At 58.6% G+C, this 55,617-nt stretch carries 55 protein-coding genes and 1 pseudogene (2 of these 56 only partly in view); 36 read left to right on the forward strand and 20 right to left on the reverse strand.

What is annotated here, in order from left to right:
* The 4 genes and pseudogenes from PFAS1_RS27950 to PFAS1_RS27965 all read left to right on the forward strand — a co-directional run.
* Positions 1-468: the 3' portion of a cytochrome P450 gene (locus tag PFAS1_RS27950; protein ID WP_076031367.1), read on the forward strand. 654 nt of this gene lie to the left of the window's left edge; only the last 468 of its 1,122 coding nucleotides appear in the window; its start codon lies beyond the left edge, outside the window; its stop codon occupies positions 466-468.
* 352 nt (positions 469-820) lie between these two features.
* Positions 821-1,036 (forward strand): annotated as a pseudogene (locus tag PFAS1_RS27955) (pyridoxal-phosphate dependent enzyme); the annotation flags it as partial.
* Positions 1,037-1,158: 122 nt separating this feature from the next.
* Positions 1,159-2,406: an S-type pyocin domain-containing protein gene (locus PFAS1_RS27960; protein WP_076031368.1), complete on the forward strand. Its 1,248-nt coding sequence runs from the start codon at positions 1,159-1,161 to the stop codon at positions 2,404-2,406.
* Positions 2,403-2,738 carry a hypothetical protein gene (locus PFAS1_RS27965; protein ID WP_074875991.1) on the forward strand — a complete coding sequence of 112 codons (336 nt, stop codon included), beginning with the start codon at positions 2,403-2,405 and terminating at the stop codon, positions 2,736-2,738. The genes PFAS1_RS27960 and PFAS1_RS27965 overlap by 4 nt, the downstream gene beginning before the upstream one ends.
* Positions 2,739-2,828: 90 nt before the next feature.
* Here the strand turns inward: PFAS1_RS27965 and PFAS1_RS27970 are convergent, their stop codons facing one another.
* Positions 2,829-3,167: an FKBP-type peptidyl-prolyl cis-trans isomerase gene (locus PFAS1_RS27970; protein ID WP_008149714.1), complete on the reverse strand. Its 339-nt coding sequence runs from the start codon at positions 3,165-3,167 to the stop codon at positions 2,829-2,831.
* Positions 3,168-3,312: 145 nt separating this feature from the next.
* Between PFAS1_RS27970 and PFAS1_RS27975 the strand changes: the two genes are divergently transcribed.
* From PFAS1_RS27975 to PFAS1_RS27985, 3 genes are all read left to right on the forward strand, one after another.
* Positions 3,313-4,377, forward strand: a complete 1,065-nt coding sequence (locus tag PFAS1_RS27975) for a M4 family metallopeptidase (protein WP_076031369.1) — start codon at positions 3,313-3,315, stop codon at positions 4,375-4,377.
* The gene (locus tag PFAS1_RS27980) at positions 4,374-4,697 is read left to right on the forward strand and encodes a protealysin inhibitor emfourin (RefSeq protein WP_076031370.1); all 324 of its coding nucleotides are present in this window, start codon (positions 4,374-4,376) and stop codon (positions 4,695-4,697) included. The genes PFAS1_RS27975 and PFAS1_RS27980 overlap by 4 nt, the downstream gene beginning before the upstream one ends.
* 103 nt (positions 4,698-4,800) lie before the next feature.
* Positions 4,801-5,874: a sensor domain-containing diguanylate cyclase gene (locus PFAS1_RS27985; protein ID WP_076031371.1), complete on the forward strand. Its 1,074-nt coding sequence runs from the start codon at positions 4,801-4,803 to the stop codon at positions 5,872-5,874.
* A gap of 5 nt (positions 5,875-5,879) precedes the next feature.
* On the opposite strand, the gene PFAS1_RS27990 is transcribed toward PFAS1_RS27985, so the two are convergent.
* Positions 5,880-6,344, reverse strand: a complete 465-nt coding sequence (locus PFAS1_RS27990; protein ID WP_076031372.1) for a hypothetical protein — start codon at positions 6,342-6,344, stop codon at positions 5,880-5,882.
* Between the two features lie 315 nt (positions 6,345-6,659).
* On the opposite strand from PFAS1_RS27990, the gene PFAS1_RS27995 reads away from it, so the two are divergent.
* Entirely contained in the window at positions 6,660-8,468 is a 1,809-nt protein-coding gene (locus PFAS1_RS27995) for a monovalent cation:proton antiporter-2 (CPA2) family protein (protein WP_074875980.1), read from the forward strand.
* 131 nt (positions 8,469-8,599) lie between these two features.
* Positions 8,600-9,709, forward strand: a complete 1,110-nt coding sequence (locus tag PFAS1_RS28000) for a DNA alkylation repair protein (protein ID WP_076031373.1) — start codon at positions 8,600-8,602, stop codon at positions 9,707-9,709.
* Here the strand turns inward: PFAS1_RS28000 and PFAS1_RS28005 are convergent.
* On the reverse strand, positions 9,690-10,262 hold the full coding sequence (locus PFAS1_RS28005) for a cytochrome b (protein ID WP_074875977.1): 573 nt from the start codon (positions 10,260-10,262) through the stop codon (positions 9,690-9,692). The two genes, PFAS1_RS28000 and PFAS1_RS28005, sit on opposite strands and share 20 nt — an antisense overlap.
* Positions 10,263-10,467: 205 nt before the next feature.
* On the opposite strand from PFAS1_RS28005, the gene PFAS1_RS28010 reads away from it, so the two are divergent.
* The 7 genes from PFAS1_RS28010 to PFAS1_RS28040 are packed head-to-tail and all read left to right on the forward strand — an operon-like array spanning position 10,468 to position 16,780.
* Positions 10,468-11,145, forward strand: a complete 678-nt coding sequence (locus tag PFAS1_RS28010) for a thermostable hemolysin (RefSeq protein ID WP_074875975.1) — start codon at positions 10,468-10,470, stop codon at positions 11,143-11,145.
* A complete protein-coding gene (locus PFAS1_RS28015) occupies positions 11,135-12,616 on the forward strand; it encodes an AMP-binding protein (protein WP_076031374.1) in 1,482 nt (493 codons plus the stop codon). Before PFAS1_RS28010 ends, PFAS1_RS28015 begins: the two co-directional genes overlap by 11 nt.
* Positions 12,613-13,287, forward strand: a complete 675-nt coding sequence (locus PFAS1_RS28020; protein WP_076031375.1) for a TenA family transcriptional regulator — start codon at positions 12,613-12,615, stop codon at positions 13,285-13,287. The genes PFAS1_RS28015 and PFAS1_RS28020 overlap by 4 nt, the downstream gene beginning before the upstream one ends.
* Positions 13,274-14,083 (forward strand): SDR family oxidoreductase, encoded by an 810-nt coding sequence (locus PFAS1_RS28025; protein WP_076031376.1) that lies wholly within the window; start codon positions 13,274-13,276, stop codon positions 14,081-14,083. The genes PFAS1_RS28020 and PFAS1_RS28025 overlap by 14 nt, the downstream gene beginning before the upstream one ends.
* Positions 14,080-14,724 (forward strand): tetratricopeptide repeat protein, encoded by a 645-nt coding sequence (locus PFAS1_RS28030; RefSeq protein ID WP_076031377.1) that lies wholly within the window; start codon positions 14,080-14,082, stop codon positions 14,722-14,724. Before PFAS1_RS28025 ends, PFAS1_RS28030 begins: the two co-directional genes overlap by 4 nt.
* An 11-nt stretch (positions 14,725-14,735) precedes the next feature.
* On the forward strand, positions 14,736-15,398 hold the full coding sequence (locus tag PFAS1_RS28035; protein WP_076031378.1) for a response regulator: 663 nt from the start codon (positions 14,736-14,738) through the stop codon (positions 15,396-15,398).
* Entirely contained in the window at positions 15,395-16,780 is a 1,386-nt protein-coding gene (locus tag PFAS1_RS28040; protein ID WP_076031379.1) for an ATP-binding protein, read from the forward strand. Before PFAS1_RS28035 ends, PFAS1_RS28040 begins: the two co-directional genes overlap by 4 nt.
* Positions 16,781-16,898: 118 nt before the next feature.
* On the opposite strand, the gene PFAS1_RS28045 is transcribed toward PFAS1_RS28040, so the two are convergent.
* Positions 16,899-17,795 (reverse strand): LysR family transcriptional regulator, encoded by an 897-nt coding sequence (locus tag PFAS1_RS28045; protein WP_076031380.1) that lies wholly within the window; start codon positions 17,793-17,795, stop codon positions 16,899-16,901.
* Positions 17,796-17,916: 121 nt separating this feature from the next.
* On the opposite strand from PFAS1_RS28045, the gene PFAS1_RS28050 reads away from it, so the two are divergent.
* The 4 genes from PFAS1_RS28050 to PFAS1_RS28065 all read left to right on the forward strand — a co-directional run bounded on the left by PFAS1_RS28050 (position 17,917) and on the right by PFAS1_RS28065 (position 23,981).
* The gene (locus PFAS1_RS28050) at positions 17,917-19,581 is read left to right on the forward strand and encodes a GMC family oxidoreductase (protein ID WP_076031381.1); all 1,665 of its coding nucleotides are present in this window, start codon (positions 17,917-17,919) and stop codon (positions 19,579-19,581) included.
* A gap of 157 nt (positions 19,582-19,738) precedes the next feature.
* The gene (locus tag PFAS1_RS28055) at positions 19,739-21,361 is read left to right on the forward strand and encodes an MFS transporter (RefSeq protein WP_076031382.1); all 1,623 of its coding nucleotides are present in this window, start codon (positions 19,739-19,741) and stop codon (positions 21,359-21,361) included.
* 201 nt (positions 21,362-21,562) lie between these two features.
* On the forward strand, positions 21,563-22,705 hold the full coding sequence (gene lldD, locus PFAS1_RS28060; RefSeq protein WP_076031383.1) for an FMN-dependent L-lactate dehydrogenase LldD: 1,143 nt from the start codon (positions 21,563-21,565) through the stop codon (positions 22,703-22,705).
* A gap of 328 nt (positions 22,706-23,033) precedes the next feature.
* Complete coding sequence (locus tag PFAS1_RS28065; protein ID WP_074871984.1) at positions 23,034-23,981, forward strand: IS110 family RNA-guided transposase; 948 nt, start codon at positions 23,034-23,036, stop codon at positions 23,979-23,981.
* A gap of 115 nt (positions 23,982-24,096) precedes the next feature.
* Here the strand turns inward: PFAS1_RS28065 and PFAS1_RS28070 are convergent, their stop codons facing one another.
* The 4 genes from PFAS1_RS28070 to PFAS1_RS28085 all read right to left on the reverse strand — a co-directional run bounded on the left by PFAS1_RS28070 (position 24,097) and on the right by PFAS1_RS28085 (position 28,610).
* Positions 24,097-26,571, reverse strand: coding sequence for a TonB-dependent siderophore receptor (locus PFAS1_RS28070; protein ID WP_076031384.1), 2,475 nt, complete (start codon positions 26,569-26,571; stop codon positions 24,097-24,099).
* A gap of 106 nt (positions 26,572-26,677) precedes the next feature.
* Complete coding sequence (locus tag PFAS1_RS28075; protein WP_076031385.1) at positions 26,678-27,631, reverse strand: FecR domain-containing protein; 954 nt, start codon at positions 27,629-27,631, stop codon at positions 26,678-26,680.
* Positions 27,628-28,149, reverse strand: a complete 522-nt coding sequence (locus PFAS1_RS28080; RefSeq protein WP_076031386.1) for a sigma-70 family RNA polymerase sigma factor — start codon at positions 28,147-28,149, stop codon at positions 27,628-27,630. The genes PFAS1_RS28075 and PFAS1_RS28080 overlap by 4 nt, the downstream gene beginning before the upstream one ends.
* 92 nt (positions 28,150-28,241) lie before the next feature.
* Positions 28,242-28,610: a DUF427 domain-containing protein gene (locus tag PFAS1_RS28085; protein ID WP_074875946.1), complete on the reverse strand. Its 369-nt coding sequence runs from the start codon at positions 28,608-28,610 to the stop codon at positions 28,242-28,244.
* A gap of 260 nt (positions 28,611-28,870) precedes the next feature.
* On the opposite strand from PFAS1_RS28085, the gene PFAS1_RS28090 reads away from it, so the two are divergent.
* From PFAS1_RS28090 to PFAS1_RS28115, 4 genes are all read left to right on the forward strand, one after another.
* Complete coding sequence (locus tag PFAS1_RS28090) at positions 28,871-30,820, forward strand: DNA topoisomerase III (RefSeq protein ID WP_076031387.1); 1,950 nt, start codon at positions 28,871-28,873, stop codon at positions 30,818-30,820.
* 399 nt (positions 30,821-31,219) lie between these two features.
* Entirely contained in the window at positions 31,220-31,741 is a 522-nt protein-coding gene (locus PFAS1_RS28100; RefSeq protein ID WP_076031623.1) for a GNAT family N-acetyltransferase, read from the forward strand.
* A gap of 521 nt (positions 31,742-32,262) precedes the next feature.
* On the forward strand, positions 32,263-32,592 hold the full coding sequence (locus PFAS1_RS28110; RefSeq protein WP_074875936.1) for a hypothetical protein: 330 nt from the start codon (positions 32,263-32,265) through the stop codon (positions 32,590-32,592).
* 124 nt (positions 32,593-32,716) lie between these two features.
* A complete protein-coding gene (locus PFAS1_RS28115) occupies positions 32,717-33,019 on the forward strand; it encodes a hypothetical protein (protein ID WP_076031389.1) in 303 nt (100 codons plus the stop codon).
* Here the strand turns inward: PFAS1_RS28115 and cynR are convergent.
* On the reverse strand, positions 33,005-33,910 hold the full coding sequence (cynR, locus tag PFAS1_RS28120; protein ID WP_076031390.1) for a transcriptional regulator CynR: 906 nt from the start codon (positions 33,908-33,910) through the stop codon (positions 33,005-33,007). The genes PFAS1_RS28115 and cynR overlap by 15 nt on opposite strands.
* Positions 33,911-34,034: 124 nt before the next feature.
* On the opposite strand from cynR, the gene cynS reads away from it, so the two are divergent.
* Together cynS and PFAS1_RS28130 are read left to right on the forward strand one after the other, a co-directional pair.
* The gene (gene cynS, locus PFAS1_RS28125; RefSeq protein ID WP_074875931.1) at positions 34,035-34,502 is read left to right on the forward strand and encodes a cyanase; all 468 of its coding nucleotides are present in this window, start codon (positions 34,035-34,037) and stop codon (positions 34,500-34,502) included.
* A 60-nt stretch (positions 34,503-34,562) separates the two neighbouring features.
* Positions 34,563-35,225, forward strand: a complete 663-nt coding sequence (locus PFAS1_RS28130; RefSeq protein ID WP_074875929.1) for a carbonic anhydrase — start codon at positions 34,563-34,565, stop codon at positions 35,223-35,225.
* A 76-nt stretch (positions 35,226-35,301) separates the two neighbouring features.
* Here the strand turns inward: PFAS1_RS28130 and PFAS1_RS28135 are convergent, their stop codons facing one another.
* The 3 genes from PFAS1_RS28135 to glsB form a co-directional block, all read right to left on the reverse strand.
* Positions 35,302-35,652, reverse strand: coding sequence for a BON domain-containing protein (locus PFAS1_RS28135; protein WP_076031391.1), 351 nt, complete (start codon positions 35,650-35,652; stop codon positions 35,302-35,304).
* A gap of 166 nt (positions 35,653-35,818) precedes the next feature.
* Positions 35,819-37,321 carry an aldehyde dehydrogenase family protein gene (locus PFAS1_RS28140; protein ID WP_076031392.1) on the reverse strand — a complete coding sequence of 501 codons (1,503 nt, stop codon included), beginning with the start codon at positions 37,319-37,321 and terminating at the stop codon, positions 35,819-35,821.
* 162 nt (positions 37,322-37,483) lie between these two features.
* Positions 37,484-38,392: a glutaminase B gene (glsB, locus tag PFAS1_RS28145; protein WP_076031393.1), complete on the reverse strand. Its 909-nt coding sequence runs from the start codon at positions 38,390-38,392 to the stop codon at positions 37,484-37,486.
* A 387-nt stretch (positions 38,393-38,779) separates the two neighbouring features.
* Here glsB and PFAS1_RS28150 point away from each other — a divergent pair, with 387 nt between their 5' ends.
* The 3 genes from PFAS1_RS28150 to PFAS1_RS28160 all read left to right on the forward strand — a co-directional run bounded on the left by PFAS1_RS28150 (position 38,780) and on the right by PFAS1_RS28160 (position 40,392).
* Positions 38,780-38,998 (forward strand): HvfA family oxazolone/thioamide-modified RiPP metallophore, encoded by a 219-nt coding sequence (locus PFAS1_RS28150; RefSeq protein ID WP_076031394.1) that lies wholly within the window; start codon positions 38,780-38,782, stop codon positions 38,996-38,998.
* Positions 38,999-39,052: 54 nt separating this feature from the next.
* Positions 39,053-39,568, forward strand: coding sequence for an HvfX family Cu-binding RiPP maturation protein (locus PFAS1_RS28155; protein ID WP_076031395.1), 516 nt, complete (start codon positions 39,053-39,055; stop codon positions 39,566-39,568).
* A gap of 125 nt (positions 39,569-39,693) precedes the next feature.
* Positions 39,694-40,392, forward strand: a complete 699-nt coding sequence (locus tag PFAS1_RS28160; protein WP_076031396.1) for a dienelactone hydrolase family protein — start codon at positions 39,694-39,696, stop codon at positions 40,390-40,392.
* A gap of 137 nt (positions 40,393-40,529) precedes the next feature.
* Here PFAS1_RS28160 and PFAS1_RS28165 read toward each other — a convergent pair whose 3' ends face one another.
* The 3 genes from PFAS1_RS28165 to PFAS1_RS28175 all read right to left on the reverse strand — a co-directional run bounded on the left by PFAS1_RS28165 (position 40,530) and on the right by PFAS1_RS28175 (position 43,042).
* Entirely contained in the window at positions 40,530-41,504 is a 975-nt protein-coding gene (locus PFAS1_RS28165; RefSeq protein ID WP_076031397.1) for a nitrilase-related carbon-nitrogen hydrolase, read from the reverse strand.
* Between the two features lie 263 nt (positions 41,505-41,767).
* Positions 41,768-42,700, reverse strand: a complete 933-nt coding sequence (locus PFAS1_RS28170; protein ID WP_076031398.1) for a GlxA family transcriptional regulator — start codon at positions 42,698-42,700, stop codon at positions 41,768-41,770.
* A 141-nt stretch (positions 42,701-42,841) separates the two neighbouring features.
* Entirely contained in the window at positions 42,842-43,042 is a 201-nt protein-coding gene (locus tag PFAS1_RS28175; protein ID WP_076031399.1) for a YbdD/YjiX family protein, read from the reverse strand.
* A gap of 173 nt (positions 43,043-43,215) precedes the next feature.
* Between PFAS1_RS28175 and PFAS1_RS28180 the strand changes: the two genes are divergently transcribed.
* Both PFAS1_RS28180 and PFAS1_RS28185 read left to right on the forward strand, forming a co-directional pair.
* Positions 43,216-43,701, forward strand: a complete 486-nt coding sequence (locus PFAS1_RS28180) for an adenosine-specific kinase (RefSeq protein ID WP_076031400.1) — start codon at positions 43,216-43,218, stop codon at positions 43,699-43,701.
* A gap of 67 nt (positions 43,702-43,768) precedes the next feature.
* Complete coding sequence (locus PFAS1_RS28185; protein ID WP_076031401.1) at positions 43,769-44,821, forward strand: alpha/beta hydrolase family protein; 1,053 nt, start codon at positions 43,769-43,771, stop codon at positions 44,819-44,821.
* A 136-nt stretch (positions 44,822-44,957) separates the two neighbouring features.
* On the opposite strand, the gene PFAS1_RS28190 is transcribed toward PFAS1_RS28185, so the two are convergent.
* The 4 genes from PFAS1_RS28190 to PFAS1_RS28205 all read right to left on the reverse strand — a co-directional run bounded on the left by PFAS1_RS28190 (position 44,958) and on the right by PFAS1_RS28205 (position 47,857).
* On the reverse strand, positions 44,958-45,527 hold the full coding sequence (locus PFAS1_RS28190) for a DJ-1/PfpI family protein (protein ID WP_076031402.1): 570 nt from the start codon (positions 45,525-45,527) through the stop codon (positions 44,958-44,960).
* A gap of 258 nt (positions 45,528-45,785) precedes the next feature.
* Positions 45,786-46,328, reverse strand: a complete 543-nt coding sequence (locus PFAS1_RS28195) for a histidine phosphatase family protein (protein ID WP_076031403.1) — start codon at positions 46,326-46,328, stop codon at positions 45,786-45,788.
* Between the two features lie 17 nt (positions 46,329-46,345).
* Positions 46,346-47,434 (reverse strand): SDR family oxidoreductase, encoded by a 1,089-nt coding sequence (locus tag PFAS1_RS28200; RefSeq protein WP_076031404.1) that lies wholly within the window; start codon positions 47,432-47,434, stop codon positions 46,346-46,348.
* A 3-nt stretch (positions 47,435-47,437) separates the two neighbouring features.
* Positions 47,438-47,857, reverse strand: a complete 420-nt coding sequence (locus PFAS1_RS28205) for an ester cyclase (RefSeq protein ID WP_008154664.1) — start codon at positions 47,855-47,857, stop codon at positions 47,438-47,440.
* A gap of 117 nt (positions 47,858-47,974) precedes the next feature.
* On the opposite strand from PFAS1_RS28205, the gene PFAS1_RS28210 reads away from it, so the two are divergent.
* Positions 47,975-48,910 carry a LysR family transcriptional regulator gene (locus PFAS1_RS28210; protein WP_076031405.1) on the forward strand — a complete coding sequence of 312 codons (936 nt, stop codon included), beginning with the start codon at positions 47,975-47,977 and terminating at the stop codon, positions 48,908-48,910.
* Positions 48,911-49,564: 654 nt separating this feature from the next.
* On the opposite strand, the gene PFAS1_RS28215 is transcribed toward PFAS1_RS28210, so the two are convergent.
* Entirely contained in the window at positions 49,565-50,233 is a 669-nt protein-coding gene (locus tag PFAS1_RS28215) for a polysaccharide lyase family 7 protein (RefSeq protein ID WP_076031406.1), read from the reverse strand.
* A 353-nt stretch (positions 50,234-50,586) separates the two neighbouring features.
* Between PFAS1_RS28215 and PFAS1_RS28220 the strand changes: the two genes are divergently transcribed.
* From PFAS1_RS28220 to PFAS1_RS28235, 4 genes are all read left to right on the forward strand, one after another.
* Positions 50,587-51,678, forward strand: coding sequence for a DUF3616 domain-containing protein (locus tag PFAS1_RS28220; protein WP_076031407.1), 1,092 nt, complete (start codon positions 50,587-50,589; stop codon positions 51,676-51,678).
* Positions 51,679-52,119: 441 nt separating this feature from the next.
* On the forward strand, positions 52,120-52,698 hold the full coding sequence (gfa, locus tag PFAS1_RS28225; RefSeq protein WP_076031408.1) for an S-(hydroxymethyl)glutathione synthase: 579 nt from the start codon (positions 52,120-52,122) through the stop codon (positions 52,696-52,698).
* Positions 52,699-52,932: 234 nt separating this feature from the next.
* Positions 52,933-53,964 (forward strand): glycosyltransferase family 4 protein, encoded by a 1,032-nt coding sequence (locus PFAS1_RS28230; RefSeq protein ID WP_076031409.1) that lies wholly within the window; start codon positions 52,933-52,935, stop codon positions 53,962-53,964.
* A gap of 24 nt (positions 53,965-53,988) precedes the next feature.
* Positions 53,989-55,617, forward strand: partial view of an amylo-alpha-1,6-glucosidase gene (locus tag PFAS1_RS28235; RefSeq protein ID WP_083671770.1) — the 5' portion only. 528 nt of this gene lie beyond the right edge of the window; 1,629 of the gene's 2,157 nt are visible here — the first part of the coding sequence; the start codon lies at positions 53,989-53,991; its stop codon lies off the right edge, out of view.

Here is a 55,617-nt window from a genome sequence, read left to right on the forward strand (position 1 = left end):
TTTTCCCAGACCTATGAGGCCACCGCGGGGCTGATCGGCAACGCGTTGTTGGCGTTGATTAGAACCCCCTCGTTGCACAGTGAATCGACATCCTTGGACGACTTGATCGCTGAAGTTCAGCGCTTCGATCCGTCGGTGCAGAACACCCGCCGGTTTGTCGCTGCGCCTTGTGAAATTGAGGGGGTAAGCCTGAACCCTGGCGACGTGATTCTGGTGATGCTGGCTTCGGCCAATCGTGATCCGCAGCTCAATGACCATCCCGACGTCTTTCTTCTTGATCGTCCAGACCGGCGTGGTTTCACCTTTGGGGCTGGGCGGCATCAATGTCCGGGGCAAGTGTTGGCGATGAGTATTGCCAGCGCCACCTTGAGGGAGATTCTGACGTTAAAACCTGCGTTGGATCGCCTGACCTGGCATTACCAGCCTTCGCTTAACGGGCGTATTCCGCTGTTTAGCGAATTGCCGTAAGACCGTGTCAACTCGTTCCCATGCTCTGCGTGAGTCGAGCAGGACGTTGCCGTTGAGTTCGTAATCCACATCGGTTTTGGGTTCCGCGTGGGTCAGGATCAGCGGTTATCGGGTGGATCGGGATGGTAATGCCTTTATGATTCATGAAGGCAAAAGTCTGGACGCTGATCAGCACGGTGAGCATCGCGGGCAGGCGGCACTGTTCTGGCCGGATGCGGAGCGTGGTGGTCGGGTTGTTTGATCGTTCCCATGCTCTGCGTGGGAATGCAGCCAGGGACGCTCCGCGTCCCAAGAGCAGACGCAGAGCGTCCGGTGAGGTTGTTCGGCGCCCTGCTTCAGGTGCTTGCCGGACGGTTACGGTCTGCCAACACCAGCCATGCAGGAAGCAGTGCGCCTGATGGCTCGTGCCGAAGGCCTGTTGATCGACCCGGTGTACTCCGGCAAAGCGTTTGCCGGACTGTTGGCCGATCGCAGACAAGGACGCTATCGTACCGGGGACAACGTGCTGTTCATGATGACCGGCGGAACACCGGGTTTGTATGCTTATCGGGAGACCTTTCAGTCTTAGCGGTTAATCATCCCGCGTTAGCACTTCCATCAGTTCATAGAGTTTCAGACCCTTCCTACATCTATCAAACGTCCTTTGATATAGCGTCCGCATTGTTTTCAAAAGATGAAACAAGGACGCTCATGGCTCGTAAAACAGGCATACCTAGGATTCAAAACCCACCGTCAGGCGACGGGCACCACATCACCAGCCGCTACATGAACGCCACCGAACTGGCAGAGCGGGATGCCAGACAAAAAACATATGACGACATGTTGGCCCGACAGCAGGCATATGAAGACCGTTTCGTCAGACAACCTCAACAACAGGACCCTTCCGGTTCCCGCGGGTGCGTGTTCGCCAAAAGCTGCAATCTCCCGGACGGCGTAATCAATCACGACAACCCGGCCGGGTTTGTCCCTACCGAGAAACTGGCCGATTACGGAAAATTCTCCCTGCTGGGTGGTCGCGAAAGAGATACAGCGGGAAACATCCCCCTCAAAAAAATCAGTGGTAACGCGTTACCTGCGGCATTGGGAACGCTTGTCTTAGGAGGGGTTGGGGTTGGGGTTGGGGTTGCTGGCACAAGTACTGCTAGTGGTGCAGGCGTAGTAACGGGAGGTGTTGCTGCTGGCGCATTGGCGGGAATGGTTGCAATGCTCTGGCCGTCAAATCTGGGTGACAGTTCCCTGTATACCGAAGAACAGCTCAAGTCGATAAAGGAAGGCCGTACACGTGTCCGACTGCATATCGAACAACAGACCGATGGCTCCTTGAAGGGATACGGATACAACACCCAAACGCGCAGCGATTGGGAAATGATTCCTGTAGTGCAGTTCGTAACTCAAGGCACTCAGCAAGTGGCTGACTTCGGCAATGGGACAACGTTGATATGGACGCCAGCCATTGACCCGTCCCGCCATTCGGGAATCCCACCGCTAGAAGGTGCCCCACAAGCCCCGCACATCTGGATTTATCCGCCTACACCAGCGGCTGACAGCATCATTGTTAACCCGATCTACCCGCCTGAGTACAAGGACTTCATACTTGTTTTTCCGGCTGATTCCGGCATCAAGCCTCTTTACATTGTCTTTTCCCTGCGATTCGATGCTGCCAGATACCATGGAAAGACCGATACACCAGTTAAAAGTAAGGGTCCCGCGAATGGCCAGGAAGCTTTGGATAATTCGCTACAGGTAAAACCTACATCGGAACGCCGGATTGGTATTGATCCCAAAACCAACGAGTTTGTCGTCTTTGATCATACGGGAGGGGACGACTACCACGGACATGTCAGAACATGGAATAAACTCCATCAAGATATGAAAAATGTATTAATCAAGGCAAAAAAAGCCGACACCAAGGGAAACATCCTGGGAGTTAAACAGTGAGTCTTATCTACCACGATCCGTCGATTAGCCATGACGAAGCAGTCGGTCTCTTTGATAGCGGCTTAGAAAAGAACATTATCATCGCGCTGATTTCCATCGGATTAAATGAGCAAGACAGTGCCTGGGCTCAGACCATTTGCCTGAAACATCTCGAAAGTGGCACTCAATCGGTGGCTGCGGCAGCAATCACCGCACTCGGCCATGTAGCCCGCAGATTCGGTGAGCTTGAAATGCAAGCCGTGATGCCCGCCCTTGATTCCGTAAAAGGAAAATTCCCTGCACTTGAAGCCACAGTTGCTGACACGCTCGACGATATTGAAATGTTCACCTGACTCGCTGAATCAAACCAGAAAACATAAAAACCCCACCATTTCTTCTAACTGAGATGGCGGGGTTCGCCATTTCAGCCCACACCCAACAAATCAATCATCCCGCGTCAGCACTTCCAGCAATTCAATCTCGAAAATCAGGTTCGAGTTCGGCGTGATCTTGCCCATGGTCCGTTCACCGTAGGCCAGATGCGCCGGCACCAGCAGTTTTCGCTTGCCGCCGACCTGCATGCCCATAATCCCCTGGTCCCAACCCTTGATCACCCGCCCCGTGCCAATCACGCACTGGAATGGTTTACCCCGGCTGTAGGAAGAATCGAATTCTGTCCCGTCTTCCAGCCAGCCGCGGTATTGGGTGGTAATCAGCGCGCCTTTGACGGCGGTTTTGCCGTCGCCCGGCTCAAGGTCAATGATTTGCAACTCGTCGTTCATGATTCCTACTCGTTCACGGTCGCCCGGTGATTGGGGCGCGGACGGAGGTTTTCGCAGAAACCGGCGCGCAAGGCAATCCACGGAACCGAAAGACCGTCCTCCGGCTCACATGAATAACGTCTTCGTTTCAGGAAAGGATGCTCTGATGACCGACTCATCACCGCTGTACAGTTTCATCCCGCCCTACATCCTCAACCGAATCATCGCCTACGGTTCCGACCATCAGCGCTCCAGCGCCCAGGCCACGCTGACCCATGTCCGTCGTCTGCGGCACAATCCCGGCCCGCCATCGCGGCCACCCGCCAAAGCGATCCTGCCGCTGTCCGGTCGCCCCGGCCTGGCACAGCGCAGTATTCATGACGCGCAAGGCAAAATGCTGCTGCCGGGTATGCCTGTGCGACTTGAAGGTCAGGCGGCAACCGGCGATCCGGCGGTCGACGAAGCCTACGACGCAATGGGTGCCAGCTATGATTTCTTCTGGAAGGTGCTGGGTCGGGACTCCATCGACAACAAGGGTTTTGCCTTGGTCGGCAGCGTGCATTACGGCCAGGATTACGAGAACGCCTTCTGGAACGGCGCGCAAATGGTGTTCGGTGACGGCGATGGCGAAATCTTCGAGCGTTTCACCCGCTCTCTGGATGTTGTCGGTCACGAGTTGACGCACGGCGTGATCGAAAGCGAAGCCGGTCTGGTTTATGCCAACCAGTCCGGGGCATTGAATGAATCGATATCGGACGTTTTCGGGGTGCTGATCAAACAACATGTACTGGGCCAGACCGCCGAAGAGGCCGACTGGCTGATCGGCGCCGACTTGTTGGCACCGGGCATCAAAGGTATCGGTTTACGCTCGATGGCCCATCCGGGCACGGCTTATGACGACCCGTTGCTCGGCAAGGATCCGCAACCGGATCACATGCGCAAGTTCGTCATCACCCAGGAAGACAACGGCGGTGTGCACATCAATTCGGGCATCCCCAATCGGGCGTTTTATCTGGCCGCGATGGCGCTGGGCGGTTTTGCCTGGGAAAAAACCGGCCGCATCTGGTACGACGCGTTGTGCGACAAGCGCCTGAGTAGCGAAGCGACATTCAGTGCCTTCGCGCAATTGACTGTCGAGCATGCCCGGCAAGGATTGGGTGCATCGGCAGTCGAGGCGGTGCGCCACGGCTGGTCTGAAGTGGGCGTCGACCTGACGCTGGAGGAACAATGAAAACCTTGCCAACGCTGGACGATAACGCGGTGGTCTGTGTCTCCCGCCAGGGCGGTATGGCGGCGATCCACAGCTTGACCCGCCCCCGAGAGATCGAATTCGCCCAATGCGATGCAGAGCAACGTAGCCGCATCAGCTCGTTGCTCGAAGGTTGCCTGCCTATGACGAGTTCATCCGCCGGCCGCGGCGATCAGCGCTTCTATCAAATCGAAGTGCGCTACCGCAGCGGCGAACAGGACGACCGGATGGTGATGAAGGTGCCTGAAGATAAAGCGCCTGGAGAATTGGTGCATCTGTGGGACAAAGGTGAACTGCTATAAGTTTGGCGCCCCTGGTAATAGAGGCTGCTGATCGAGGGCCGTGTGAACTAACATAGGCGCACCTCTCCCGATATGGCTGATACGCGACGATGGCAAAACCTGCATGAATGTGGACTGGACCAGCGTCGCCATCGGCTCAGTGATGCTAGCCCTGATCGTCGCGTTGATCGGTCGCGAGCGCTCGCTGCAAAAGCAGCTGGCCGAGTATCGCGTACTGATCACCAGCCTGACTGACGGACAAAACATCCGTCAGGACGGTGACGCCGAACGCTTCAAGCGCAGCCAGTACTTCGCCCGTATCGGCACATGGGACTGGGACGTCGACACCGACAAGCTCTACTGGTCGGAAGCTATCTACGGCATGTTTGGCTTCAAGATCGACGAAGTAACGCCCTCCTACGCGCTGTTTTGCTCATGTGTCCACCCGGACGACCGGGCCAGGGTCCGGGCCGGGGAATTGCGCTGCCTGGATACCGGCGACAACCATGACGAGGAATATCGGGTGGTGTGGCCCGACGGCACGATCCGCTGGCTTCGGGAAACAGGCAATGTGGTCAAGAACGACCACGATGCAACGATCAAGATGATGGGTGTGGTACGCGATATCACCGAGGAAAAAGCCTCCGCCAGCTACCTGCAACACCTGGCCCATTTCGATCCGCTGACCGGTCTGCCCAATCGTCTGGTACTCGAGGAGCGTCTGTCCGAAGCGCTGGAACAGGCGCGCATCAGCGCCACGAGGGTTGCGCTGGTATTCGTCGATCTCAATGGTTTCAAGGCAATCAACGACCATTACGGCCATGCCGCCGGCGACCGGGTATTGATCACCACTGCCACCCGACTGAAGAAAATCCTGCGTTCAACCGATACCGTCGCCCGCATCGGTGGCGACGAATTTGTGGTCATCCTTCAAGGCCTGCCCCAGGGCAAAAGCCTGCAAGACGAAGCCCGCCGCATCTGCCAGAAAATCTTCGTCGAACTGTCGCCACCGGTGACCATCGGCAATGATCAACGACACATCGGCACCAGCCTTGGGGTCGCGGTGTTCCCGGACCATGCGCCGAGCATGGACCGGTTGATTCATATTGCGGATCTGGCGATGTATGAGGCGAAGCGCAGTGGGAATAACCAGTATCGGTTGGGTGAACAATCGATGAGTCATAGCCGGGTCGATTGACCCGTTCAGTCCTTGCGCCGGCCGAAAGGAATGCCGTTAAACGTGTGGGTGCAGCAATGACAGTTTGGCGTCATGTGCTCGGCTTTCAGCTCAGGATTGACGATCCGCAGATACCCTTGATCATCGACATACAAGCCGCTGAAGTAGCTCGACTCTCCCAGACACACCTGCGCTTTCCTTTGGTTTTCATGCAAAGCAACCATCCAGAACACCGGTTCAGGCCGATCGAGGCGAGCCACCGTTTCGCTGAAAACCTCATCCCATTGCCTACCGACGCGAGACAGCAGAAACCGGAACAACGGCGTGTAATCGAACCCGTGCCGGCGAGTTCCATGCATCGAACCCCGTGACGCATCGTTGTTGATTTCATTCTTGGTATTGCGCTGATGCCGGTAATGCCCGGTAATTTCGTTACGCCAGACACCCCAAGTGCGGGTATTGACCTTGCGGTAGAGGGGTTTCTTGTCCAACGGGTAGCTCCTGACATCCAGTCAATGAAATCGCCGCCGAGCTTTACCGGAACCGCTGGCGATTTCAATCAGCCTTCAATGGCCAAATGTTGCTTGCGGGCTAACGCTCCACTGGCGTGATATCCACAAGCAAGCTCACTCCCACATTTATTTGCAGGGGGCGGAGATACGGTGTCCACCACAGAACCATTGTGGGAGCGAGCCTGCTCGCGATGACGGTAGGCCAGGCAACATCGTTATCTGTCATTGCTGACGCATGAAGCATCACCCTTTATCCTTGTCCCCCCGCCATACCGAGTGAATGGAGTTTTTGCCATGCCCCATGAAGGCAACCTGCTGCAAGCCGCTGTCGTGTTTCTGTTCGCTGCGGTGCTCACCGTTCCCTTGGCCAAGCGCCTGCAACTGGGGGCGGTGCTGGGTTACCTGTTTGCCGGCGTGATCATCGGCCCGTCGGTGCTGGGCTTGATTGGCAATCCGCAAAGCGTCAGCCACATTTCCGAACTCGGGGTGGTGTTGCTGCTGTTCATCATTGGCCTGGAACTGTCGCCGCGACGTTTGTGGGTGATGCGCAAATCGGTGTTCGGCGTCGGCCTGGCGCAAGTGCTGCTCACGGGCACGCTGATTGGTGTGCTGGCGTTGTTCGTGTTCGGCCAACCGTTGAACAGTGCGATCGTACTGGGCTTGGGCCTGGCGCTGTCGTCTACGGCATTCGGATTGCAAAGCCTGGCCGAGCGCAAGGAACTGACCAGCCCCCACGGGCGTTTGGCATTTGCGATTCTGCTGTTCCAGGACATCGCCGCTATCCCGTTGATCGCCATGGTGCCGTTGCTGGCGGGCGGCGATCACACCAGCAGCGCGGGTGAAGGCCTCAATCACGGCTTGCGTGTGCTGGGCAGCATCGCGGTGATGGTGATCGGTGGGCGATACCTGTTGCGTCCGGTGTTCCGGGTGGTGGCCAAGACCGGTTTGCCGGAAGTCTCCACGGCCACCGCATTGCTGGTGGTGATGGGCACGGCATGGCTGATGGATCTGGTCGGCGTGTCCATGGCGCTGGGGGCGTTTCTCGCCGGGTTGCTGCTGGCGGATTCCGAATACCGCCACGAACTGGAAGCGCAAATCGAGCCGTTCAAGGGATTGCTGCTGGGGCTGTTTTTCATCAGTGTCGGCATGGGCGCGAACCTGAGCCTGCTCCTGAGCGCCCCGATCACGGTGCTGGGCCTGACCCTGCTGCTGATCGCAATCAAATTGCCGCTGTTGTTCGTTGTCGGTCGGCTGGCCGGTGGCTTGGGCAAGGTCAGTGCGATTCGCCTCGGCATCGTGCTCGCGGCCGGTGGTGAATTTGCGTTTGTGGTGTTCAAGATCGGCCGCGATCAGGGGCTGTTCGAGCCGAACCTGTACGACTTGCTGGTGCTGACCATCACCTTGTCGATGGCGGTGACGCCATTGCTGTTGCTGATTTGCGCGCGACTGGTCAGCCCCAAGGTTCAACCGGTGGTGGTGCCGGAGAAATTCCGCGAGATCGATACCGACACGCCACGCGTGGTGATCGCCGGCATGGGCCGTATGGGGCAGATCGTTGCGCGGATTCTGCGCGCGCAGAACATCAAGTTCGTCGCCCTCGACACCTCGGTGGAAACCATCGAACTGTCGCGCAGCTTCGGCGGTGTGCCGGTGTTCTACGGCGACCCGATGCGCCCGGAGATCCTCAGTGCGGCCAAGGTCGAGCAGGCGGAATACTTTGTCATCGCCACCGACGACCCGGACACCAACATCAAGACCGCCGAACTGGTGCACAAACTCTACCCGCACATCAAAATCATCGCCCGGGCACGGAACCGCCAGCATGTGCATCGCTTGGTGGACCTTGGCGCCGAGGCCATTCGGGAAACCTATTATTCGAGTCTGGAAATGAGCCGCCGCACGCTGGTCGGCCTGGGGCTGACCCAGGCCCAGGCCGATGCGCGGATCAAGCGTTTCAAGCATCACGACGAGCAGGTGCTTGAGGCCCAGCACATGATTTACGACGATGCGGCGAAAGTCTTGCAGACGGCGCAGGAAGCCCGGGCGGAATTGGCGAGATTGTTTGAGTCGGATCAACTGGAAGAAGAATCAGGCAAGGCATAACTGATCGTTCCCACGCTCTGCGTGGGAATGCCGCCCGGGACGCTCCGCGGCCCTTCGCAAGTCGTGACGCAGAGCGTCACAGGATGCATTCCCACGCAGAGCGTGGGAACGATCGACATAAGGAATCCACAATGGCCGCTGACCAACCCGCTCCCGCCCTGAAAGAAATCTTCAACGCCGACCGCCTCAAGCACATCGCCACCGAGATGACCGCCGTCTACCCTGCGTTCAACGCCAAGGCCTTCCTTAAACTGGCCAACGACGGACTGGCCGAATTATCCATCATGCAGCGCATGGCCCGTGTCAGCGAGTGCCTGCACGCGGTCCTGCCGTTGAGCTATGAAGAGACGCTTGAAGTGCTGCGCGCCCTCGCTCCACGGCTGAACAGCGGCTTCGTCAGCATTTCATTACCGCATTACGTGGCGACCTATGGCGGACAGGCCTTCGAGCAGTCGATGGAGGCGCTGAAATATTTCACCACCTTCGGTTCCTCGGAATTCGCGATCCGCTATTTCTTGCGCAGTGACATCGAACGCTCCTTGGCGGTCATGCACGAGTGGTCCCAGGATGAAAACGAACACGTCCGCCGTCTGGCCAGCGAAGGCAGCCGACCGCGCCTGCCATGGTCGTTTCGACTGGAACAGATTCAGGCTGACCCGACATTGGCGGCGGCGATCCTCGACAACCTCAAGACCGACAACAGCCTCTACGTGCGCAAATCCGTGGCCAACCACCTCAACGACATCACCAAGGATCACCCCGAATGGGTGCTGGACCTGATCGAAGGCTGGTCACTGGACAACAAACACACGGCATGGATCGCCAAACACGCCCTGCGCAGCCTGATCAAACAAGGCAATCAACGCGCATTGGCGATCATTGGCGCGGGCGGCAAACCTGAGGTCGAGATCATCGATGTGAAGGTGGAACCGGCGGTGATTCGTCTGGGTGAAAAAATCACCCTGTCCTTCACCGTGAAATCCAAGGTGCAGGACAGTCAGCGACTGGTGATCGACTACGCGATCGATTACGTCAAAGCCAACGGCAGCACCTCGGCGAAGGTGTTCAAGCTCAAGGCGCTAACCCTTCCCGGCAAGGCGACTGAATCCATCGCCCGTAGCCAGCAGATCAAGGAACTCACCACCCGCCGGCATTACGCCGGTCAACACTCCGTGCACATTCTGGTGAACGGCGAGCGCCTGGCCAGCACCGGGTTCGAGATTAGCGCTGACGTTGATTGACCGTATTGCCGGATCGACCGGGCAGCATGCGCGTCAGGGTGTTGTCGCGGACCCAATAGTGATGAAACAACCCCGCCGCCGCGTGCAAGCCGATCAGCCAGTAACCGGCGCTGCCGAGCAATTCGTGCCAATGCTTGAACTGCTTGGCCAGGTCAGGATCGACCGCCACCGGCGAAGGCAGGAAAAATCCGAAATAGGGCATCGGCTTGCCACCTGCCGACAGCATCAGCCAGGCCAATAACGGCGTGGCGATCATCAGCCCATACAACGCCAGGTGCATCAGGTGCGAAACGCCTGTCTGCCAGACGGGCAGCGTCGGCGTAATCGGCGGACGCGGGGTGAGCCGCCCGAGCAAGCGCACCCACACCAACACAAAAATGCTCAGCCCGAACAAGCCGTGCAATCCAAGAAACAAGCTCTTCAAGGCGTGTCCCTTTGGCAACAGCCCTTTGATTTCGATGCAGGCATACACGCCGACAAACAGCGCGAGCATCAGCCAGTGCAAGGTGATCGAGAGTTTTCCATACCGGTGAGCGAGTGCATCGCGGGTCATAACAGGCCTCGTGAACGTTATTTTGGCTGTCGAGTCATTCGCGCAGCCCGGTTGCGCTGTGTTGCCGAACCGATGGGCGCCACCCTGCCCGCCCAGTCTTAAGGCAATCTGAAGACTGGCCCGAGCGATCTTTCGGCCACCTTCAGACTCCGTTAAGAAATGCCTCCGATACTCCTCCCACACTTACTTGGGGAGGCGTCTTTCAATGCCCGATTTCAACTGGAACATCCCTCTGCCCCTGCATTTGGGACAAGCCGAAACATCGCAGATGAGTTTGGCCAGAGCCCTGCCGGACGAACCCCTGCGCCCCGTCTTCGAAGCCTTTATCCAGCAACGTTTCCGTAAGGCCCACGGTGCCGACATCCGTCATTTCATGCCGGAGCTGTTTGGCATGAACAACGCGTCAGGTGAACTGTGTGCGGTGGCCGGCGTGCGGCTGGCAAATAGCGAACCACTGTTTCTGGAACGTTACCTGGACGAGCCGATCGACCCGCTGATCAGTGCTGCGGCCGATTGTGCGGTAGACCGCACGGGTATCGTCGAGGTGGGCAACCTGGCCGCCAACGACACCGGCAGTGCGCGAATGAGCATCATCGCCATCACCTACTTGCTGGCCATGGGTGGCCTGGAATGGGTGGCGTTCACCGGCAACATCGGCCTGGTGAACAGCTTTCATCGTCTGGGTTTGAAACCCGTAACCCTGTGCGCCGCCGATCCTGCGCGGCTGGGCGACGACCGCCATAGCTGGGGCAGTTACTACGAGAGCAAGCCCTGGGTGCACGTTGGCAACATCCGCGCCGGCTTCATCCATTTGCGCAATATCGGGATGTTCAATCGCCTGGGGTTGCCATCGTCGATCGAGGAATCCAGCCATGTCGCCTGAAACCGAGCGTTTCAAACAGGCCCTGCGCAGCCATGCCGAACGCAAGACCAATGCCATCGCCCTGTGGGGCGATCACCTGAAACTGGACTACGCCACGCTGTACGCAGAAGTGACGTATCGCCAGCAGCGTCTGCGCGATGAAAGCGTCAAGGTGGTTGCACTGGCCCTGGACAATGGCGTCGAAGCCATGCTCTGGGACCTGGCCGTGCTGTTTGAAGGCCTGACCTGCCTGACCTTGCCACCTTTTTTCAGCCCGGCTCAACGCAAACATTGCCTGAAGCAAAGCCAGGCCGCCCTGGTGATTGCCGAGCCAGCACTGGAAGCGGAACTTCAAATGGCAGGTTACGAAAAAACCGGTGAATTCTGGCGGTGCACCTTCAGCGGCCCGAACCGGATGCCCGAAGGCACGGCAAAACTGACCTTCACCTCGGGCACCACCGGCACACCCAAAGGCGTGTGCTTGAGCGCCGAAAGCATTCTGCGGGTTGCCCGCGAACTGGATCAGGCCAGCAAACCCACCCACCCACAGCATCACCTCGCACTTCTGCCGCTGGCGATCCTGCTGGAAAATCTGGGTTGCTACGCGGCGCTGTATGCAGGCGCGACGCTAAGCTTGCCCAGCCAGAAAACCCTGGGCATTCAGGGTGCCAGCGGTGTGGAGGTGCCGCGACTGCTCGGATGCCTGGCCACCCGTGTCCCCGAGAGTTTGATCCTGGTGCCGCAGTTGCTGTTGATGCTGGTCAGCGCCGCCGAGCAAAAAGCCTTCAGCCCCCACGCGTTGCGTTTTGCCGCCGTGGGTGGCGGTCGGGTTAGCGAAGAATTGCTGCTCCGAGCGCAACGGATCGGCCTACCGGTTTACGAAGGCTACGGACTGTCCGAGTGCGCGTCGGTGGTGTGCCTCAATCGACCAGAAGCGCGCCGCCCCGGCAGTGTCGGCCGCCCCCTGCCCCACGTGGACATTCGCCTGGCCGACGACGGCGAAGTGCTGATCAAGGGGGCGACCTTGCTCGGTTACCTCGGCGAGGCGCCGCACACCGATGAATGGTGGCCCAGCGGCGATCTTGGCGAGTTCGACCCCGAAGGCTTTCTCTACCTCAAGGGGCGCAAGAAGCATCAATTCGTTACCAGTTACGGCCGCAATGTGAACCCGGAATGGGTCGAGGCTGAATTGACCCAGCGTCGTCATATCGCCCAAGCCTTTGTCTACGGCGAAGCGATGCCAAGCAACCACGCGCTGCTCTGGCCCCATCGTCCGGATTGCACCGACGAAGAACTGGCCGCCGCCGTGGCCGAGGCCAATGAGGCCTTACCCGATTACGCCCAGGTCCATCACTGGACCCGGCTGGATCAACCGTTCACACCCGCCAACGGTCTGTTGACCGCCAATGGCCGTCCGCGCCGGGACGCCATCGTCGAGCGTTACCGCGAGCAACTGACTGAAGCTGTCTTTTCAGAGGAATCTGCGACATGAGTTTTTTCGACACGCTGCAAGAAGCCACGCAACACGAACGCCATGAACTGTTCAATCTGCCGATCATCCGCGACGCCCTCGAGGGCAAGGTCAGCCTGGAAAGTTACCGGGCCTTCCTGGCGCAAGCCTATTACCACGTGCGCCACACCGTACCGCTGATGATGGCGTGCGGTGCCCGTTTGCCGTCGCGCCTGGAATGGCTGCGTAAAGCGGTTGGCGAGTACATCGAGGACGAATACGGTCACGAACAATGGATCCTCGACGACATCGAAGCCTGCGGCGGCGACAAGGACGCGGTGCGCGACGGTCGTCCGTCGTTGCCGATCGAATTGATGGTCAGCTTCCTCTACGACCTGATTGCCCGGGACAACCCGGTCGGCCTGTTCGGCATGGTCAATGTGCTTGAAGGCACCAGCATCGCCCTGGCCACCCATGCCGCCGACAGCATCCGCGAACGCCTGGACCTGCCGCAAAGCGCTTTCAGCTATCTCAGCTCCCATGGTTCGCTGGATATCGAGCACATGCAGACCTATCGGCGACTGATGAACACCCTCGATGATCCGGCCGACCAGGCCGCCGTGATTCATGCCTCCAAAGTGGTGTACACGCTTTACACCGACATGTTCCGCGGTTTGCCACGCGACGGGGAGAGCCTGCATGCGCCTGTCTGAAGCTCGCGTGGTGTTGACCGGCGCCAGCGGCGGCATCGGCCTGGCAATCACCACTGCCTTGTGTGCCAGTGGCGCCCGGGTATTGGCGGTGGCTCGGCATCGGGAACCGTTGGCGCCGTTACTCGAACGCTATCCGCAGCAGTTGTGCTGGATCGGCGCCGACCTGACGTTCCTCAATGACCGCCGCAAAGTGCTGGCCGCCGCCGAAGCCATCGGCGGTATCAACCTGCTGATCAATGCCGCCGGGGTCAATCACTTCGCCATGCTTGAACAGCTCGATGACAGCGACATCAACGCCATGCTGGCGGTGAACATCAGCGCGCCAATCTGCCTGACCAAGCTATTACTGCCGCTGCTCAAGCAAGCTGAAAGCGCGATGGTGGTGAACGTCGGTTCGACCTACGGCTCCATCGGCTACCCCGGTTACGCCAGCTATTGCGCCACCAAGTTTGCCCTGCGGGGTTTTTCCGAAGCCCTGCGTCGGGAACTGGCCGACACCCGCGTCGGCGTCTTGTACGTCGCGCCACGTGCCACCCACACCAGCATGAACAGCCCGGCTGCGCAGGCCTTGAATGACGCACTCAAATCCAGTGTCGACAACCCGCAAACAGTCGCCTCGGCGGTGATGCACGCCATTGCCGGTGACCACCGCGACTTGTACCTGGGCTGGCCGGAACGCTTTTTCGTACGCCTGAACAGCCTGTTGCCAAACCTGGTGGACCGCGGCCTGCGCAAGCAGTTGCCACTGATCCGTCGCCTGAGTCAGAAACCTGATAACGAGAACCTCAAACCATGAAAAAACTCTTTGCCTGCTTGCTGATGGGCGCCTTGAGCCACAGTGCCTGGGCGCTGGACGCCGCCGATCAACAACGTCTCAATGGCATCCAGCAAAGCTGGGCGCACATTCAATACGAACTGCCGGCCGAGCAGCGCACCGCCGCATTCGAAAAACTCGCCGGTCAGGCCTCGGCGTTCACTCACGAACGCCAATCGGTGGCCGAAGCCTGGATCTGGTCCGGTATCGTCACCAGCAGTTGGGCCGGCGCCCAGGGCGGGCTCGGTGCGCTGAGCAAGGTCAAGGATGCAAAAGTCGATCTGGAGAAAGCCCTGGCCCTGGACCCAAAAGCCCTGCAAGGCTCGGCCTACACCAGCCTCGGCGCGCTGTACGACCGTGTACCGGGCTGGCCCATCGGTTTCGGCGACGCCGACAAGGCCGAACAATTGCTCAAGCAGGCCTTGCAACTGAACCCGAACGGCATCGATAGTCTGTACTTCTGGGGCGATCACCTCTACCGTCAAAAACGCTACAGCGAAGCCCGGGGCGCGCTGCAAAAAGCCCTGCTAGCGGACCCAAGGCCAGGCCGGGAAACCGCCGACGCCGGGCGGCGCAAAGAGATTGAAGCGTTGCTGGCGGACGTGAACAAGAAAATCGACTGACAGGAGTCTGTGTGCGCTTATTACTGATTGAGGATGACACGGCCCTGGGCGAAGGCATCCAGCAGGCCCTGGGCCGCGAAGGTTACACCGTCGACTGGTTGCAGGACGGCAGCAGCGCCTTGCATTCGCTGCTCAGCGAATCCTTCGACCTGGCTGTGCTCGACCTCGGCCTGCCGCGCATGGACGGGCTGCAAGTATTACGCCGCTTGCGTGACAGCGGCTCCAACCTGCCGGTTCTGATCCTCACCGCGCGGGACGCCACCGAAGACCGTATCGCCGGGCTGGATGCCGGGGCCGACGATTACCTGATCAAGCCCTTTGATCTGTCCGAACTCAAGGCGCGTCTGCGGGCCTTGCTGCGGCGCAGTGCCGGCCGCGCGCAGATGCTGATCGAACACGCCGGCATCAGCCTCAACCCTGGCACCCAGCAAGTCAGCTATCAGGGCGAACCGGTGGCGCTGACACCCAAGGAATATCAGCTGCTTCACGAATTGCTCTCGCCACCGGGCCGGGTCATGACCCGCGATCACTTGATGCAGTTGCTTTACGGCTGGAACGAGGAAGCCGAAAGCAACACCCTGGAAGTGCACATCCACCACCTGCGCAAGAAGTTCTCCACCGACCTGATCCGTACCATTCGCGGTGTCGGTTACCTGGTGGAGGAGCGTCGATGACGTCCATTCGGCGCCGCACCCTGACGCTGATCATCGGCCTGGTGCTCGCCGGTCTGGCGGTGATCAGTGTGTTCAACTGGAACGACAGCAACCACGAAATTGCCGAAGTCTATGACGCCCAGCTCGCACAGAACGCCCGGCTGCTGCAGGGTGTGATGCGCATGCCGCTGGCCAGCAAGGAACACGCCGAGCTGTATCAGGCGTTCAACAAAGCCCTGGGCGAAGCGGTGCCGAGCGTCGATGGCCATCCCTATGAAAGCAAGATTGCCTTTCAGGTCTGGAATCGTCAGGGCGAAGTGCTGGTGCACACCGCCAGCGCGCCCTCCTTCACCGCGCCCCCGTCGCAACCCGGTTTCAGCGATGTGGTGGATCTGAACCACCGCCATTGGCGCGCGTTCATGCTGGAAGACAAACAAACGGATTTACGGATCTGGGTGGGCGAACGCGACGATGTGCGTTCGGACCTGGTGGACCGGATCCTGCGCCATACCCTGTGGCCCAATGTGCTGGGCAGCCTGATTCTGGTGGCGTTGGTCTGGCTGGCCATTGGCTGGGGCCTCAAGCCCCTGGCCGATATGGCGGCGACGTTGCGGGCACGGCACAGCGGTTCTCTGGAACCGCTGCAACTGACCCCGCTGCCCAGCGAGCTCGAACCGATGCAAGCGGCGCTCAATCGCATGCTCACGCAAATTCAGGAAGTGCTCGGCCGCGAGCGGCGCTTTATCGCCGACGCCGCCCATGAAATGCGCACGCCCTTGGCGGTGCTGCGGGTGCATGCGCAAAACCTGTTGGAAGCCGGCACCGACCAAGAGCGCCGGGAATCCTTGGCGTTTCTGATTTCGGGCGTGGACCGAGCCAGCCGATTGGTCAACCAATTGCTGACCATGGCTCGCCTTGAACCCACAGCCGTAATGCCGGTGCTGCACTCGATCGACCTGACTCAAACGGTGCGCGACAGCCTGGCTCAGCTAACACCCTGGTTACTGAGCAAGAACCTTGAGCTGGCTTTCGACGTCACTGACCGGCCCCTGAACGTAATCGCTGACGCCGCCGCCATCGACATCGCCCTGAATAACCTGATCAGCAACGCGGCAAATTTTTCCCCCGCGCACGGCGTCATCACCGTGCGCCTCGATCAGGCTGACGGGTTCTATTCATTGAGTGTCGAAGATCAGGGGCCAGGCATCGACGAAGCTGAACGCGGCCGGTTGTTCGAACGTTTTTACAGTCGCGGTAACGTCCAGGGGGCGGGATTGGGGCTGACGATCGTCAACACCATTGCGACTCGGCTGGGCGGACAAATCACCCTGGTCAACCGGCCGGAGGGCGGGTTGCGGGCGACGCTGTCGATTCCGGACGGCCCGTGTTCCGCGATGCCCTAGGTTTCACGTGGGAGCGCTTGAAACATCAAGGCTCCTGATCGGTGTGTAGCGAGGCTTGCCCGCGAAGAACGAATAGGCGGTGTGTCAGGCCTGACGCCTTCGCGAGCAAGCTTCGCTCCTACAGCGGATTTGGGCTTAGTAATAAGTCTTGCTCGGCCTCACATAACCCCACCACGTAATCCCACAACACCCGCAACCGCACTGACTTGTGCAGCTCACGTCGCGTGCTGATCCAGTAGCTGCGCTGAATACCCTCATCCGGCAGCAACGGCACCAGGCCGGGATCGGCGCTGGCCATGTAGCACGGCAGCACGGCGATCCCCAACCCGGAACGCGCGGCCTGTTGTTGGGCGATGACGCTGGTACTGTGAAACACCACCTGCGGATTGCGGCAGAAGCTGTTGAGGAACATCAGTTCCTGGCTGAACAGCAAGTCATCGACATAGCCGATCCAGGCGTGGCGAGCGAGGTCTTCGCGGCTGCGCAGCGGTGGCGAACGGTCCAGATACTCCTGGCTGGCGTACAGCGCCAAACGATAGTCAGTCAGCTTGCGCGTGACCAGCATGTCGGCGGCCGGGCGCTCCAGGTGGATGCTGATTTCGGCCTCGCGGTTGAGAATGCTGACGAAACGCGGCACCGCCACCAGTTCCACTTCCAGCCCCGGATAACGTTCGAACAAGCCGTTCATGCGGCTGGCGAGGAACATGATGCCCAACCCTTCGGTCACGCCGACGCGGATCTTGCCTAACGGTGCACTCGACTGAGTGATTTCTTCCTGAGCCAGCAAGGCGACGTTTTCCATGGCTTCGGCGTGTTTGAGCAACGCTTCGCCCGCCGGGGTCAGCTCATAACCCTGGGCATGCTGGACAAACAACGCCGTGCCGAGGCTCTTTTCGATGGCCTCGATGTGCCGGGCCACGGTGGCGTGGGTGGTGTTCAAACGGCGGGCAGCGGTGAGCAAACGCCCGCTGCGCTGCAACTCGAGAAAAAACCGCAGGTCATTCCAGTCGAACATGAACCGTCCTTGAAGTAAGGCTGTTTAAAAACGCACAGCGGCTGCGCAAAAACTAACATTCTTTTGACGAAAGCTAACAACTAGGATGACCAACAACAAGAACAACAACATGAGGTCATGGATGCAGACTTCCCTGGATGAATTCGACTACATCGTGGTCGGTGCCGGCCCGGCCGGTTGTTTGCTGGCCAATCGGTTGTCGGCCGATCCGCAGAACCGCGTGCTGCTGCTCGAAGCCGGCGGCCGCGACAACTATGCGTGGATTCACATCCCCGTGGGTTACCTGTTCTGCATCGGCAACCCGCGCACCGACTGGTGCTTCAAGACCGAAGCGCAACCCGGCCTTCAAGGTCGCACCCTGAGTTACCCGCGTGGCAAGGTGCTCGGTGGCTGTTCGTCGATCAACGGCATGATCTACATGCGCGGCCAGGCTGGCGACTACGACGGCTGGGCGGCGCAGGGCAATCCCGGCTGGAGCTGGAACGACGTGCTGCCGTTGTTCAAAAAAAGCGAAAACCATTTTGCTGGCGACTCGGAGTTTCACGGCGCAGCCGGGGAATGGCGGATCGAACGTCAGCGGCTGTCGTGGCCGATTCTCGATGCCTTCCAAAGCGCCGCCGAGCAAACCGGCATCGCCAGCATCGATGACTTCAACCAGGGCGACAACGAAGGCTGCGGCTACTTCCAGGTCAATCAGAAGGCCGGTATTCGCTGGAACGCGGCCAAGGCGTTTCTCAAACCGATCCGCAACCGCCCCAATCTCACCGTGCTGACCAACGTCGAAGTGGATCGCGTGCTACTGGAAAACGGCCGTGCATCAGCGGTCACTGCGCGTTGGCAGGGTCAGGCGAAAACCTTCAAGGCGCGCAAGGAAATCGTGCTGTGCGCCGGTGCCGTCGGCTCGCCGAGCATCCTGCAACGTTCGGGAATCGGCCCTCGCCCGCTCCTGCAAAAACTGGGGATTGGCGTTGCCCATGAACTGCCCGGCGTGGGTGGCAATCTGCAGGATCACCTGCAATTGCGCCTGATCTACAAACTGGAAAACGCCCGTACGCTGAATCAAATTGCCGGCAGCCTGTGGGGCAAGATGGGCATGGGCCTGCGCTACCTGTATGACCGCAGCGGCCCGCTGTCCATGGCGCCGAGCCAACTCGGGGCCTTCGCCCGTTCGGGACCGGAGCAGACGTCGGCGAATCTCGAGTACCACGTTCAGCCGCTGTCTCTGGAGCGTTTCGGTGAGCCATTGCACGCCTTCCCCGCCTTCACGGCGTCGGTGTGCGATCTGCGCCCGCAAAGCCGTGGTCGCATCGAGATTCGCTCCACCGATCCGCAGGAAGCGCCACTGATTCAGCCCAATTACTTGAGCCATCCGCAGGACTTGCGGGTGGCAGCAGACGCGATTCGCCTGACCCGCCGCATCGTCGCCGCGCCGGCCTTGCAAGCGTTCAAACCGGTCGAGTACTTGCCCGGCGACAGCTTGCAGAGCGACGAAGAATTGCATGAAGCCGCCGCCCGCATCGGCACAACGATTTTCCATCCAGTCGGCACCTGCCGCATGGGCAATGACGCGGATGCCGTGGTTGATGCACAACTCAAAGTCCATGGCATCCCAGGCCTGCGCATCGCCGACGCCTCGATCATGCCGCGCATCACCTCGGGCAACACCTGTTCGCCTACGCTGATGATTGCCGAAAAGGCAGCACAAATGATCCTTAACCCTTCGACTGTAGACCTATCCCCTGTGGGAGCGGGCTTGCTCGCGAAGGCGGCTTTACATTCAACATAGATGTCGACTGACCCACCGCTTTCGTCGGAACGCCGCCCGGAGCAAGCCCGCTCCCACAGGGGATTTGTATTTGATTCACGGACATTGAGCTTTAACCCTGCAAGGAAAACGCAACACCAGTGGAACAAAAAAAACAATCACTGTGAGGGATACCGATATGTCAGAACATGTTCAGCCCCTGGAAGCCGTGCGCAGCGCGGGCACCAGCAAGGAAACCCAGAAGGTCATCTTCGCCTCGTCGCTCGGGACAGTCTTCGAGTGGTATGACTTTTTCCTCTATGGCGCCCTCGCGGCGGTGATCAGCAAACAGTTTTTTGCCGGAGTCAACGACACCACGGCGTTCATCTTTGCGCTGATGGCCTTCGCTGCCGGCTTCATCGTTCGGCCGTTCGGCGCCTTGGTTTTCGGCCGGTTGGGGGACATGATCGGGCGTAAATATACCTTCCTTGCGACCATCATTCTCATGGGCGTGGCGACCTTCTGCGTCGGGCTGTTGCCGACTTATTCGAGTATCGGCATTGCCGCGCCGATCATCCTCGTGGTGCTGCGCATGCTTCAGGGCCTGGCCCTGGGTGGTGAATACGGCGGCGCTGCGACCTATGTCGCGGAACACGCACCGATGGGTAAACGCGGTTTCCACACCAGCTGGATTCAGTCCACTGCAACCCTCGGCTTGCTCCTGTCGCTGCTGGTGGTGCTCGGTTGCCGCTACTTCACCGGTGACCAGTTCGAAGTCTGGGGCTGGCGGATTCCGTTCCTGTTCTCGATCATTTTGCTGGGCATCTCGACCTGGATTCGCATGAGCCTGCACGAGTCGCCGGCGTTCGTGAAAATGAAAGAGGAAGGCAAACTCTGCAAGTCGCCGCTGCGCGATTCCTTCGGCAAATGGGAAAACCTGAAAGTCGTGCTGATCGCCCTGTTCAGCATCAACGCTGGACAAGCCGTGACCTTCTACGCGGCGCAGTTCTACGTGCTGTTCTTCCTCACCCAGTTCCTGAAGATGGACCCGGCGTTGGCCAACAGCCTGCTGATCGTCAGTGTGATCATCGGCGCACCGTTCTTCATTTTCTTCGGCTGGCTGTCGGACAAGGTCGGGCGCAAACCGGTGCTGATGATCGGCCTGCTGCTGGCCACCGCACTGTACTTCCCGATCTTCAAGTCCATCGCCCACTACGCCAACCCGGCCATCGACCAGGCCAGCCGTCAGGCACCGATCACCGTACTGGCGGATCCGGCCACCTGCACCTTCCAGTTCGACCCGGTGGGCAAGGCGAAATTTGACAGCCCTTGCGACAAGGTCAAAACCTTCCTGGTGAAACAGGGCCTGCCCTACAACAGCGAAGCTCTACCGGCCGGCAGCACCGTGCAGGTGAGCGTCGGTGACGTGAAGCTCGAAGGCTACGATGAAGCGGCCCTGCGTGGCGCCGTGACGTTGGCCGGGTATCCGTCACAAGCCGACACGCAGCAGGTCAACAAGTCCATGATCGTGGCGTTGATGGTGGTGTTGATCATCATTTCGGCCATGTGCTACGGCCCGCTGGCAGCGCTGATGGTCGAACTGTTCCCGACCCGCATCCGCTACACCTCAATGTCCCTGCCGTACCACATTGGTAATGGCTGGTTCGGCGGTTTCCTGCCAACGGTGTCGTTTGCCTTGGTGGTGTACACCGGCGACATTTTCTACGGGCTGTGGTACCCGGTGTTGATAACCGGGGTGAGCCTGGTCGTCGGGATGATCTGTTTGCGTGAGACCAAGAACGTGGATCTGGATAAAAACTGAGCTCACCACAATCCTTGTGGTGAGGGGATTTATCGAAACGTCGCACCGCCCCGTTGGGCTGCGAAGCAGTCGTAAATCTGGACAATTCGGTTTGTTTGGACGGACGCTTGGGGCCGCTTCGCAGCCCAACGGGGATAAATCCCCTCGCCACAGGTAAGCTCGACGACATCGGCAGCCCCGCCACTCACAGACCGAGGCACCATGATCATTTCATCCGCATCTGACTATCGCGAGGCAGCACGTCGCAAACTCCCGCGTTTTTTGTTTGATTACATTGATGGCGGCGCCTACGCAGAGCATACGCTGAGGGCCAATAGCGCTGATCTGACCGGCATCAGCCTGCGTCAGCGCATTCTGAAAAACGTCGAAACCCTGAGCCTTGAAACCACCCTCTTCGACCAACCACTTTCGATGCCCATCATATTGGCCCCGGTCGGCCTGACGGGCATGTTCGCCCGTCGTGGTGAAGTGCAGGCGGTGAAAGCGGCGGAGAACAAAGGCATCCCGCTTTGCCTGTCAACGGTTTCGGTGTGCTCGATCGAGGAAGTCTCGGCACAAAGCCAACAGCCCATCTGGTTTCAGCTGTATGTGTTGAAGGACAGGGGTTTCATGAAAAATGCACTGGAGCGGGCGAAGGCCGCCGGTGTGAAAAACCTGGTGTTTACCGTGGACATGCCCACGCCCGGCGCCCGATACAGGGACGCACACTCGGGCATGTCAGGCCCTTTTGCGTCATCGCGGCGAATGCTTCAGGCCATGACCAAACCCGACTGGGCATTCAACGTCGGCCTCATGGGGCGTCCACACGACCTGGGCAATATCTCGAAGTACCTTGGCAAGGCCGTCACCCTCGAAGACTACATGGGCTGGCTGGCCAACAACTTCGACCCTTCGATCAGCTGGAGCGATCTGGAGTGGATCCGCGAGTTCTGGAAAGGCCCGATGATCATCAAAGGCATCCTTGATCCTCAGGACGCCCGGGATGCGGTCAGCTTTGGCGCGGATGGCATTGTCGTGTCGAACCACGGTGGGCGACAACTGGACGGCGTGCTCTCCACCACCAAGGCATTGCCGCCCATCATGCAAGCCATCGGTAATGATTTGACGGTGCTGGTCGACTCGGGAATCCGCTCGGGGCTTGATGTTGTACGGATGTTGGCGCTGGGCGCAAAAGGCGTATTGCTGGGGCGTTCCATGGCCTATGCACTGGCCGCCGATGGTCAGCGCGGAGTGGAAAATATGCTGGATATTTTCGCCAAGGAAATGCGCGTCGCCATGACCTTGACCGGGGTGACCTCGATTAGCCAGATTGATGAATCCACGCTGGTGGATGCTGTTCGATGAGAGATCAAAAGCCAAAGCCTGGCGCGGTATCTGTAGGAGCGAGCCTGCTCGCGAAATACGTCCGGACACCGCGTTCATTCAGACTGCACGCGTTATCGTTCACGTCCTTCGCGAGCAGGCTCGCTTGTATGGTAGGACTTGAAGGGAGGAGGAGGGACAAGGCTCGATTCTGACTGTTGACGCAGTACAGACCGTGGGAGATTTCGCCCCTCCTCCTTTCACCCAAGCGCCGATAAAGAATGCATCTGGCTAGACCGACGATAGGAACAAGCCTGCGCCTCTGGGTGAGCCCTTCAAGTGCTTAAAACCATATCCCGGAGGAAATCCAATGGCAATGCCGGTTTCTGTCACAAAGCCGATCGTAGGTGTGGATGTCGCCAAGAATGAACTGGTGATTTATCAGTCTGATGGGGATTTGCTTGAAGAGATTCCCAACACCAAAACATCCATCAAGCAGTGGCTGAAGGCGTTGTCGGGGACGGTGGCTATTGCCATTGAGGCGACCAACATTTACCACCTGGACTTCGCTGATCTGGCCTATGAGGCCGGTTGCACGATTTACATGGTGGGAGGCTATGAACTCAAACATTATCGCGAAGGCGTGAAGATCCGCGCCAAAACCGACGCACTGGATGCCAAGCTGCTGGCTCGTTACTTGAAGAACGAAGCCGAGGAGTTGCGTCCTTGGACCCCGCCCTCACCGCTGTACCGCCAGCTCCTGAGCCTTTTCCGCCGTCGCGCAGCCTTGGTCCAGGCCAGGGTCGGCCTGGTGCAGAGCTGGTCGAATGAGCCGCTGCTCAAGGCGGCTTTTGCCGAGCAAGTGAAGTCCATGCAGCAGCTTGAGACGCTGATCGAAAAGACGATCAACGATCAGCTCAAAGAAGCCGGTTTGCTCGGTCAATTGAAGCGCTGCCTGAAAGTTGAGGGTATTGGATTTTTGACTGGGGCCCGCTTGATAACTGCATTTCAGCGAGGAGATTTTAGAAACGCGGATGCATTTATCGCCTTCCTGGGCATGGATTTACGGGTGGCGAAATCAGGACAGAAGGACGCTCGCCGCAGTTTGACCAAGCGCGGCGACCCCGAGGCCCGCCGACTTCTGCACAATGCAGCGATGTCGGCTAGCCGTACGAAAGCCTGGAAAGGGTATTACGAAGAACAAAGAACGCGGGGTTTCAGCACCACTCAGGCGCTGGTGATGCTGGCTCGCAAGCTTGCTCGGGTGGTATTCGCCTTGCTGAAAGGGCAAAGCGAATATCAGCCAAAAGCCAGTTGAGGGCTTTCCCTCAACCATAGAATCTCCCACAGGGGGAATGCGTACGCTTTAAGCAGCCGTGACCGAAGAAACGGATATGCCCCCCAACATCAAGTGAACAGCATCACCATCACCGTCAGAAACTCGCCTTGACCGACACCATGAAGTTGCGAGGATCACCGTAGTAATTACCGAAGGTCTCGGTACCGATAGTGGCGTAGTAGCGCTTGTCGAACAGGTTGTTGCCGTTCAACGCCACCGACCAGGTGTCATCGATGCGATAGCCGATGCGACCGTTCCAGATCGCATAACCCGACTGGCTGATCTTCTTCCCGCTGACCGGCGACACCCGGAAATAATCGCTTTGCGCATTGACACCAGCACCGACAGTGAACCGCTCGAGCGACCCGCTCAGGGCATAATCGCCCCACATGCGCAACACATGCCGAGGCACATAACTGTTGAACGCTGCGCCATTGAGACTGGTGTCGATGTCGTCGAGGGTCTTGGTCTGCGTGTAGGTGTAACCCGCGAGCAACTGGAGTCGCTCGATGACTTCACCACTGATCTCGGCCTCGAAACCCTGGGCGCGAACTTTTCCGGCGTTGACGTAGCAGTAGCCATCCGATGACGGGCAACTTGAGTTGTAGTCAGTCTGCGCCTGGTCCTTCTGGATAGTCCGGAACAGGTTGAAAGAGCTGTTCAGGCGACCGTCGAACCAGGCGCCCTTGATGCCCAACTCATAGCTCTGGCCTACGAGCGGTTTGAGAGCGGACCCGTCTTCCGATCGGAAATTGCCTTGCGGGGTAAAAATATCCGAGTAGCTGGCATAGGCCGTCAGGTTTTCGTTCAGGTCCAGCAGCAGGCCGGCAAACGGCGTGACCTGGCCCGTCTCCGTAGTGCTGGAGTGTTCCGAGGTGCCGGAATTAATGAACACCGAATCGGTGTCTGAGCTGTACCAACTCACCCGACTGCCAGCCACCAGGGTCAGAGGATCCGCCAGCTTCAGGCGCAACGTAGAGTAAACGCCCTTCTGCCGGATGACTGAATTGACCGGCCCACCGCGTGACGAGTTGTCGATGAAGTAACTGTCGTCCGGCTCCGGAATATGTTTGTCGGGATTGAACACATTCTGTCGCTGCGGCAGAAACGCCACCGAGTAGAAGTCGTCTTTTTTCGAACGGCTGGCGTTGAACCCCACCACCAATTCATGTTGCTGACCGAACGCGCCGAACTTGCCATCCACGTACGCGTCAAGTCCGTAATCGACCTGATCGTAGTCGTACATGCTACCGAGGACGCCGGTGGTGTCCACGCCGGGCGTCACCGATCCGGAGGCGAACGCGTATTTGATGTCCTGAGTGTTCTTTGTATAAACGCTGGCGACCTTCAACGCCCAGTCTTCATTGATCTGATGTTTCAGGTCGCTGAAGACGGTGGTTCGCTGGCTGCGCCAGGTGTTCCAGGAAGGGTCGAGGCAAGTCGAGCGACTGAGTTTCAGATCACTGCCGTCCTTGTAACGAGGCAGGCCGCCCCAGCAAGGACTGGCGTCAATGTCTTCATAGGCAACACCCAGGCCGAGGGTCGTATCGGGATTCAGATCGACGTCGAGCGCGCCGTAGTACACCTGGTCCTTGCGACTGGCGTCGTCAACGAAATAGTGTCGGCTCTGCTCGGCGACGACGGCGCGTCCGCGAATGGTGCCGGACTCATTCAGCGGGCCACCGGTGTCGACCTGTCCGCGATAGTTGTCCCAACTGCCGCCGGACAGCGTGATGTCGGTATGTGGATCGGCCTGACCGCGCTTGCGAACGAAGTTCACCCCGCCAGCGGTGCCACCCGAGCCTTTCATCATCCCCGCGGCACCCCGCAGGATTTCGACCCGATCGTAATACGCCATGTCACCGCTGAAACTGTCGGCCTGGACATAGAGATTGCCCATGTCCAGCGGCACACCGTCGTACTGGTACTGGCCCGACATCCGGAACCCACGGGAATAGAAATATTTGCCGCCCATGGTCGAGTCGTAGACGGTAATGCCTGGGGTCTTTTCCATGACCTGATCGATGGTGTTGAGGTTCTGGTCATCGAGCATCTTGCGGGTCATCACGGTGATCGATTGCGGTGTCTCTTTCAGGGAGTGCTCACCCTTGCCGATAGTCACCGCTCCCGTCGTGTATGAGCCGCTGTTCTCGGTAGTCGCGCCCAGCATCTGCCCATTGATGTTGGTAGCACCCAACTCCAGCGCCGAACCGGCAGCGGGAACTGGCCGCAGTACGTAAGTGCCATTGGCCTGGGGATTGGCTTGCAGGCCGCTGCCGCCAAGAATGCGCGCGAAGCCTTCACTGACCCCGAACGCACCTTTGAGCCCGGGAGATTTCAACCCTTCGGTTTGTCGCGCATCAAAGGAAATGGCGGCACCCGCGGCACTGGCGAAATGGCTGAGGACTTCGGTCAGGCTGCCAGGCGCAATGTCGAAGGACTGCACCGAATTTTGTTGTTGCGCCGGGGCTGCGGTCGCTGCAACTGGCCATACGCACATCGACGTTGCCACAACTAATCCGACCTTCACTGCAATCGCCAGACGACCTGGCGTGTACACCCGAGACATGCTTACCCTCCCCCAAAACCAATCAATAAAAACTCACTGAGGGATGAGCCGAACGATGTGTATGAAAAGTGCAAAGGCAGAAAAGCTTTTTTGTGCGCTGCGTGCGCTACTGCAAATCGCTGCGCGAAACAGTGACCCAGTAACGGCTGTATCGGCTGACGCGAAGGGAGAAGCCGCTCTCCAGTGCGGCCAGCGCCAGGTCTGTGTTATCGATGGGAAACGCGCCGGACACCCTTAAATTGGCAATGCGCGGATCACAGCGCAGCACCCCGGCGCGATAGCGCGAAAGGTCGGCCAACAATTCGCCCAAGGGACGATCGATGGCGATGATACTGCCTCGCTGCCACGCGCCTGCCGATGCATCGTTGCGCCGTACCGTCCCCAGCGAAATGGCATTGAAGCCGATAGCCTGGCCAGCCTCGAGGCGCACTGTCGATCCACCGCCAGAGGTGACTTCCACCGCTTTCTCAAGCACCGCCACCTCGCCACTCTCACTTTGGGACCGAACGATAAAACGCGTCCCCAGCGCCAGCACCTCGCCATGGCGGGTGACCACCTTGAACGGCCGCTGCGAAGGATCGGCGGCGGTGGTGACGAGAATCTCGCCCCGCAACAGTTCCAGCACGCGTTGATGAGTGTCGAAACGCAGGTTGACCACGGTGTCGGTGTTCAGCAGCAATGAACTGCCATCCGCCAGGCGAAACTCCCGGCGCTCACCCACGGCGGTGTGGAAATCGGCAAGCAGGTCTTGGGTTGTTTCACTGCGCCAGCCGGACCAGCCCAGCGAACCAGCAGACGCCAACACCACCACACTGCGCAATATCTGGCGACGGGATCGCTCGGCCCCCCGCAAGGCCGGCGAAGCCAGGGCGCCCGGCACGCTGCTCATCTGCTCGCCGACAGCGGCCATGCGCTGCCAGGCCTGGCGATGTGCAGGATCAGCAACCAGCCAGTCATTCCACGCCGCACGATCCGAATCGGTCGCGACGCCGGACTGCAGCCGGGCGTACCACCGGGCGGCGATGCTGATTGCCTTTAACTCGACGGGCGACAGGCTCATGCGAGCTGCAACCGGATCTGCATCAGGCAGCAATGTTCCATGGCCTTGGCCATGTGATTGTTGACCGTGCGCACGCTGACACTCAGGCGCTCGGCAATTTGCGGATAGGTCAGGCCATCGAACTGAGACAGGATGAACGTTTGCTTGACCTTCGGCCCCAGCCCTTGCAGCAAACGGTCGATTTCCATCAGGGCCTGCAGCAGGATCGCCTGTTCCTCCAACGAGGGCTGTTGCCATTCGGGCATGGCGGCCAAGGCTTCCAGATAGGACTGCTCCAGCGAGCGCCGACGGAACAGATCGATCAGCAAGCCCTTGGCGATCATTGACAGGTAAGGTCGCGGCTCGCGAATCTCCAGCGCGTTGCGCGCCTTGATGACCCGGACGAAGGTGTCCTGCGCCAGGTCCGCCGCATCGAAGGCATTGCCCAGCCGTTTGCGCAGCCAGCCTTTGAGCCAACCGTGATGGTCGCAATACAGATCATTGACAGCGCTGCGCAGGGACAAATCGTTGACGGTCATGACAATAGAATAATTCGCGAGTGATAATGACTCGCATTGTCATCCGTGCAGGCGGTGATTGGCAATAGCCACCTTAGGCAAAAACCACCCTCTCACTCGATGTCCTTGAGCACCTCAAACGTGACTTGATCGGGATAGAAGGCCATATAGCCGCGAATCTGCTCGACCGACACTTTGGGGTCTTCATAGCTCCACACCGCGTTAGCGCCCTCATGTCCCGGGATTTGCAGACTGAAATAGCTGGCATCGCCCTTATAGGGGCAATAACTCGTGTGATCGGTGCGGGCAAAGTACTTTTCATCGATGTCTTCACGCGGTACGTAATACACCGGAGGGTAGTTGGCCTCGAGCAACACCAGCGCTCGTGCGGACGCGGCCACCTGGATGCCGTGAAACTTCACAAGCAGGCAGCCCGGCTGCTCTGCAATGGTGATGACAGGACTAGGACCGGTGCTTTTCATGAAATACGTTCCTCATGACGGTGATGGACCTGCAGGTGCGAGCGATGCGCGATTTATTAGGTATACCTCATGTTTTGCACTCATGACGGCTTCGCAGCCGAACGGGAGAGAGCCTCCTCGCCGATAGCGATCAGTGGGCTGCGAAGTCTGTGCAATGAATCGCAACGCACAGACTGTACATCCATACAGATAAAGATTGCCCCATCGCTCTTCAGCCGCCATCCTGTGCGCCTCTCGACAGTTGATGAGCGATGGTGGTTATGCGGCTGTACCTCTGTGAAAAACCTTCCCAGGCCAAAGACATTGCGGCCGTCCTCGGCGCCAGGCGTCGTGGCGACGGCTGCTGGCTGGGAACGGACGTCACGGTGACCTGGTGCATCGGCCATCTGCTGGAAACCGCGCCGCCCGACGCCTATGACGCGCGTTACAAGCGTTGGGTGCTGGCGGACCTGCCGATCATTCCAGAGAAGTGGAAAATGACCGTCAAGCCGCGTACGGCCAGCCAATACAAAGCGGTCAAGCGGCTGCTCGGCGAGGCCAGCGAACTGGTGATCGCCACCGACGCCGACCGTGAGGGCGAGATGATCGCCCGGGAACTGGTGGAGCATTGCCGTTATCGCGGGCCGATCCAGCGGCTATGGCTGTCGGCGCTGGACGATGCATCGATCCGCAAGGCATTGGCGGCACTGAAGCCGGGAGCAGAGACCTTTAGCCTTTACCATTCGGCGCTCGGGCGCTCGCGGGCCGATTGGCTGATCGGGATGAACATGAGTCGGCTGTTCACGCTGTTGGGGCGTCAGTCGGGTTATCAGGGCGTATTGCCGGTCGGTCGGGTGCAAACGCCGACCCTGCGCCTGGTGGTGGATCGCGACCGTAGCATCGCCGATTTCGTGCCAGTCGCCTATTGGGCCATCGACGTGCAACTGCTGCACGACGGCACTACGTTCACCGCCCAGTGGCGTGCAGCCTCAGAGGCTTGCGACGATCAGGATCGCTGCCTGAATCAGGCGTTGGCGCAGCAAGCAGCGGCGGCAATCGGCACTGCTGCGAGTGCCCGGGTGATCAAACTGCGTACCGAGCGAATGCGCGAAGTGGCGCCCCTGCCCTTCGATCTGGGCACCTTGCAGGAAGTCTGCTCGAAGAAGCTCGGGCTCGGCGCCCAGGAAACCCTCGACATCGCCCAGGCCCTTTACGAAACCCACAAGGTCATCACCTATCCACGCAGCGACTGCGGTTATTTGCCCGTGAGTCAGCACAGCGAAGCACCCAGCATACTTGCTGCCCTGAGGCAGGCTGATCCGGCGCTGAACGCCTTGAACGATTTCCTCGAGCCCCAGCGTCGCTCAAGGGCCTGGAACGACGCCAAGGTCAGCGCTCACCACGGCATCATCCCCACCGCTGCGGCGAAGAATCTCGAGCGACTGGCGGGCAAGCAGCGGGCGGTCTACACCCTGATCCGCGCGCGTTACCTGGCGCAGTTTCTGCCCAACCATGAATACGACCGGACCCAGGCCGACTTCGACTGCGCCGGTGAAGCCTTGCGTGCCGTCGGCAAGCAGATCGTCGAGCCCGGCTGGAAACGCGCCCTGCCCGAGGCCCTTGCCCCGGCCAAGGGCCGCGAAGCACCGGCGCCACAAACATTGCCGGCATTGGCTGAAGGACGTGACTGCGCAGTGGCCGACGTCAAGCTCAAGGACCTCTGGACGCAACCACCCAAACCGTTCACCGAAGGCGACCTGATCAAGGCGATGAAGAACGTCGCCAAACTGGTGGAAGATCCGCTGCTCAAACAGAAACTCAAGGACACCACTGGCATCGGCACTGAAGCGACCCGCGCTTCGATCATCCAGGGCCTTCTCGACCGTGGTTATCTGATCAAGAACGGCAAGGCCCTGGCCGCCACCCCGGCCGCGTTCAGCCTGATCGATGCCGTGCCGCGTGCCATCGCCGACCCCGGAACCACGGCGATTTGGGAGCAGGCGCTGGACATGGTGCAGAGCGGCGAGATGAGCCTGGAAGAATTCGTCACCAAACAGGCCGCGTGGATGAGCAAACAGGTCGCCCGTTGCGCCGGGCTGAGCCTGACCATCAGCGGACCGGCAAGCCCCGCCGGGCCCGGGGCAACACCGTGGAAAAACAAACGCAAGCCCGCCAAACGCAAGCCCACGACGGGCACCAAACGCGCAGCAAAACCGGCGAGCAAGGCCTGAGGGGATTTCGAGCGAGCCCGAATGGACTATGTTCTTTGTGGGAGCGGGCTTGCTCGCGAAGAGGGAGTGTCAGTCAACATTAGTGTTGCTGGCACACCGCTTTCGTCGGAACACCGCCCGGAGCAAGATTATGTGTTCACTTAAGAGAGTCTTGAATCAGAGAAACCTGTGGCGAGGGAGCTTGCTCCCGCTTGAGTGCGTAGCACTCACAAAAATCGGCAATGATTGTCAGATTTTTGGGGCCGCTACGCAGCCCAGCGCGAGCAAGCTCGCTCGCTCGCTCGCCACAAAGGTACGCACGATCCAAGAGCGCGCCTAAGTGAACAGCATTACCCGGAGCAAGCCAGCTCCCACAGCTTACCCGCCAGGCAACAACCCTGCTTTCTGAGAGGTATGATCATGGCGACAATCAGCAGCCAGCCCTTGATAGAACTGCACGCCGCACAGCGCGACGAACTGGAAACGATTGAAAACCTGATGCAGTTCTATCTGTATGACTTCAGCGAGTGGCTGCCGCTGAAGCTTGGTGAGCACGGCTTCTTCAACGCTCAGCCTAAACCTGGTTACTGGCGCAACCCCGCCACCAGGCCGTTTTTGATCAAGGTTGATGGAGAATTGGCCGGTTTCGTGACGGTGGATGATGAAACCCAAGTTCCCGGCGCCGAGTACAACATCGGCTACTTCTTTGTCAGTCGACGCTTTCGTGGCCAAGGCGTCGCGAAGTTTGTCGTTTCCACCCTCTTGAGCCGGTTCCCCGGTCAATGGCAAATTTTCCACCTCGACGTGAATCAACCTGCGCAGCGGTTCTGGGCTCGGGTCCTGCCTGATCTCACCCATGGCGAGTTCACCCTGCATCAGCAGCCGGTAGACGGTTATCCCTGCACCATTTACCGATTCCAGGCATCGCTGCCATCGTCCTGACTGGCGCGTTCCCATAGCGCTTTTTAATTCCAAACAACTTTGTCCGACAATATGTAGTGACCAAAAATAATCACTACAAAACCGTTGACGCCTCCGATTTGCCCTTGCATGATGCAGACGTCTCCCCGATCGGGAGTACAGGCAACACGTTTGAGCAAGCTCGTCTGACCGCCGAGCTGTTTTTCCCGGATACACGCTGCCCACAAGGCAGATTGAAGAAGCTGACCTGGCCTGAACGTCCAGTACAAGGACGAGAAGCGCTGGCGATCAATCCTCATGAAGCTTGTGACCGACCCCTGAAAAGGTTGGCAGTGGCCTGAAGGTTTTCGCTGCTTCTCCTCGTTGTGACGCTATTGCGTAGCAGTTATTCAACACGACTACATGCAACAGACGCGGGACCCCGTCAATTTGGCGGCTGACCGCTGACGTCCTGGTTTCGGTGCCAGGGATCAACTAACCGATGGGCTACCTGTATTAGCGAATCAACTTTGAAAGATCACCAAATGGTCAAGGGGCTTACTATGAATCTGAACAATCAACCCACTATCGATGAACTGGCTCATCTGTTCGCTGCGCAAAAAGACAGCCATGACAGCCATATCCTGTGGATCAGCAAGTCGGGCCAGGTGCATATCGACTGCCTGTCGCCTCACGCTCATGAAGCGGAGTTCGACAAGAACAACCAGAACCTGCTCGCCCGACTGAAGATGTACCGTCGCGGCCAAGGCTATGTCGGCAAGAAAGCCGCGGCTGACAAGGACTTCATCGGTAACGTTCTGCAAACGCTGAAACAGGCGTGGGCCTCGATGCAGAACCAGAACGAAGTTCGGGTGATTGACCGGTTCTACTGACACTTCCACACCCCATCCATGAAAAGGCCCCACTCGTTACATCGAGCGGGGCCTTTTTGTTTGCCTCATGCGCACCAAACAACGCTATCGTTAACCGTGTGCACTGGATCATTGGAGGTTTTTGATGAACATACAACTGACAGGCTTGCTGTTACTCGTAATGGCCAGTGCTGCCCATGCAAACACCATCACCGGCGTGCCGTTGTTCGATGCTGACTGCCCCGGCAATATCATCGTTCATGCGGATCAGGACGGACCGGTATTGATCAATAGCAAGGAAGCCGAGACCAAAGCCATTGACGATCGCCGTTTCGAAGCCAGGGGGTCGGGCGTCATCATCTCGATCATTCTCTCCGATGACGACTCGGTCACAGTGTCCTCCACGGGCAAGGCGCCCAATGGTGTGTGCCAATTAATAGAAGACTGACGTTGTCGACTCACCGGCAGCCGCACCCAACACCAGTTCCATAAAAGCCACCGACGCTGCGCTGTGATAGTTGTTTTTGCGTCGAAGCAGCGCGGCCCCTCGTTTGGGCGACTCGCCCAACAACGGGATTTTGCGCAACACCCGGTCCTCGGTGGCAATGGGCTCAGGAAGTATGGTGGCGATGGCGGTGTGCCGAATGACTTCCAGCAAGGTACTCACCGAATTGACCTCGATCACCACCTTCGGCGTGATTTGCTCCTGGGCAAAGTACTCATCAATGCGGGTACGAGTAACGAAATCGGGGGTCAACAACGCAAACTCCAGTTTCGCGACCTCTTGCGCGGACAACGCGACCTGGCTTTCGTATAACGGGTGATCACGCCCCACCATGACGCCCAAGGTCTCGGTAAACGCCGGGATCGACTCGATGTCAGCATTTCTGACCTGGGTAAACGCGATGGCGATGTCCAGTGAGTCATCCACCAGCCCCGCCTCGATGTCATCCATCGACAGCTCGAAAATCTGTAGATGGATGTTTGGATACCGCGCCAGGTAATCGCGCACCAGCGGCCCCACCAGGTAAGCCATGAACGTTGGGGTCATGGCCAGCCGCAGGGTGCCGCGGGACAAGTCCTTTACGTCATGCAGCGCACGTTTGCCTGCCTCCAGTTCCACCAGCACTCGACGAGCACATTCGATGTAGGCCTCTCCCGCATCGGTGGGTTTCACCGTGCGCGAGGTTCGATCGAACAGGCTGACGCCCAGGGTTTCTTCCAGTTGCCGGATCTGTTGGGACAGGGTCGGCTGCGAAACGTGAAGCGCCTCGGCGGCGCGGGTAAAACCGCCGTGGTCGGCGACCGCCAGCAAATAGCGCAAATGTCGGAGCAACATGGGAAACCACCATCTATAGGCTGTGCTTATGCGTTGCATTATATATCGGTCTTGGACGCTATGGATCGATCGGCAGAAGATTGCTCCACACCCAAGCAACCTCACTCCCGACAGGAGAATCACCATGCAACAGTCCCACGCCTACAGCGACCCAAGCCTGGCGCTGACCACGTCGATCCTCGATGCAAAAGCGCGCAAAAACCTGTCATGGCAGGACCTGACTGACGGCACCGGCCTCGGTCTGGCTTACGTCACTGCCGCCCTGCTCGGTCAGCACCCGCTGCCGGAAAGCGCCGCCAAAGTGATTGGCGAGAAGCTGGACCTGGATGCCGACACCGTGGCCCGCCTGCAGATCATTCCGCTGCGCGGCAGCCTCTCGGGTGTCCCGACCGACCCGACCATCTACCGTTTTTACGAAATGATCCAGATTTACGGCACCACCCTCAAAGCCCTGGTTCATGAGCAATTCGGCGACGGCATCATCAGTGCAATCAACTTCAAGCTCGACATGAAAAAAGTCGAAGACCCGGAAGGCGGTTCTCGCGCGGTAATCACCCTCGACGGCAAGTTCCTGCCACTGCGTCCTTTTTAAGTGAATACCGGCCCGCACTGATGTGCGGGCCAAACCCGACTCACACATGAGGACATCGCCATGAAAGCGCTCATCGAAGGTTTTTTGAAGTTCCAGAAAGACGCCTTTCCACAACGCACCGACCTGTTCAAGCACCTGGCCACCACCCAGCATCCGGGCACGCTGTTCATCACCTGCTCCGACAGCCGTGTCGTGCCGGAACTGCTGACCCAACAAGAACCCGGCGAACTGTTTGTGATCCGCAATGCCGGCAACATCGTGCCCTCCTACAGCCCTCACCCCGGCGGTGTGTCGGCTACGGTCGAATATGCGGTCGCGGTGCTTGGAGTCACCGATATTGTGATCTGCGGGCACTCGGACTGTGGCGCCATGACCGCCGTCGCCAAGTGCACATGCATGGACCACCTGCCCGCCGTCAGCGGCTGGTTGCAACACGCCGAGTCAGCGAAAGTCATCAACGAATCGCGTCCGCACGCCAATGAAGCGGCGAAGGTGAGTTCAATGGTTCGGGAGAATGTCATCGCGCAACTGGCCAACATCCAGACGCATCCGAGCGTGCGCCTGGCGCAGGAGAAAGGCCTGTTGAATTTGCATGGTTGGGTCTACGACATCGAGACCGGTTCCATCGAGGCACTGGATGCCGACAGCCACCGTTTTGTGGCGCTCGCCGAGTATCCGGACACCTGCGCCCTTCAAGCCCGATCCATAGAAGCAGCAGCCTGAAGTGTCGATTGGCAGACAGGCGATCGACGCAACGCTCCCGGCTCACGGGAGCGTTGCACTGACACCATCGACCGGGTTATTTATCGTCGATCCTTGTTGACGATGGTGGCCGACTCTCAGGGGCCTCTTCCGCGTTGGGTGGTTGTTGAGTACTGCCTGGCGTGAACACGTGAGTCAGCAAGTCTCTGGCATCCACTTCAACGACCCCCTGAACCGAACGGGCCAAAGCAACCGCCCGCTCACACTGTTTATGGGTGTTGACGCGACCGCTCAATGCCACCGTCCCCCCATGGGTTTTCACATGGATTTGCAGGCCAAAGCTGGGTTCGGCCATTGCCAGGGCTGACTTCACCCTGGCGGTAATCCACGTGTCGTGAACGCCCCTTTCCAGATCATGAGAGTATTGTTGGAAGGAATGAAGTTTCATGGTGTAACCCTCTCTCCGTCATCAGATGCACTGCCCGTCCATTGGCGGTGCAGCCTTGACGCTCGGGCGAGCGTTATGGACATCTGATTCGTTTGGAGTGCTCGCCACGCCCATACGGGCGCACATTAAGTATAGTGCGGCCGTTGACTGGGATCGTGGTGCCGGATCAGCGTTTGACCGACAGATCCGTCTGGGTCATGCGACTGCGGATCGTGAACACCCCATCTCCCGAGAGAATCGCGCTACGAGCAAACAGGCGACCGCTCTCCCAGTTCGAAAGCCCCAGTTCCGGCTTGTTCAGTGCGTACTGTCCGTCGACCCAGCGGGTAATCCCGTTACCGACAAAAGGTGCGTTGACCGCGTTGTAGAAGCGGTCCTGAGCCGCTGCATCTTCACTGATCAGCGACACGGTGAACTGCGGGCTATAGCGATTGAACAAGGCGATGGCGCTGTCCAGGTCATCGACAATCTTCAGGCTGACTTCCGGGGTTTCTTCCCATTCCCACTCGCGGCCCAACTGGTCCTCGGGCAGCGGTTCGGCCAACGCTTCGGTCTGATAGCCTTCGGCGCGGTACACCTCAACACTGGCGGTCTGCCAATCGGTCGGCAGGTATTGCTCGCTGCCTTCGACAATGTGCAATTTGCAGCCCTGCCCGCGAGCAGTGCCGGCCTGTTGCAGCGCGTCGAGGAACAGCGGCAACAGTTGTGCGACACGGTCACGGTGAATCAGGCAGACGTTCATCGTGTTGCAGACTTTGCGATCCAGCGAGTTGCGCACTACCGCGGCAAAGCGCTGGGCATCGGCATCCTTGTCGGCGATCAGCCAGGCGCCACCGGTGCCGTGCAGGCTGACGGCGGTGCCAGCCTGTTGGGCGATGCTGCCCAACTGGCTGACGGCGCGCCCCGAACCACGGGCCACCGCCAGCGACAGGCGTCGGTCGGCGAACATCGCCCAGCCGGCCGCGTGATTGACGCTTTCCACCAGTGACACCGCGCCGGCCGGCAACCCGGCGTCACTCAGTGCCGGATTCAACGCGTGGGTGACGATGGCTTGCGCCGTGCCCAACGCATCGCTGCCGATTCGCAACACCGCTGTGTTACCCGTGCGCAACACACCGGCGGCGTCGGCGAAAACATTCGGCCGGCCTTCGAAGACGAACGCGACGATGCCCAGCGGAGAAACCACTTGCTCGACTTTCCAGCCGTCGTGCTCGACGCAACTGACCACTTTGCCGCGCGTGGCTGACGCATCGCGCCAGGCCCTGAGGCCGGCGATCATGTCGCGGCGCATGCGTTCATCCGCCATAAGGCGCGTGGTGGAGCGCCCGCGGGCCTTGGCTCGTTCGATATCGGCCAGGTTGGCGGCTTCGATCAAAGCCCAGCAGGCAGGGTCTTCCAGGCGTTGGGCGAAGCGATCGAAGAACTCGCTGATGGCTTGATCGGAAACTGCGGACATTGCGCTGAAGGCTGCTTCGGCACGCTCGATTGCGATGGCCGCCGCTTGCTGGTCGACTACCGGAATCAGCAACAATTCGCCGCTGACCTGCTCCACCAGCAAATGATCCCCGGGCTGAAAACGCGCGGCCAATTCGGGGCTGACCACAGAGACACGATTCCCGGCGAAAGGGATAGCTGTGCCAGCGACTAGACGTTCGAGCGCAAGAGACATGAAGCGGTTTCACCATGCAGGGGGCGGCCGGAAAATGTATAGGAAAATCCCTGGAGCGTCATTAACCGCACGCCTGGCCACTGATCGAAAACCCGGCGGCCCGTTTCTTCGCTAAAAGCATTTCCGGCTTTCCAGCATGGCCGTCGAGCGGCAGTACTGTGCCTAGAAAACCGACCAGCCAATCCGCTGACTCAGCAGTTCCAGCGCGGCCATGCCCGCGAGGGAGTTGCCGGCGGTGTTCAACTCCGGCGACCAGACGCACACGGTAAATTGCCCCGGTACCACCGCGACAATCCCCCCGCCCACGCCGCTCTTGCCCGGTAAACCGACGCGATAGGCAAAGTTGCCGGCTTCATCGTAGAGGCCGCTGGTGGCCATGATCGAGTTGACTTGCTGGGTCTGGCGCGCGGTGAGGATCTGTTCGCCGCTGTGCTTGCAGAAACCATCGTTGGCCAGGAAACAGAACGCCCGCGCCAGGTCCACGCAGCTCATGCGCAGCGCGCAATGGCTGAAATAACTGCGCAGCACCGCTTCGACATCGTTGTGAAAATTGCCGAACGATTGCATCAGGTAAGCCATCGCAGCATTGCGCGCGCGATGCTGGTATTCCGACTCGGCGACCTTGCCGTCTACCATGACTTGCGGGTTGCCGGACAGCCGACGGACAAAGTCGCGCATCGACAGCGCCGGCGCGGCAAAGCGTGACTGGTTGATGTCGCAGATCACCAGCGCACCGGCGTTGATGAAGGGATTGCGCGGGCGCCCGCGCTCGAATTCCAGTTGCACCAGCGAATTGAACGGTTGGCCGGAAGGCTCGTGACCCAGGCGCGTCCAAATGGTTTCGCCGGAGTGTTCGATGGCCTGCACCAGGCTGAACACCTTGGAAATACTCTGCACCGAGAACAGCGTATGGGCATCGCCGGCGCAATACAGTTCGCCGTCATTGCCGTATACCGCGATGCCCAGTTGATCGGCCGGCACAGTACCGAGGGCGGGAATGTAGTCAGCCACCTTGCCCTGGCCGATCAGGGGACGAACTGCGTCAAGGATCTCGTTCAACAGCGCTTGCATGCCGGGTTCCGAAGTCTCGCCCCATGGGATCGCGGGGACACAGACGCTAGACGCCAGCGGTCGGGGCCGGATCACAGTTTTGCGTGGCATTGGAGAAACCCAATCTCTAATACACCACTGATCCCCTGTGGGAGTGAGCCTGCTCGCGATAGCGGTGTGTCAGTCAACATCATTGTTAAATGACACACCGCTATCGCGAGCAGGCTCACTCCCACAAGAGATCAGTGGTTACGTATCACAGTGTGTACAGCGCCCCTGCCGACACACCCCGCCCCTAAAACCCCACGCCAAAGACACATCGCAGATACACCTGCTTGATGAACTGTGCCCGTCGATTGGCCGCGCCAATCAAAGCGTTCAACTCACTCAATGCTACGGAGTATCACCATGTTCAAACTCTCGACTTCTTCCTTGACCCTCGGCCTGATCATCGCTGGTGGCCTGGCCGTGTCCAACGCGGCTTCAGCCTCTGAGTCCGAGGCGTTCAGCATGAAACAACTGACCCACGGCTATAGCCAGGCCCAGGCCGACTCGGCAGAAAAACCGGCGGAAGGTAAATGTGGCGAAGGCAAATGCGGCGAAGGCAAGTGCGGCGCCAGCAAGTAACCCTTTGCGTGGGGCACCGCGGTGCCCCTCCTCCCTGACTGAACGGAGATCTCCATGACCACCTCACTCTCGTCGGCCGTAAAAGGCTTGCATCTGAAGCTCGACCGCGTCGGTAGCTGGATCGCGCCGCTGACCCTGCGGGTGTTCCTCGCCTGGGAGTTCTTCGAATCAGGCCTGGAAAAATTCAATGGCGAAAACTGGTTTGCCGATATTCAGGACAACTTCCCGTTCCCCTTCAACCACGTGCCAGCCACGCTGAACTGGGAACTGTCGATGTGGGCTGAACTGATCTGTGCCCTGGCCATACTGGTCGGCCTGGGAACCCGGATCTCGGCGTTGATTTTGATCGTGGTCACGGTCGTCGCGACTGCCGCCGTTCACTGGCCGGCCGATTGGTCTACATTGAGTGAGCTTGCTCAGGGTTATGCCATCAGCAATAAAGGTCACGGCAACTTCAAACTGCCGCTGATCTATCTCGCGGCCTTTATGCCGCTGTTGCTCTCGGGTGCCGGTAAACTCAGCCTCGATGCGCTGCTGGCTCGAGTCTACTGGCGTCGCGATAAGCGCTGAAGCGCCACCGGTATTGGCAGTGGACGGTTTCGCCGAATGATGGAAACGTCTGCAGGCGCTGCCAAGCCTCAAGACTACGCAGCCCAGTAACTTCACCCCACTCACTTGCGAAGACAGGAGCCACCATGAGCGTGACCACCCAATGGATCGAGATCGACAGCGCTGACGGCAAATTCGGCGCTTACCTGGCCATTCCGCATACCCGCAAAGGTCCGGGGATCGTGCTGATCCAGGAAATCTTTGGCGTGAATGAACACATCCGCTCGGTCGCTGAACAATACGCTGCCGACGGTTACCTGGTGATTGCACCGGACCTGTTCTGGCGCAACGGCCACCGTATCGAACTGGGTTACGACGAGGCCGGCTGGAAACGCGCCGTCGAGTTGATGAACGCCACCGATGTCGACAAGGCACAGACCGACATCGAACTGGCCATCGACGCCTTGAAAGCCCAACCGGGGCTGGACGGTGGGATCGCCTCGATTGGTTACTGCTTCGGCGGTTTGCTCTCGTACCACACCGCCGCCAATGGGCTGGTGGACGTGGCCATCGCCTATTACGGCGGCGGAATCCAGAATCAGCTGGACCGCGCCGATGAAATCGAGGTGCCGCTGCTGATGCACTTCGGTGAACAGGACAGCCATATCCCACTGGAAGCCGTGGAGAAAATCGCCGAGCGTTTCGATACCAACGATAACGTCGAAATTGTCGTGTACCCGGAGGCCGAACATGGCTTCAACTGCTCGCATCGCGACAGCTACAACCAACGCGCAGCGGCTGAGGCCCATGGCAATACGTTGATCTTTTTGGGTCAGGAACTGTAAGGCCGGAGTTTTTTAGCGCCTGTAATGGCCCCATCGCGGGCAAGTCGGATCACCGCATCGCACGCTCCCACATTGGAATGCATTTCCCCTGTGGGAGCGTGGCTTGCTCGCGATGGGGTCGACATGGTCTCAGCCGCTTAACGACTGGTTTCTTCTACCACCTCGCTCACTATCAACTTCGGATGTGCACTGCGTTCATGCACATGACTCGTCGGTGTACGGTCGATCAACAGGCTCAACAATTCCGGGCGGCTGTAGTGACCGCGTGAATCCATCATGCGTTTGCGTCTGTCGATCAGGCCCATGTCGAGGTCGGCGATCACTTCGCCTTCGCCTTCGGTCAGCGAGCCCAGAACCACGCCGTCCGGGCTGATGATCGCGGTAAAGCAACCACCGGAAATCGGGCCGATGGGGCAACCGGTGTCGGCCATGATTTGTGCCTGTTGTTCAGGGTTCAGCCAAGCGGTGGAGTTGACCACGAAGCACGCCGCCTCCAATGCATGCTGGCGAATGTTGACTTCCATTTGTGAAGCGAACAAAGGCCCCGCAAACGATCCTGGATACATCGCCGCATGGATCTGTTCGCCGTCAACCATCAAGGCATAACGGGCCAGCGGGTTGTAATGTTCCCAACACGCCAACTGGCCGATGCGCCCTACCGCGCTGTCGGTGGCGCGCAGGCCTGAGCCGTCGCCCATGCCCCAGATCATGCGTTCGTGATAGGTCGGGGAAATCTTGCGCCGATGCTGAATCAGGCTGCCGTCGGCGTCGAACAACAACTGCGCGTTGTACAGCGTGCCGCCGTCACGTTCGTTGACACCGATTGAAACCACCATGCCCGCCTGTCTGGCGGCGGCGCCGATGGCCTCGGTGGCAGCCGAAGGAACAGTGACGGCCTGATCCAGCAGTTTGAGGTGCTCAGCCGCCATTTCGAAAGGCGACTGAACGAACGAAAAGTACGGGTAGTAAGGCACGATGGTTTCCGGGAACACGGCGAATTGCACGCCCTGCTCGCCGAGTTCGAGAATTTTCTGCACCACTTTGTCGACGGTGCCTTCACGGCTGTAAAGAACGGGACTGATTTGGACGGCGGCGGCTTTTACGAGGGTCATGGCGGTGATCTCATTGAGGGAATGGACTACTTCGAGATCAAAATTACGCCAATAATATTTAGGCCGAAATGTCGAATACACCACCTTTTAGGACATCCCGAGCATCACCCGCGGCAATCGATGAGTAACCTGTGGCGAGGGAGCTTGCTCCCGCTGGACTGCGCAGCAGTCCCCTTCTTTTTTGGGGTAAGGGGGCCGCTTCGCGACCCAGCGGGAGCAAGCTCCCTCGCCACAGGTTCAGTGTCACGTTTGACTGACTGGCATCAACCGCGATTGGCGCGCTGGATGACCTGTGGTGGCTGGCCAAATGCACGAATAAACGCCCGACGCATCCGCTCCCGATCGCCAAAACCGGTATCGGTCGCCACCACGTCGATGGGGTGCCGGCCGGTTTCCATCATCAGACGCGCCGCTTCTACCCGCAGGTTTTCGATGGCCTTGGCCGGTGATTGCCCGGTTTCGGCATGGAACACACGGCTGAATTGCCGGGGGCTGAGGTTGGCGGCACTGGCCAGTTCCTCGACCGACAGCGCGGACTTCAGGTTCTGCTTGGCATAGGCCAACGCGGCCTGGATGCGATCGGTCTTGGGCTCCAGTTCGAGCATTACCGAAAACTGCGACTGCCCTCCCGCGCGTCGGTGATACACCACCAATTGCCGGGCGACCCGCCGCGCCACTTCCGCGCCCAGGTCGCCTTCAACCAGGGCCAATGCCAGATCGACACAAGCGCTCATGCCCGCCGCCGTCCAGATGTTGCCGTCGTTGATGAAGATCCGGTCTTCCTCGACCTTCACCTGCGGGTACGCCTTCTGCAGCGCCGGCGCGTGACACCAGTGAGTGGTCGCCCGTCGACCGTCGAGCAACCCGGCCTCGGCCAGCGCAATCGCGCCGGTGCAGATCGAGCCCAGACGCCGGGTGGTCCGACTGGCGTTGCGCAAAAACGCCACCATGCCCGGGGATACCGGGCGGATCAGGTTGTCACCCAGCACCAGCAGCGTGTCGAACGAGCGCTGGTCGAACGCCGTGGTTTCCACGCCAAAACCGGCGGAAGTCTGCACCGTGCCGCCGTGCTCGGACAGCAAGGCAATGTTGTACGCCGGCTCGTCGGTGGCCATGTTGGCCAACTCGAACGTGGCGCACATGGCCAGGCCCAACACCTGAAAACCGGGGTAAACGATGAGTCCGATGGTGTGCATGGCGGCGGCTTTCTTATGACCTTAAAAGTGGTCTGCCTGATTTAACAGCCACTGTCGTTGCGTCGCAAGATGATCGTCAGGACTGATGCTGGCCGGCATCGGCGGCTCGGCCATTGTCGATTCGTTGAACTATGCGAAGTTCTAGCAGCAACGGGTATTACATTTTCCACGGCCGAAACGGGCCTCCTGACGCTCTCGAAAAAACGCTGAATAGCTCATGACCGGCTCGCCGGGATGATTGAGCGTCATTTGCGCAACGTAGTTATCGTAATCGGGCACGCCGACCATCAAACGGGCGCTCTGGCTGAGGAACTTCGCGACCTGCTGCAGTTTGCGGTACATGGCAATTCTCTCTTTGAGTGGGGGGCTGGCCCATGAAAGCGCACTGATGTATCTGCACTGTGTCAGCACCGGGGCCTTTTGTATTTTCAAGTATCAACCGCAGCGGCGATCAACGTCCGGCTCGTTATCACGCTAGGCTGAAGATTAACGACATCGTGAAGGAGGCGTTCGAGATGCAACTCAGCACGTTGAAAATCGATAAACCGGAAGCGACGAACTTCATTCTGGGGCAGACGCACTTCATCAAGTCCGTCGAGGACATTCACGAAGCGTTGGTCAATACCGTGCCAGGAATCCGCTTTGGCGTGGCCTTTTGCGAAGCTTCCGGCAAATGCCTGGTGCGCTGGTCCGGCACCGATACCGCCATGATCGAACTGGCCCAGAAGAATGCGACAGCCATTGGCGCAGGCCATAGCTTCATCATTTTCCTCGACGATGGCTTCTATCCCGTAAACGTGTTGAACGCCGTCAAAATGGTTCCAGAGGTGTGCCGCATTTTTTGTGCGACGGCCAATCCAACTGAGGTGATTCTCGCCGAGACGGAGCAAGGGCGAGCGATTCTCGGCGTGGTGGATGGCTTCTGTGCCCGTGACATTGAAGGCGAGGAAGACATCCTGTGGCGCAAGAACCTGTTGCGGCAGATCGGCTACAAACTTTGAGCACCTTGCGTTATAAACGGGCGCTGAACTCATACCATGCACTTGTCTAATCAAGGAAGAAACGGCATTGAAAATAGCTTTTGGCGCCCTGTTGTTGACCGGGCTGACGACTCTCGCACTCGCTGACGAGAACCCTGTCGGCTTCCACGCTTCCACACTGGCGGACTCGCACAATGACCGTGCGCTAGAAATGGTCGTCTGGTACCCCAGTGCAACTACCGCAGCCACGCAAATGATTGGTGATGATGCGGTGTTCGTCGGGGCTTCTGCCGTTCGCGACGCGCCGCCTGCTGCTGGCAAGCATCCATTGTTGGTGCTCTCCCACGGGTACAGAGGTAACTGGAGCAACCAGATCTGGCTTGCCAGTGCTCTGGCTCATAGGGGTTACATCGTCGCCGCAATCAACCACCCCGGCACTACCACTCATGACCGTAGCCCTCCAGCAGCGGCGCAGTTATGGCAGCGGCCCATTGATTTGCGCAGAGCTATTGATGGGGTCACGACTCAACCTGAAAAATTCGGCTTGGTCGCCAATGACCGAATTGCGGTGGTGGGCCATTCACTCGGCGGCTGGACCGCCCTGGAAATCGCCGGCGCCCGGTTCGATCCAGACCGCTTCGCCCATGACTGCAAAGCCCACCCGCAGTTATCAAGTTGCACCGTCTACGCAAAGATAAACCCCGCAACCACCTCGGAATCAAAGGCTGCGTTGACTGCCGATTGGCGTGATAAACGCGTCACTGCTGTGGTTACCTTGGACCTGGGCCTTTCACGGGGCATGACCGATGAAAGCCTGGCAACGCTGCCGGTACCCGCGCTGGTGATCGCTGCCGGCGTACCGTCGGAGGAGCTTCCCGCTGAGTTGGAGTCTGCCAATCTGGCCAAACGCCTGCCTTCGGCATCAAGCCGCTACGTCGAAATCAGCGATGCAAGCCATTTCAGTTTCTTGTCGATGTGCAAACCTGGCGCGCAGGCATTGCTTGAAGAAGAAGTACCAGGCGATGGCATCATTTGCCGAGATGGCGACAACGCTCGCCCGCGCGGGGAGATTCAACAGCAAATTACATCGCTGATAGCAGAGTTTCTTCAGTCGTCTATCTACAAAGAAGACAGTTTGTAGAATCGGGGTACGAGAAACTGTCGCAGTTCAAAAAAACCGCTTGAGTAGTTTCAGCGTTCAATAGGTGACAGATTTATTTTTTCGCTAAATAGATCCGTCACCTTTTATCGGATCGACTGTTTTTACGACCAAGCGATCACCGATGTTCCGCTGCCAACATTGACCTGAACTGAGAAATGATTTCCGAAGATAGCCCGGCACCTTCGAACACTGCGCAGGTGAAACTAACGGGTGCAGGGCCTGGAGCAGTGATGATTCGGTCTGCAACCACAGCGACCGGACTGTTTCGATAAAGCGTGCCCCCTTCATAACCTACGGCATTCTGTTTTAAGAAATCAGCGCTGTTTGAAGTATGAGGAACCGTGTCGAGAAGCCCGGCCCTGGCAAGTGCCAGCGTTCCCCCACAGATACCGGCAATTGCCGCTCCACTTGAACGACTAGCGTGAAGAAAGGCCCGAATATCCGGGGCTTCTGCACGCTCCCAGACCACTCCTCCAATGACGACAACAACGTCCGGTTTCCAGTCCAGACATTCTTGCAAACTGCTATCGACCGTTACTGCCAATCCACCTTGCGAGCGGAACTGCCCCGCAGCAGGAGCGAAAAACCTGACGTCGATCCCGTAAAACGGGGACGCAGTTCCAGCAATGAAAGCATATTCCCAGTCCGCAAAACCGGGTGTCAGTATCAATCCCACGCGTGCCATCAGTCAGAATCCTCCATGAGTGCCAATAATAAATGGCGACAACAAACATACATCAGGGGCTGGTTTTGGCCGTTTTCTGCCTTTCGCCACCAGCAGCAATAGGTATCTGTCCAGCGAGACAAATCGCCAAGGGACACTCCAAGCCCCGCCTTTGTGCGGGGCCGAGCGAGTAGAAAAACGTGGTTTTCGCGTCCCTGAGAATGGATCTCTACAAACGAGCGACCAACCTGAACTTTCCCTTTGTTTAATCGCTCCTTTTTAAACACCGCTATATTGATACACCGTTGCACTCCAATACTGGCTGCCGTTACGTTTTTGGCGAGTCCATCCATCGGCCACCAGTTGTTTGGCGATCATTCGATTCATAAAGCCATGACCGAGCAGCAGAACCGGTCCTTTGCTGGCAAGGGACTGAAGTCGTCGAGCTGCCGTGCTGGCGCGCATCCTCGCAATGCCGGCGGATTCGACGCTACGTGAGTAGCCGCACAACCATAAGACTCGAAGGATAAATGCCCAGGTAAACGGCGAAAGCCGTGGCAGTTTCCAGTGACCATAAGGCAGTTGCGCTTCACAGAAAAGCGCGTCGACGAGGGCGGGCTTCAGGCCAAGAGCCTGGACGGAGGTCAACGCACGAGGCGCGCTGCTTGAGACAATCACCGTGGCGGTGGCGGCGAGCTGCAGGCTGGCATCCGGGACGGGTTGATTGGTGATTTCGGACCGGTTGTATTGCTCGATCCAGTCTTTCATATCGAGCGCTGACATTTTGTCGGTTGCGACCAGTTTTGGCTGGCCGTGACGCATCAGGATTATTTCCCTACTCACTGTATGTTTACGTCCTTGTTCAGGTGTGCGGTCAATGTGGAAGGAGTGCGGTTCCGGGAACTTAAGGTTTGACTCTCAAACCAATCGTGATCGCGGTACCACGCCACCGTGTCGGTGATTGTCAGCTTTAGTGGCCGGAAACTCAGGCCAAGCTCTTGTTCACTCTTGCTGTGGTTGAAACAGGTGCGGTCCTTCTCTCGTACCAACAGGCGCAACGTGGCCATGCTCAGCAGAATGGGCTTGCTGGTAATACGCGCATACATCTCCTGCACAGCCGCCAACGTGTATAGAAAGGGGAGCGGTAGTTGTCGAACAGGTGTCTTGACGCCCGCTATACGTCCAAGCATAGGCACCAGCTCACGCATTGTCATATGCCGGCCCGCCGCGAGATAGCGCTCACCTCGCCGCCCATGTTTGGCTGCGGCAATCTGCGCCAATGCCACATCGCGGGCATCGACAACGGAGAAACTACCGGGGATCAGTCCGGGCAGTTTGCCGAGCACGACATCGTTAACCAACTGTCCCGAGGAGGTGGGGCCCATGTCGGCTGGGCCCCACATCCAGCCAGGCAGGACCATGCAGGCATGCATCTCGGGATGGACCTCCAGGAACGACAAGACGACACGGTCGGCGAGAATCTTGCTACGGTAGTAGTCATCCGCATCGGCGTCGGCCCGCAGACATGTCTCATCGATGGACGTGCCAGGTGCGCCGTCGAGCACGGCAATGGAAGACGTATGGATGAACCGTCGTATACCGGCGCGGTAGGCCTGGTTTAGCAGGCGCCGCGTACCAGACACATTAATCTTATCGAGTTCCTTCCAGTGGCTGCCGCCCTTGTAGTTGTCGCGAAAGAACGCCGCGGTGTGAAACACCGTATCGCAGCCTTGCAGCGACGCTGCGAATGCGTCGACATCGGCCATGTCCCCAACGACCAGTTCCACACCCGGCAAATTGTTGAACTGCTGTTCACCTTTGGCTCTTGAACGGACCAGGGCTTTGACCGCGTAGCCACGAGCGACCAATTCACGCACCAGGTTGTTGCCCAACAAGCCGGTTGCGCCAGTAACGAATGCGCTGTGCATGGCTCAACCCTCAGCTGGATAGGCTAACGGCATCAGCACCGCACTGTCGAAGAAGGCCTCTTCACGGATGGCCAGCCCGTCTCTGAAGGTGAAGTGTGCGGCGTAGTACGCGGTAATATGGCGTCCATGAGGTGGAATCACCCGGCCTGGCAGCACCAAGGGTGCGGCGAATGTGCCGGTCAGGAAGGCAGTCAGCGCCAAACGATCGTTACCGACGGCGAATGGGCTGAAAATCACTTGGGCATCGGGGAGCGCTTCGAGCAATGCGATCTCTCGTTTGCGCATGGCTTCGCGACCGGTTTGTATCCCCATGCTATCGAGGTAGATGAAGTCTTCGCAAACCAGCGCAAGCATCGCCTCCACATCACGGCGATTGAAGGCACTGGCGGCGCGTTCCGCATAGTCGTTGGGGCCAGTAGTCATACAGTCCATTCCATTCGTCTTCGAGGGCTTGTAGATATACCTTTGAGGCCTCTGCCGAAAAACAGCGACTACTGCATAATGGATTTGCACATATGCAGACCAGGGAGGATATGAAGCATGGCGTTGCAAGCAAATTGGGACGATCTTCGTCTGTTGTTGGCAGTCTCGCGGCGTGGCAGCTTTCTTCAAGCTGGCCAGATGCTGGGTATTGCGGCGTCGACTGTGTCCCGCCGGTTGACCCAACTTGAGAGCGCCCTGGGCGAGCTACTCGTCGAGCGAGGCGTTGAAGGATGCTGGTTGACCTCGCGCGGCCAATCCCTCGTGGAAGTTGCCCTAGCGGCGGAGGCGGGCTTGAGGCGTCAAACCGTTGCTGGCATGTCCGGGCTACACACAGAGCTATTTGGCAGTGTCCTGGTCAGTGCAGGAGAGGGATTTTCGTCTTGCGTGCTGGAGGCTGCGAGTCGCTTCACCTCTCTTCACCCGCGTTGCTCGGTGGAGTTGATGGCAACAGCCGACTTCCACAAGATTGTCCGCGGCGTGGCAGACATTGCTGTACGCACAGCTCATCTAGGCGAACCGTCGCTGATTTATCGACCAATAGGCAGGCTCGCTTACGGTGTCTTCGCCGATGCAGGTTATCTGAAACGGTATCCAGGGGTGACTCCGGCCACTGCGGTCAATATTGCCTTGCTTCCTCCGCTGGACATGTTGCCGCAAATGCGTGCGGCAAAGGCCGCGGGTCTGGAACGCGCGCAGATCAGCGTGAACTCGTTCGCGGTTCAGCTCGAATCGGTGAGGCGAGGAATGGGTGTGGCAGTGCTGCCCCGTATTCTGGCGAAGGACCTGATCGAGTTGTTCCCGGATCTCCAACTTCCAGATATGGAAGTCTATCTGGTGACCCGGCCTCAGGCATTGAAACAGGCTCACATTAAATGTTTTTTTGCCATCCTGGAGCAGGTGCTGCTCGAAGCCCTGTCCATAGAAAATGTGGAAGGTTACCTCTTGGGGGGCGACCTGAAATGGGTGCATGGGGGCGCTAGCCAAAATAATTGAGATTGGTTCAGTCATGACATCAGCTAACGAAGTTACCAATGAAACCATGACCGGCAGAGATTGACCCAAAACAGTTATACGTAAGCGCTTTACGAGGAGCATCGCCCAAACCCCATCCTCTCCCCGTGTCGCTTTCAGAAATCGGGATGAGGGTGTGAGTTAATTCAGCGATGCGTCCTGGTTTTTTATGAGCGCGAACCACGTCGTGGCGAGGTGTGACCAGGCACGGACACCACAGTGTTCGTGCCGTTGGCCAATGCGGGGTTATGACGCCTTAAGCAACGCTGCGTATTCAGCAGCATTGGGGAGCGGCTGACCGCTTTTGGCCGGTAGCTGCCCATCGCGAAACGGTGCAATCGACCGACGCCTCCGCCACCAATCTGATGCATTCCTCGTCCCGCTCTCCTCCGTTGTGATAGTGAACGTGATCGCACTATGTAAGGATGCGTGCCGTCACCTTCGACACACGCCTGCGATAACAGGGTATCCCCCTGTATGCGCACGCAATGGTTTTGAAAGGCTTCGAGTGCATCTGCCGCCCGCGCGGTTGAGTTCACTGACAGCCAGCCACTTGGCAGCCGATCGACGAGGAAATCCACTAAAGGTTTTCACCCTTCGGATCGGCGTGCCAACGGTAGTGACCTAAAGAAGCGACTAATTGTTGTGTTGGACCTCCAGCATCCTGAACGTCACTTTTCCGCCCTCGCTGGGATAGCCGGTGTTGTCCTGCACATATGCACCCGCTTTGAAATACAGTGGTTTGGTCTTCCAGCTCGGGTCGATGGTGGTTCTCCAGTTGTTTCCTGCTGCGCTGATGCCCAGAGCGCCCTTCGGGCTGAGGTGGAGCTGGTAGGAAAAGTTGCGGCCGAGCGGCACACCCGTCGCAATGGTAATGACCTGGCCCTCTTCATCGTCGGCGCGCATGCGCACCTTGGCGACAATGTTTCCCGTCGAAGCCGACGTTTTGTATTGGTATTCCAGCTTCACCATGGGACTGTTGCTGTCCTTGTTGTGAATCTGACCAATCACGATCTTGCCGGAGCTGGGCACCTGATTGACGCTCAGATTCGCCCGCAGAATGTTATCCGCCGCTGAATACTGCCAGTTGCGTAGCCTTCCATCGCTATAGGTTTCCCGCAACTCGCTGCGCGGGTAAATAGCGTTGGCCGTCCTGGAACCGGTTACAGGTGCCCAGAAGGAAAGGGTAGCGGCTTCAGAACTGAAATACTGGCCCTTGAAGCCTTGCGCCAGTCGAGGCGTTTCTATGGTAGCCGGTGGGCTGCCTTCAGGAATGCTTAAGTTCCAGGTGGCGAGGTCGATCATGTCAATAATCCTGTATGCGGGGAATGTTGCGGCCACAGTTGCGCTCGAACCGACGCTATTGAGCTGTGTCAATTGGGGTCTGCTGATCAGGAAAACCGTATGGCGGTAGATTGACGTCAAATGATCGTCGAGGTGATTAGTGCAGGGTTTGTGCCTGCCAGGGTTACCGCTGGTCGCCTATTTTGAAAGCTGACGGAACTAATTCTGGTTGCTTGGCAACTGCAGCGAAGGGACCGGTGACATCAGCGGTGCATGGGGTCGGCTAGGATGAGTGGATGCACTGGACAAAGAACACGCTCAGAAGCCGGTTCTGAATAACCGGCGCGCCGCGCCATAAAGACAGGAGACCGCTCATGAGCCACCGAAGCAATTTTGCGCTGTTGAGCTTTGATCCGGCGTTTGCGTCGTTGCGCAGGGGCCTTTCGGTCGCTCAGCAGATTGACGACACACTCTGGGTGGCGAACGACGAAACCACGAGCCTGGAACGCCTGAAAATCCAGGATGCTGCGCCCGGCGGCGTTGTAAGGTGCGACGAGCACAAATCGTTTGCGCTCCTGGAATATCTGGATCTGCCCATACCGAAACAAGACGCCGAGATTGATATCGAAGGCTTGGCCTATGTCCCTGACAGTGGCTACCTTTGGGTGGTGGGCTCCCATAGCCTTAAGCGAAAGAAAGCCGAGGCCGGCACTTCTGCACAGAAGAATATCAAGCGCCTGTCGACGGTAGAGGCGGACGGCAATCGTTTTCTGCTGGCCCGCATCCCTGTGGTGCAGCAGAACGACAGCTATGTACTCGCCAGGAAAGTGGATGCCGATGGACGTACAGCGGCGCAACTGCCGGGCAACGAAACCGGTAACGACCTGACCGCGGCCATTGCTGAAGATCCTCAGCTACGCGACTTCCTGCGTATCCCGGGCAAGGACAACGGCTTCGATATCGAAGGGTTGGCGGTGATCGGCTCGCGCCTTCTGCTGGGACTGCGTGGACCGGTGCTACGCGGCTGGGCCGTGTTGCTGGAGATAGAACCTGAGCTGAACGACGCCTCGACTGACACGCTGGTGCTGAAGAAGATCGGTCCGGATGGGCGCCGCTACCGCAAGCACTTCTTCGCGCTCAATGGGCTGGGCTTGCGTGACCTGTGCACCCGCGGTGACGATCTGCTGATCCTGGCGGGCCCCACGATGGAGCAGGACGGTCCGGTAACGGTCTTCCGCTGGCGCGGCGGTTTCGCGTCCGACGAGGAAAGCGTGGTCTTCACCGATCAATTGGAGAAGGTGCTGGAAGTGCCTTTCGGGCAAGGCAACGATCACGCTGAGGGCATGTGTCTGTTCCAATCGGGCGAGCAGCCCGGGGAGGTTCTGATGATCGTCTACGACTCTGCGGCGGAGAGTCGTAAACACGGCGATACGGATGTGGAAGGAGACCTGTTCATCCTGGATTAGCCACGCACATCTACGTCAACGCGGCCTGTAGATACACGGTGGTGTTGTCGGACTTCTCCAAACTGCTGGCCATTCCGTTACGCGACGGCTGTGACTTGATGGATGTGATCGGCCGACGCTTGCGGGCTCAAGCAGCGGAATAAATGAAAACGGGCGCCGTGACGGCGCCCGTTTTTTTGTGTCCCGCCTTTTATCGTCCCTCCCCCGTGTGCTGGCCCAAGCCGCGCTCAAGGCGTCATCGCAGACTATTCTGGAATCTGAGTACCCGACCGGTCGCACCGAAGGAGGTCACTCGTTTATGCGCTGTGCTCTTTTCAAAATCCGCCGCAGTTCGATCTGATGCATGAAGGCAAATCGAGCCGCGCCGTCATCGAGTTCCGATGAACTACCGGTCTGGGGCACGGCCCAGGCACTCTGTCACCCTGAAACGGAGACGCCAGCATGAGCACCTTGCAACTTCACCCCGCACTGGACAATGGTATCCAACCCGCCGCCGAGAATTTCGCCGGTGGCACCCTGCAATGCCTGTGTGCGACCGACAAGGTCGAGGTCAAGATCGACGCACAAACGCTGCATAACCACGCGTGCGGTTGCAGCAAATGCTGGAAACCGCAAAACGCGACATTCGCCGTCATCGCCGTGGTGCCACGAGATAAGGTCAGCGTCATTGCCCATGGCGAAAAACTGGAGATTATCGACGAAACCGCGACCATCCAGCGCCACGCCTGCAAGCAGTGTCACGCCCATTTATTCGGGCGCATCGAGAACAAGGACCATGCGTTTTATGGCCTGGACTTCGTCCACACCGAGCTTTCGCCACAGAGCGGATGGGCTGCGCCGGGATTCGCGGCGTTCGTGTCCTCCATCATCGAAACCGGGACGCCGCCAGCGCAAATGAAGGCTATCCGCGAGCGCCTGCGCTCGATCGGACTGGAACCCTATGACTGCCTGTCCCCCGACTTGATGGACGCACTGGCGATTCACGTCGCCAAACAGAAAGGCCTGCTCCCCGCCGCCTGATTGATCGGTCGCCGCGGTTGCCTTTTCCGGGCCGCGGCTCCGATTCACCCTCTAATGTTGTGCAATTTGATTCGGGTGGAAAGCGGACGCTGGCTCTACCAGGTCCGTTAGGTCCATAGGGTTTACCTATAAAACCGCTTGTCGCGGCACTAAACCTAATCTCCCTTCTGACAGGTCGAAAAACTGTGACGGCATGACGTTGCCAAGACCGTTGACTGATTGGGGATTGCGGTTATGAAAATCGCACAAATAGCGCCACTGTACGAATCAGTCCCCCCTTTTCTCTACGGAGGAACTGAAAGAGTAGTCGCTCATTTAACGGATGCTTTGGTCGAACTGGGACATGACGTCACCCTCTTCGCTGCGAATGGATCCCGTACGTGCGCCACATTGGTCGCCGCCCGGGATCAAGCGTTGCGGCTTGACTGCACGCCCCTGAAGTCAGAATTGGCAAGCCATTTGAACTTGCTGTATGAGTTGCGACATCGAGCGGCCGAGTTCGATGTGCTGCACTTTCATATTGATTTATTGCACTTTCCATTTTTCGAAGATATGGCCCATAAGGTCTTGACTACCCTTCATGGCCGCCTGGATATCAAGGACCTGGATGGCACCTATTCTAGATGGCCTGCCTATCCCCTGGTTTCGATCTCGCAACATCAGCGCCAGCCGTTACCCTGCGCCAATTGGATCGATACGATTTATCACGGCTTATCGCAGTCCAGTTTGACGTTCCAGCCGAGACCGGGTGCTTACCTCGCCTTTCTGGGGCGTATCTCTCCGGAAAAACGTCCTGACCGAGCTATCAGCATTGCGCGCGCTGCCGGGCTGCCGTTGAAAATGGCTGCCAAGATCGATACGGCCGATCGCGAATACTTCGAGCAGCAGATACGCCCCTTATTGACGCTTCCCGGTATTGAATTCATCGGAGAGATTGGTGACGGGGACAAGGCCGAGTTCCTCGGCAATGCCAGGGCGCTGCTATTCCCCATCGATTGGCCCGAACCTTTTGGCCTGGTCATGATAGAAGCCATGGCTTGTGGTACGCCGGTCATCGCCTGGCGCTGCGGATCTGTCCCCGAAGTGCTTGATCATGGCGTAACCGGCTTCATAATCAATAGCGAACATGAGGCGGTTCTCGCTACCCGCCAAGTGCTTGAGCTTGATCGACAAGTGATACGTGACGTATTCGATAGACGTTTTTCAGCCAAGGTGATGGCGCAACGTTATGTCGACCTCTACCGGACACTTACCGATAGGGTTTGATTTCGTGGTGCCTTGATTTAGCCCATGAAAAAATCATCCAGCGTTCCTGAACAGCCTCAACACGAACAGTGCGCAAATGAACCCATTGCCCAAAACCTGTTTGTGCTGGTCGACCACAACACGTACCTGGTAGCCAACGCGTTTGGCGATATCGACGGCGGCGCCGTGGGCATGTTTCACCACGACACTCGTTTGTTATCCAAGTACCAGTTGACCGTGGCGGGCCAGCGTCCATCGCTGCTCTCCGCAGCAGTCAGTCAAGACAATGTCTATTTTCGTTCCCATTTGACCAACCACCCGCTCCCGGCACTGGGAGAAGAAGATACGCCACGGGGGGTCATCCATATCGAGCGCAAACGCTTTTTATGGGAAGAGCGAATGTTCGAGTGCATCAGCCTTTTCAACTACAGCGACCAGCCTGGAAAATTGCCGATTGACCTGCGGTTTTGCGGCGACTTTCTCGACATGTTCGAGGTCCGCGGCCAAAGCCGGCCACTGCGCGGCACCTTCTCTGAGCCTGAAATATTCGAACAAGGCGTAGTGCTTCATTACAAGGGATTGGACAATCAGCAGCGTTGCATGGCAATCAGCTTTTCTGAGTTTCCAGGACACATCAGCGGCGACAGTGCCAGTTTCCAGATCTATATCGGCGCTCATCAGAGCCACGAACTTTATATTGAAGTGGGCTCCAGCATCGTCCAGCCCGGGCGGACACGCTACAGGTCCGCCGCCGCTCAAGCTTGCCGGTCCATGCGCAGGAAAGAGCAGCGTGGTGCGCGCATCAAGGCTTCTGGCCGGTTGTTCCAGGCATGGGTGAACAAGTCTCGTGCCGACCTTGCTTTACTGACGGCCGATCTTCCCTCTGGCCCCTATCCCTATGCCGGAGTCCCCTGGTACTCCACGCCTTTTGGTCGCGACGCCGTGATCACCGCTTATCAATCACTCTGGCTCAATCCGTCCCTTGCGCGAGGTGTGCTCGCCTACCTGGCGGCTCATCAAGCCAAGGAGGTTTCGACCTTCAGCGATGCCGAACCAGGAAAGATCATGCACGAGACGCGTCAGGGTGAAATGTCGAAACTCAACGAATTACCCTTTGCGCGCTATTACGGGGGCGTCGATACGACGCCTTTGTTTGTGATGCTGGCCGGAGCCTATGCAAAACGGACCAACGATCTGGCGTTCATTGATGCGCTTTGGCCCGCACTGGAATTGGCCACGCTCTGGATGGAAAGCAATGCGTTGAAGAATGCCGAAGGCTTCATCAGCTATCAACGCGGGGAAGTCACCGGCTTGGCCAATCAAGGCTGGAAAGACAGTCATGATGCTATTTTTCATCGCGATGGCCGTAATCCCGAAGGCCCCATCGCTTTGGTAGAAGTGCAAGGTTATGCATGGCGTGCATTTTTGACCATGAGCACATTGGCCAGACAACGAGGCAATGAACACGCCGCAGTTCGCTGGCAAAACATCGCAGCCAGGTTACGCCAGGCAGTCGAGCGGTGCTTCTGGATGGAGGACCAGCAATTTTACGCAATAGCGCTCGACGGTAATGGCAAGCGTTTTGAGGTGAAAGCTTCGAACGCCGGCCACCTGCTGTTCACCGGGTTACCTTCGCCAGAACGGGGGAAAACCGTTGCCCGGCAATTTCTGACC

The organism is Pseudomonas frederiksbergensis (assembly GCF_001952935.1).
GTDB classification, from domain to species: domain Bacteria; phylum Pseudomonadota; class Gammaproteobacteria; order Pseudomonadales; family Pseudomonadaceae; genus Aquipseudomonas; species Aquipseudomonas frederiksbergensis.

Excerpts from the sequence above, each read along its gene's own strand:
- PFAS1_RS27960 (WP_076031368.1), top strand. The coding sequence starts at position 1,159 with ATGGCTCGTAAAACAGGCATACCTAGGATTCAAAACCCACCGTCAGGC.
- PFAS1_RS27970 (WP_008149714.1), bottom strand. The coding sequence starts at position 3,167 with ATGAACGACGAGTTGCAAATCATTGACCTTGAGCCGGGCGACGGCAAA.
- PFAS1_RS27975 (WP_076031369.1), top strand. The coding sequence starts at position 3,313 with ATGACCGACTCATCACCGCTGTACAGTTTCATCCCGCCCTACATCCTC.
- PFAS1_RS27980 (WP_076031370.1), top strand. The coding sequence starts at position 4,374 with ATGAAAACCTTGCCAACGCTGGACGATAACGCGGTGGTCTGTGTCTCC.
- PFAS1_RS27985 (WP_076031371.1), top strand. The coding sequence starts at position 4,801 with ATGAATGTGGACTGGACCAGCGTCGCCATCGGCTCAGTGATGCTAGCC.
- PFAS1_RS27995 (WP_074875980.1), top strand. The coding sequence starts at position 6,660 with ATGCCCCATGAAGGCAACCTGCTGCAAGCCGCTGTCGTGTTTCTGTTC.
- PFAS1_RS28000 (WP_076031373.1), top strand. The coding sequence starts at position 8,600 with ATGGCCGCTGACCAACCCGCTCCCGCCCTGAAAGAAATCTTCAACGCC.
- PFAS1_RS28005 (WP_074875977.1), bottom strand. The coding sequence starts at position 10,262 with ATGACCCGCGATGCACTCGCTCACCGGTATGGAAAACTCTCGATCACC.
- PFAS1_RS28010 (WP_074875975.1), top strand. The coding sequence starts at position 10,468 with ATGCCCGATTTCAACTGGAACATCCCTCTGCCCCTGCATTTGGGACAA.
- PFAS1_RS28015 (WP_076031374.1), top strand. The coding sequence starts at position 11,135 with ATGTCGCCTGAAACCGAGCGTTTCAAACAGGCCCTGCGCAGCCATGCC.
- PFAS1_RS28020 (WP_076031375.1), top strand. The coding sequence starts at position 12,613 with ATGAGTTTTTTCGACACGCTGCAAGAAGCCACGCAACACGAACGCCAT.
- PFAS1_RS28025 (WP_076031376.1), top strand. The coding sequence starts at position 13,274 with ATGCGCCTGTCTGAAGCTCGCGTGGTGTTGACCGGCGCCAGCGGCGGC.
- PFAS1_RS28030 (WP_076031377.1), top strand. The coding sequence starts at position 14,080 with ATGAAAAAACTCTTTGCCTGCTTGCTGATGGGCGCCTTGAGCCACAGT.
- PFAS1_RS28040 (WP_076031379.1), top strand. The coding sequence starts at position 15,395 with ATGACGTCCATTCGGCGCCGCACCCTGACGCTGATCATCGGCCTGGTG.
- PFAS1_RS28045 (WP_076031380.1), bottom strand. The coding sequence starts at position 17,795 with ATGTTCGACTGGAATGACCTGCGGTTTTTTCTCGAGTTGCAGCGCAGC.
- PFAS1_RS28050 (WP_076031381.1), top strand. The coding sequence starts at position 17,917 with ATGCAGACTTCCCTGGATGAATTCGACTACATCGTGGTCGGTGCCGGC.
- PFAS1_RS28055 (WP_076031382.1), top strand. The coding sequence starts at position 19,739 with ATGTCAGAACATGTTCAGCCCCTGGAAGCCGTGCGCAGCGCGGGCACC.
- lldD (WP_076031383.1), top strand. The coding sequence starts at position 21,563 with ATGATCATTTCATCCGCATCTGACTATCGCGAGGCAGCACGTCGCAAA.
- PFAS1_RS28065 (WP_074871984.1), top strand. The coding sequence starts at position 23,034 with ATGGCAATGCCGGTTTCTGTCACAAAGCCGATCGTAGGTGTGGATGTC.
- PFAS1_RS28070 (WP_076031384.1), bottom strand. The coding sequence starts at position 26,571 with ATGTCTCGGGTGTACACGCCAGGTCGTCTGGCGATTGCAGTGAAGGTC.
- PFAS1_RS28075 (WP_076031385.1), bottom strand. The coding sequence starts at position 27,631 with ATGAGCCTGTCGCCCGTCGAGTTAAAGGCAATCAGCATCGCCGCCCGG.
- PFAS1_RS28080 (WP_076031386.1), bottom strand. The coding sequence starts at position 28,149 with ATGACCGTCAACGATTTGTCCCTGCGCAGCGCTGTCAATGATCTGTAT.
- PFAS1_RS28085 (WP_074875946.1), bottom strand. The coding sequence starts at position 28,610 with ATGAAAAGCACCGGTCCTAGTCCTGTCATCACCATTGCAGAGCAGCCG.
- PFAS1_RS28090 (WP_076031387.1), top strand. The coding sequence starts at position 28,871 with ATGCGGCTGTACCTCTGTGAAAAACCTTCCCAGGCCAAAGACATTGCG.
- PFAS1_RS28100 (WP_076031623.1), top strand. The coding sequence starts at position 31,220 with ATGGCGACAATCAGCAGCCAGCCCTTGATAGAACTGCACGCCGCACAG.
- PFAS1_RS28110 (WP_074875936.1), top strand. The coding sequence starts at position 32,263 with ATGAATCTGAACAATCAACCCACTATCGATGAACTGGCTCATCTGTTC.
- PFAS1_RS28115 (WP_076031389.1), top strand. The coding sequence starts at position 32,717 with ATGAACATACAACTGACAGGCTTGCTGTTACTCGTAATGGCCAGTGCT.
- cynR (WP_076031390.1), bottom strand. The coding sequence starts at position 33,910 with ATGTTGCTCCGACATTTGCGCTATTTGCTGGCGGTCGCCGACCACGGC.
- cynS (WP_074875931.1), top strand. The coding sequence starts at position 34,035 with ATGCAACAGTCCCACGCCTACAGCGACCCAAGCCTGGCGCTGACCACG.
- PFAS1_RS28130 (WP_074875929.1), top strand. The coding sequence starts at position 34,563 with ATGAAAGCGCTCATCGAAGGTTTTTTGAAGTTCCAGAAAGACGCCTTT.
- PFAS1_RS28135 (WP_076031391.1), bottom strand. The coding sequence starts at position 35,652 with ATGAAACTTCATTCCTTCCAACAATACTCTCATGATCTGGAAAGGGGC.
- PFAS1_RS28140 (WP_076031392.1), bottom strand. The coding sequence starts at position 37,321 with ATGTCTCTTGCGCTCGAACGTCTAGTCGCTGGCACAGCTATCCCTTTC.
- glsB (WP_076031393.1), bottom strand. The coding sequence starts at position 38,392 with ATGCAAGCGCTGTTGAACGAGATCCTTGACGCAGTTCGTCCCCTGATC.
- PFAS1_RS28150 (WP_076031394.1), top strand. The coding sequence starts at position 38,780 with ATGTTCAAACTCTCGACTTCTTCCTTGACCCTCGGCCTGATCATCGCT.
- PFAS1_RS28155 (WP_076031395.1), top strand. The coding sequence starts at position 39,053 with ATGACCACCTCACTCTCGTCGGCCGTAAAAGGCTTGCATCTGAAGCTC.
- PFAS1_RS28160 (WP_076031396.1), top strand. The coding sequence starts at position 39,694 with ATGAGCGTGACCACCCAATGGATCGAGATCGACAGCGCTGACGGCAAA.
- PFAS1_RS28165 (WP_076031397.1), bottom strand. The coding sequence starts at position 41,504 with ATGACCCTCGTAAAAGCCGCCGCCGTCCAAATCAGTCCCGTTCTTTAC.
- PFAS1_RS28170 (WP_076031398.1), bottom strand. The coding sequence starts at position 42,700 with ATGCACACCATCGGACTCATCGTTTACCCCGGTTTTCAGGTGTTGGGC.
- PFAS1_RS28175 (WP_076031399.1), bottom strand. The coding sequence starts at position 43,042 with ATGTACCGCAAACTGCAGCAGGTCGCGAAGTTCCTCAGCCAGAGCGCC.
- PFAS1_RS28180 (WP_076031400.1), top strand. The coding sequence starts at position 43,216 with ATGCAACTCAGCACGTTGAAAATCGATAAACCGGAAGCGACGAACTTC.
- PFAS1_RS28190 (WP_076031402.1), bottom strand. The coding sequence starts at position 45,527 with ATGGCACGCGTGGGATTGATACTGACACCCGGTTTTGCGGACTGGGAA.
- PFAS1_RS28195 (WP_076031403.1), bottom strand. The coding sequence starts at position 46,328 with ATGCGTCACGGCCAGCCAAAACTGGTCGCAACCGACAAAATGTCAGCG.
- PFAS1_RS28200 (WP_076031404.1), bottom strand. The coding sequence starts at position 47,434 with ATGCACAGCGCATTCGTTACTGGCGCAACCGGCTTGTTGGGCAACAAC.
- PFAS1_RS28205 (WP_008154664.1), bottom strand. The coding sequence starts at position 47,857 with ATGACTACTGGCCCCAACGACTATGCGGAACGCGCCGCCAGTGCCTTC.
- PFAS1_RS28210 (WP_076031405.1), top strand. The coding sequence starts at position 47,975 with ATGGCGTTGCAAGCAAATTGGGACGATCTTCGTCTGTTGTTGGCAGTC.
- PFAS1_RS28215 (WP_076031406.1), bottom strand. The coding sequence starts at position 50,233 with ATGATCGACCTCGCCACCTGGAACTTAAGCATTCCTGAAGGCAGCCCA.
- PFAS1_RS28220 (WP_076031407.1), top strand. The coding sequence starts at position 50,587 with ATGAGCCACCGAAGCAATTTTGCGCTGTTGAGCTTTGATCCGGCGTTT.
- gfa (WP_076031408.1), top strand. The coding sequence starts at position 52,120 with ATGAGCACCTTGCAACTTCACCCCGCACTGGACAATGGTATCCAACCC.
- PFAS1_RS28230 (WP_076031409.1), top strand. The coding sequence starts at position 52,933 with ATGAAAATCGCACAAATAGCGCCACTGTACGAATCAGTCCCCCCTTTT.